The sequence below is a fragment of the Comamonas sp. 14P8.1.4 genome (assembly GCF_057799285.1).
This window is the reverse complement of record NZ_JBYOKN010000007.1, coordinates 1-55,248: the sequence shown is the minus strand read 5'-3', so window position 1 is coordinate 55,248 and position 55,248 is coordinate 1. Positions and strand designations below refer to the sequence as shown.

The window sequence follows — 55,248 nt, the reverse complement described above, 5'->3', positions numbered from 1 at the left end:
GCCTGATGGAGCCCATCATCATCGTGTTTCTGGGCACCCTCATTGGCGGCATTGTGGTCTCGATGTATCTGCCTATCTTCAAATTGGGACAAGTGGTTTGATCGAGCTATCTATGGGTGAAATGGCATTGGCAGGGCTGCTCGGACTGATGCTCGGCAGCTTTTTGAACGTCGTGGTGCACCGACTGCCGCAGCGCATGGAACAACAGTGGGATGCGGAGTGTGCAGAGCACCAAGCCACCAAAAGCGGCACCACTTACACACCGCTGCCACCCAGCATCACGCTGAGCCGTCCACGCTCTCGCTGCCCGCATTGCGGGCACACCCTGAGCTGGTATGAAAACATTCCGGTATTCAGCTGGCTTTTTTTGCGCGGCAAATGCCGCAGTTGCAGCCAACGCATCAGCTTGCGCTACCCCCTGGTGGAGATCATCACGGGCGCCCTGTTTGCATGGTGCATATACCGCTGGGGTTGGACTCCCACGGGCTGGGCATGGTGCGGCTTCAGCGCTGCACTGCTGGCCCTGGCACTGATCGACTGGGACACCACCTATCTGCCCGATGACATCACACTCCCCCTGCTTTGGGCTGGCTTGCTGGCAACCGCTTTGGGCTGGACGGGCATACCTATCGACCAGGCACTGTGGGGCGCTGCGGCGGGCTATATGTCACTGTGGAGCATCTATTGGTGCTTCAAACTACTCACCGGCAAAGAAGGTATGGGCTATGGCGATTTCAAGCTCTTTGCCGCATTGGGTGCCTGGTTTGGCTGGCAGGCGCTGGTGCCCATCATTCTGATGGCGTCGGTAATCGGCGCCATCGTGGGCATTGCAATGAAACTGCGCAGCTCGCTGCGTGAGGGCGGCTACATCCCCTTTGGCCCATTCCTGGCCGGTGCAGGGTTTACGGCCATGCTCTTTGGCTCCAACACCATCTTGTCCACCGTCTTGCGCCTCCTGGGGCTGTAAACATGCAGCGTGCTCCACGCATTGGCCTCACAGGCGGCATCGGCAGCGGCAAAAGCACGGTGGCCCAGCTTCTGGCGGAAAGCGGCGCTGCTGTCATTGATGCGGACGCCATCTCGCGCAGTCTGACGGCAGTGGGCGGTTTGGCCATCCCACAAATCGAAGTGGAATTTGGCCTTCAGGCCATTGACGACAGCGGTGCACTGGATCGCGGCTTCATGCGTGCGCTGGTCTTCCAGGACCCAACGGCACGCCAGCGCCTGGAAGCCATCGTCCACCCCTTAATTGGCAACCTGACGCAGCGCCAAGCCCTGCAAGCCGAAGCTTGTGGTGCGCCGCTGCTGGTGTTCGACGTACCTTTGCTGGTGGAGTCAGGGCGCTGGCGCCAGCAAGTCGATGCGGTACTCGTGGTCGACTGCGAGGAAGACACGCAGATTGCGCGCGTCATGGCGCGCAACGGGCTCGAGCGTTCAGCGGTCGAGCAAATCATGGCCGCCCAAGCCACGCGCGCGCAGCGCAGGGCCGCTGCAGACTGGGTTATCTACAACGACGGGCTAGATTTCGCAGCATTACGTCAAGAAGTGCTATCAATTTCGGCACAGTTACAGCTATGATGTAAACCGTGCGCCTGTAACACTTGGTCCGCCTTGTGCGCAGACGCTGCAAACACCCACCTTTCCGCCTGCGCCTATTGGGATACTGCCAGCGTGATTCTTTACGAGTACCCTTTCAACGAACGCTTACGCACCTATTTGCGACTGGAGCAATTGTTCCGGCGTTTGTCCGAACTCGTCACACGCGAATCCCCTGTGGACCACCATTTTGCGCTGGCCACCATCTTTGAAATCATGGATGTGGCAGCGCGGGCAGACCTCAAGTCCGACCTGCTGCGCGATCTGGAGCGCCACAAAAGCCTTTTCGAAGGCCTGCGCGACAACCCGGCCATTGCCCAGGACATGCTGGACAACATCATTGCCCAGCTGGACCAGTGCTACACCGCGCTGCATGCCCAGGCCGGCAAGACCGGGCAACCCCTCACCGACATCGACTGGCTGATGGCCATTCGCAGCCGCATCGGCATTCCCGGCGGCACCAGCAGCTTTGACCTGCCCGCCTACCACCGCTGGCAAAACCGCGTGGCACACGAGCGCCAGGGCGATTTGCAGCAATGGATCCAGTGCCTCAAACCCCTGTCTGATGCCTTGGGCCTGCTGCTGAGCCTGCTGCGCGAGACCGGATCACCGCAAAAAGTGGCCGCCAGCAACGGGCAATTCCAGCAATCGCTGCCAGCCGGCAAGGCCTACCAGCTGCTGCGCCTGCGCATTGACGCAGACAGCGGCTTAATTCCAGAAATCAGCGCCAACCGGCTGATGGTATCGGTACGCCTGGTGCGCCCCAATGAAAACGGCAGCCTGCAATCGACCACAGAAAACGCGGCTTTCGAGTTGACGCTGTGCGCCTGAGTCCGGCCTTGTGTCAGACTGCACAGCATGAGTGAGACCTCCCCCAACACCCCCACCACAGTGCAGTGCCCCACCTGCGGCGGCCCCAGCCTGTTTGCACCCAGCAATCCCTCGCGCCCGTTTTGCAGCCCACGTTGCAAAGCCATTGATCTGGGTGCCTGGGCGGCCGAAGAATTCCGCGTTCCCACCACGCCGCCTGCCGACAACCAGTACGGCGACCCACGCACCGAAAACGAATAAACCATAGCTTCCTGCGCGCATGAAACAAGGGTTTCAGGCATTTCTCACCCTGAAGCCCTTTGTATATATGCGCTAGCCGCTCTGGTTTTAGGGTGTTTCTGCCGCATACACCGCAGCATCAAAGGGCAGGCCACGCTCTGCACTCAGCCACTCCAGCACCGGCAAAGAACCCTCCAGCACCGGGCGCACCTGCAGTGGCAGCTGCTGCCAGGCCATTTGCTGACCTTCGCGCATTTCAAATTCACCGCTCCACTGCGTGACCTTGCACCAGTGCAAGCGCACCAGGGCGTGCGAATACGCGTGCTCCGTCACCTTCCAGGCCATGCAGTTGGTGATGGTGATGCCCAGCTCCTCCTGCAGCTCACGGCACAGGGCTTGTTCCACGATCTCGCCCGCTTCGAGCTTTCCACCAGGAAACTCCCACCAGCCCGCGCGCGGTTTGCCTTCGGGGCGCGAGGTGATGAGCAGCGCCCCATCGCTTTCACGGATCAGCACACCCACCGCCACTTCGGTGTGGGTGCGTACAGCAGCAGTTTCAGCAGTCACAGTCACCAACTCTTTTCTCTCGTTATCGGTCAAATTTCAGCGCCGTCGCTCAGGCCATCTACATCGGCAATGCGGGTGTGCACGCTGATCGGGCGCTCATTGCGCCCTGCATAGTCACGCGCAAACTGCTGGGCCACGCGGCCGCTGCGCGAGCCGCGCTCCAACGCCCAAATCAAGGCTTCTGGCTGCGCGGCAGCGATCGCTGCCTCATCCAGCCCCATGCTGCGCAGCCATTGCGCCACCACGCGCAGGTATTCATCCTGGCTGAAGGGGTAGAAGCTCACCCACAATCCAAAGCGCTCGGACAGGGAGATTTTCTCTTCCACCACTTCACCGGGGTGGATCTCACCGTCCTTGCCCTTGGAGGTTTGCAGGTTGTCCGTCATGTACTCGGGCAGCAGGTGGCGGCGGTTGCTGGTGGCATACACCAGCACATTGGGCGTGGCCGCACTGACCGAACCATCCAGAATCGACTTCATGGCCTTGTAGCCCGGCTCGCCTTCTTCAAAGCTCAGGTCATCGCAGTAGATGATGAACTTCTCGGCGCGTCCGGCCACCACGTCCACGATGTCGGGCAGATCGGTCAGATCGGCCTTATCCACCTCAATCAGGCGCAGGCCCTGCGGCGCATACGCGTGCAAGCAGGCGCGGATCAGCGACGACTTGCCTGTGCCGCGCGCACCCGTCAGCAGCACGTTGTTGGCACTGCGGCCTTGCACAAACTGTTCGGTATTGCGCGCGATCTTGTCTTTTTGACCATCGATGTTCTGCAGGTCAGACAGCTGCATGGCACCCACATGGCGCACCGGCTCCAGCACGCCACAGCCGTTGGCGCGCTTGCGGTAGCGCCAGGCGATGGCCGCACTCCAGTCTGCCGGTGCCTGCAGGGGCTGCGGCAGCACCGATTCAATGCGCTGCATGAGCTGCTCGGCACGCTCCACCAAACGCTCCAAAGGGTTCATCACATCTTGCATGCGGGGTCTCCAAGTTTTTATTTGGATAGCTTCTTGCGCTGATTTACAAGGCACTTCCATACAAATATGCAGTGAAACTCTTGTACAGACTGCGCAAGCTGCTCTGAAAAAAGAACGGAGCCCGAAGACTCCTTGATCCATCAGGGGGTGCAGGCCAACCAGTCCGCAGGGCGATCGAGACGAGGTGCAACACCGAAGACAGTAGCAACGCTAGGGCAAGGTGGTGCAACGACGTATCGCGGGTTGCGTGCACGCCCCATGCGCTTAAGAGCGGTAGTCGGCGTTGATGGTCACGTAATCGTGACTGAAGTCACAGGTCCACACGTTCTGCGTAGCCGTGCCGCGGCCCAGGTTCACGCGTACGGTGATTTCTTGCTGCTTCATCACGCGCTGGCCGTCTTCTTCCTTGTAGGAAGGATTGCGGCCACCATCGACTACCACGTGCACATCGTCCAGGAACAGGTCGATCTTGGTCTGGTCCAGATCGGCGATGCCAGCGTAACCCACAGCCGCCAGAATGCGGCCCAGGTTGGGGTCGGATGCAAAGAATGCGGTTTTGACCAGGGGCGAATGGGCAATGGCGTAAGCGGCCAGGCGGCATTCTTCTTCGGTCTTGCCGCCGTCGATCTGCACAGTAATGAACTTGGTGGCGCCTTCGCCATCGCGCACGATGGCTTGGGCCAGCAGGCGAGCCACTTCCAGCAGCGCGGCCTTCAGGGCCTGGGCATCGGCACCATCCCACGAGGTGATCTGCGCATTGCCCGCCTGGTGTGTTGCCACCAGCACGAACGAGTCATTGGTGGAGGTGTCGCCATCGATGGTCACGCGGTTGAACGAGCCGTCAGCCAATTCCTTGACCAGGTCTTGCAGCAGTGCAGGGGCAATGGCCGCGTCGGTGGCCAGATAGCCCAGCATGGTCGCCATATTGGGGCGAATCATGCCCGCGCCCTTGCTGATACCCGTGATATGCACCGTCTTGCCACCCACTTGCAGCTGGCGGCTATAGGCCTTGGGCTGGGTGTCCGTGGTCATGATGCCCGCGGCGGCTGTGGCCCAGTTATCGGCCTTGGCAGCAGCCAGCGCAGCAGGCAAGCCCGCCACGATGCGATCCACCGGCAGCTCTTCCATGATCACGCCTGTGGAGAAAGGCAGCACTTGCTCGGGCTTCAGGTTCAGCGCTTGGGCCAGTGCGGCGCAGGTGGCGCGCGCATTGGCCAGACCAGCAGCGCCGGTGCCTGCGTTGGCATTGCCGGTGTTGATCACCATGGCACGAATGCCTTGACCGGCCGCCAGGTGCTCGCGGCACACCTGAACAGGGGCTGCGCAAAAACGGTTTTGCGTGAACACGCCCGCCACGCTGGCGCCTTCATCGAGCAAAAACACGCTCAAGTCTTTACGGTTGGCTTTGCGCACACCGGCTTCGGTCACACCAATACGCACACCGGCAACGGGAAACAGCTCAGCGGCGACGGGAACGGGCAAATTCACAGGCATTGCAGGACTTCCTACAGAGAAACAATCAGACGTTCATTATGGAGAAAAACTGTGTCTCACAACGTAAAACACGGGCCGTAGCCCGTGTTCTTTGTGGATGGCGCTCTCTCGCAGCGACGATGCGTTTTAGTTCAGCTTGCCATGGCAGTTCTTGAACTTTTCGCCGCTACCGCAAGGGCAGGGGTCGTTGCGCCCCACGCGGACACCTTCAGGGATTTCAAAGCTGTCAGACTTGTCACCATCCGCGCTGGCGTACTGCATACCGCCTTGCACGCTTTCGGCACGCTCTTCAATGCTCTGGGCCACCTGATCCAGCTGCTCAGGCTGCTGGATGCGCACTGTCAGCAGCACACGGGTCACTTCGTTCTTGACCTGGTCAATCAGCTGACGGAACAGCTCAAACGCTTCGCGCTTGTATTCCTGCTTGGGCTGCTTTTGTGCGAAACCGCGCAGGTGAATGCCTTGGCGCAGATAGTCCAGCGCAGACAGGTGATCGCGCCAGTTGGTATCAAAGCTTTGCAGCAGCACGGCACGTTGGAAGTTCATGAACTGCTCATTGCCCACCAGATCCAGCTTGCCTTGATAGAGGTCGTTGGCGGCCTTCGCGCAGGCTTCCAGGATTTCTTCGTCGGTGATGCTGTCCGAGTTCTTGAGCATGGTCTGCAGATCGACCTGCACCTGCCAGTCGGCCAAGGCCTTCTCCAGGGCAGGCAGATCCCACTGCTCTTCCATAGACTCCGCAGGCACATACTGGCGCACGGTGTCGGCAATGCAATCTTCACGCATCACATTGATCATCTCGGACAGATCGCCCGTATCCAGAATCTCGTTGCGCTGCTGGTAGATCACCTTGCGCTGGTCGTTGGAGACATCGTCGTACTCCAGCAGCTGCTTGCGCATGTCGAAGTTACGCGCTTCCACCTTGCGCTGCGCCGACTCGATGGAACGGGTCACGATACCCGCCTCAATCGCTTCACCCTCAGGCATCTTCAGGCGGTCCATGATTGCGCGCACACGGTCACCCGCGAAGATACGCATCAACTGGTCGTCCAGGCTCAGGTAAAAACGCGACGATCCAGGGTCACCCTGGCGGCCCGAGCGGCCACGCAACTGGTTGTCAATACGGCGCGACTCATGGCGCTCGGTCGCAATGATGCGCAGACCGCCCAGCGCCTTGACTTCGTCGTGGTCTCGCTGCCACTGCGCACGCAGTGCCGCAATTTCAGACTGCTTGGCCGCCTCATCCAGCTCCGCATTGCCGTTGATCAACGCTTCCTGCTTGCTGATATTGCCGCCCAGCACGATGTCGGTACCGCGACCGGCCATGTTGGTGGCGATGGTGATCATGCCCTTGCGACCTGCCTGGGCGATGATGTCGGCTTCCTTGGCGTGCTGCTTAGCGTTCAGCACCTGGTGCGGCAGGCCCGCCTGGGTCAGCAGCTGGTCAATGATTTCCGAGTTTTCAATCGATGTAGTGCCCACCAGCACAGGCTGGCCGCGGCCGTGACATTCGCGGATATCTTCAATTGCAGCGTTGTACTTCTCATTGGTGGTCTTGTAGACACGATCCAGTTGATCGGCACGCTTGCTGGGCTTGTTGGGGGGAATCACCACGGTTTCCAGGCCATAGATGCTCTGGAACTCATAGGCTTCCGTATCGGCCGTACCGGTCATGCCGGACAGCTTGTTGTACAGACGGAAGTAATTCTGGAAGGTGATGGAAGCCATGGTCTGGTTCTCGGCCTGAATGGCCACACCTTCCTTGGCTTCGACGGCCTGGTGCAGGCCATCGCTCCAGCGGCGACCCGACATCAGACGGCCCGTGAACTCGTCCACAATCACCACCTCACCGTTTTGCACCACATAGTGCTGGTCACGGTGGTAGATGTGGTGCGCGCGCAGCGCGGCATACAAGTGATGCACCAGCGCGATGTTCGATGGGTCGTACAGCGAAGCACCCTCGGGCAGCAGGCCTGCCGCCGACAGAATGCCTTCGGCCTTCTCGTGACCATCTTCGGTCAGGAACACCTGGTGGCTTTTTTCGTCCACCGTGAAGTCGCCCGGCTTGGTCACGCCTTCGCCAGTGCGAGGATCGGCCTCACCTTCCTGGCGCACCAGCTGAGGAGCCAGCTGGTTGATGGTCTGGTACATGGCCGTGTTGTCATCGGCCTGCCCCGAAATAATCAGCGGCGTACGCGCTTCGTCGATCAGGATGGAGTCCACCTCGTCAACGATGGCGTAGTTCAAGGCACGCTGCACACGGTCTGCCTTGTCGTAGACCATGTTGTCACGCAGGTAGTCAAAACCGTATTCGTTGTTGGTGCCATAGGTGATGTCGGCCAGATAAGCCAGCTGCTTGTCTTCGCGAGGCGCCTGGGGCAGGTTCACACCAACCGACAAGCCCAGGAAGTTGTAGAGCGGACGCATGGTTTCCGCATCGCGGCTGGCCAGGTAGTCATTGACGGTCACCACGTGCACGCCGCTGCCGCTTAGGGCATTCAGATACACCGGCAAGGTCGATGTCAGCGTCTTGCCTTCACCGGTACGCATTTCCGCAATCTTGCCCTGGTGCAAGGCCATGCCACCCATCAGCTGCACATCGAAGTGCCGCATCTTCATGACGCGCTTGGAAGCCTCACGCACCACCGCAAATGCTTCTGGCAACAGGTCATCCAGCGATGTACCTTGGGTCAGACGGTCCTTGAACTCTTGGGTCTTGGCCCGCAAAGTCTGGTCATCGAGCTTCTCCAGTTCAGGCTCCATCGCATTGATGAGTGCCACCGTCTTGCGGTACTGCTTGAGAAGCCGGTCATTACGGCTGCCGAAAAGTTTGGTGAGAAAGTTGACCATGCGAACGGAAGCCGCTCACCAACGCCCGTGAGGCGCCAGAGGCAGCCAAATCCCTAATAGAGTTGCCATGCAGATGGGCTTGCTCAGCGCAAAAACAAGAGCCCTTGCGACTGAAAGCCAAAAATTGATTCTAACTGCCGCTTGCGCTTTGGCACCAACTGCAACCCCTTGCCAACACACAAGCAACATGGCCGACTGATAATGCACCCCATCACAGTCACCTATTGCCATGCATTCGCGCCGTCATTTCGCCATCACCCTTGAGCAAGCAGCTCAATCTTCGCCCGCCCTGTCCCAACTGGTCAGCCAGGCGAGAGCGGCCAATGCGCGCATGAAAGCCATCGAGCCATTGCTGCCACCGGGCTTGCGTGGCAGCGTGCAGGCAGGTCCCATGGAAGGCAAGGTGTGGTGCTTGATCATCAAGAACAACGCGGCAGCCACCAAGGTGCGCTACCTGCTGCCGAGCCTGGAGGCCCACTTGCGCACCAAGGGCTGGGAGGTCGAGCACATTCAGCTCAAGGTACTGAGCAACTCCCCCTGGCAAAGCCCCGCCTAAAGTACAGGCGAAAAAAAAGACCCGAATGGGTCTGCTGCAAAAAACATGGTGCCGGTTGTCGGATTCGAACTGACGACCTACCGCTTACAAGGCGGGTGCTCTACCAACTGAGCTAAACCGGCGATCCACACCACATGCCACAAGGCTGCCGATGGGAATAGATACTTCACAAAAAAAGCACCTGAATGGTGCCGGTTGTCGGATTCGAACTGACGACCTACCGCTTACAAGGCGGGTGCTCTACCAACTGAGCTAAACCGGCGAAGACCGCGATTCTAATACAAGTTTGCGGCCTTGAAAGAAATTCTGCTTATTTCACACGTTTGAGCGCAGGACGCCCTGCACCACCCGCTGGCGGGCGCGGGGCATCATCACCCGCATCCGCAGACTTACTGCTGGACGTGACCAGCTGCATCACTTGGGCGGGCGCCGCATCTTCGGGCATAGGTTCGACGGTTTGTGCATCCAGCGCTTCGTCCGCACTCAACGCGACAGCGTCGTCCGCCACCTCCGCGAGCAAATCCTCCTGCACAGGAAAAGACATCCCTTGGCCAGATTCCCACGCATAGATGGCTTGCACGCGCTCAATCGGCACCATGATTTCGCGAGGCTTGCCACCAAACCGGGCTTTGAACTCAATGTATTCATTGCCCAGCTGGAGGTTACCTGTCGCGTCATAGCTGACGTTGAGCACGATCTCCCCATCGTTCACAAATTCGCGAGGCACTTGCACCGAACGATCCACCTTGACCGCCAAATACGGCGTCAACCCGTTATCCGTGCACCACTCATGAAGGGCACGAATCAGATACGGCCGTGTTGATGTGGTGGTGGGCTCGTTCATGTACAAATTCCAGCAAACAGCAAAACTAGGGGTCGCAGGGCACGTGCAATTACTTGCGCATGACCTTTTCAGAAGGTGTCAGCGCTTCAATGTAGGCAGGGCGCGAGAAGATGCGCTCGGCATACTTCAGCAAAGGTGCAGCATTCTTGCTCAGCTCAATACCGTAGTAGTCCAGGCGCCACAGCAATGGGGCAATCGCCACGTCCAGCATGGAGAAGCCTTCGCCCAGCATGTACTTGTTCTTCAGGAACACGGGGGCCAGCTGTGTCAGGCGGTCACGGATGTGTTGGCGCGCCTTTTCCACTTCCTTTTCATTGCCCTTGACGTTGCGCTGCTCCAGCGTGTTCACATGCACGAACAATTCTTTTTCGAAGTTCAGCAAGAACAGGCGAACGCGTGCACGGTCCACAGGGTCACCGGGCATCAACTGGGGATGTGGGAAGCGCTCGTCGATGTACTCGTTGATGATGTTCGACTCGTACAAGATCAGGTCACGCTCTACCAAGATAGGAACCTGACCATAGGGGTTCATCGCCGCGATTTCTTCAGGCTTGTTGTACAAGTCGACATCACGGATTTCGAAGTCCATTCCCTTTTCGAACAGCACAAAGCGGCAGCGGTGGGAATATGGGCAAGTCGTTCCCGAATAAAGCACCATCATGGCGGAAGCTCCTAAAAATCAAAAAGAGTGGGACGCCCAAAAAGCGCCCACTCCGCTGTAACCGAAGCGTTTTGCACCGAAGTGCAAAGCGCAAGCAGTCTATCTATTTATTTGACGTCTTTCCAGAATGCAGCGTTCAATCTCCAGGCGATCAAGATAAAGATGCCCAAGAAAATCAAGACGCCCACACCGACGCGAATACGGGTATTTTGGGCTGGTTCACCCATCCATTGCAGGAAGTTGACCAAATCCCCAACAGCCTGATCGTACTCTTGTGCACCCATTGTGCCTTCAGAGAGCGTTTCCCAGCCCTTGAATACCTGGGTGTTTTGGCCGTGCACTTCCACATTTTCAATGATGGCACGGCGCTCTCCCTGCAACTGCCACAGCGCGTGCGGCATGCCCACCGATGGGAACACCAAGTTATTCCAGCCCATGGCCTTGGTTTCGTCGCGATAGAAGGTGCGCAAGAAGGTGTAGAGATAATCTGCACCGGATCCACCCATGCCTGCGCGCGAACGTGCAATCACGGTCAAGTCAGGAGGGTTTGCGCCAAACCAGTTCTTGGCCTGCTTGGGATCAATCGCAGACACCATGGTTTCGCCCACTTTGTCGGTGGTGAACAGCAGGTTGTCCTTGATCTCTTGCTCGCTCAGACCAATGTCTTTCAAGCGGTTAAAGCGCATGGACGCAGCAGAGTGGCAGCCCAGGCAGTAGTTCACAAACAGCTTGGCACCGTTTTGCAACGACGCCTGGTTGGTGGTATCCACGGGCGCCTTGTCGAGGTGCACCAGACCGCTACCAGCAGCATGCGCACCACCCACAATACCAAGCGCCGCAACCAGCGTGAGGATCAGTTTTTTCATTGTTCTTCGCTCCTAGCTCAGTGAGGCTTGAAAGTCACGCGATCAGGCACTGCCTTGGGCGTACCCAGCTGGCTCCACCAGGGCATCAACAGGAAGAAGCCAAAGTAGAACAAGGTTCCGACTTGCGACACGCGCTCACCGATGGGCGACGGAGGCTGCACCCCCAGGTAGCCCAGGATCAGGAAGTTCACCACAAACACCGCGTACATGTACTTGTGCCAGCTGGGGCGGTAGCGAATGGACTTCACAGGACTGCAATCCAGCCATGGCAGCGCGAACAAGATCACGACCGCACCACCCATGACCACCACACCCCAGAACTTGGCATCAATCGCCATCATCACGGCCACAGCCACGACAGCGGCGCCCGCGATCACCAGCTTGAACAAGCCGGCCAGTTTGGACTTCACCACGGCAAACACCGCCGCCAAGATCACGCAAGCCACCAGGGCGTACATCATCTCGGAAGTGATAGCACGCAGCATCGAGTAGAACGGCGTGAAGTACCACACAGGCGCAATATGCGATGGCGTCTTCAGCGGATCAGCCGGGATGAAGTTGTTGTACTCCAGGAAATAGCCACCGAACTCTGGCGCAAAGAACACCACCGCCGAGAACAAGAACAAGAACACAGCCACGCCAAAAATGTCGTGCACGGTGTAGTAAGGGTGGAAAGGCACGCCATCCAGCGGGTGTCCGTTCGCATCCTTTGGTGCACCCGGAGCCTTGATTTCCACGCCATCAGGGTTGTTCGAGCCCACATCGTGCAGCGCCAGCAAGTGCGCCACCACCAGACCCAGCAGCACCAGTGGCACAGCGATCACGTGGAAGCTGAAGAAGCGGTTCAGCGTGGCATCACCCACCACATAGTCACCGCGAATCAGCAGCGCCAGGTCAGGCCCCACAAAAGGCACAGCGGCAAACAGATTCACGATCACCTGCGCGCCCCAGTACGACATCTGTCCCCATGGCAACAGGTAACCCATGAAGGCTTCTGCCATCAGGGCCAGGAAAATCGCACAGCCAAAGATCCAGACCAGCTCCCGCGGCTTGCGGTAAGAACCGTACAGAAGGCCGCGGAACATGTGCAAATACACCACCACGAAGAAGGCCGAGGCGCCCGTGGAGTGCATATAGCGAATCAGCCAGCCCCAGGGCACATCACGCATGATGTATTCCACAGAGGCAAACGCTTTTTCTGCGTCAGGCTTGTAGTGCATGACCAGGAAAATGCCGGTCACGATCTGGATCACCAGCACCAGCAGCGCCAGCGAGCCGAAGATGTACCAGAAGTTGAAGTTCTTCGGAGCGTAGTACTCCGACATATGAACCTTGTAGGCAGAGAAGGCTGTCGGGAAGCGGTTCTCGAACCAGTTCGTTACCTTGGCGCCAGTGGGCGCATTCGGGTCGAGTTCTTTGAATTCGTGGGCCATGTCGTTTTAACTCCCTCAAGCCTTGTCTTCACCGATCAGGAGCTTGGTCTCCGACAGGTACATATGGGGCGGGACTTCCATGTTGTCCGGCGCGGGCTTGTTCTTGAACACGCGGCCAGCCATGTCAAACGTCGAGCCGTGGCAGGGACACAAAAAGCCACCTTTCCAGTCCGAAGGCAGGGAAGGTTGCGCGCCGGTTTGGAACTTATCGGTGGGCGAGCAACCCAAGTGTGTACAGATACCCACGCACACCAGCACTTCGGGCTTGATGGAACGCCATGTGTTGCGCGCATAAGCAGGCGTGAACTCTGCCGGGTTGCGCTCGGAATTGGGGTCTGCCAGCTGGCCATCCAGGCCCGCCAGATCATCGAGCTGTTCTTTGGTGCGCTTGATGATCCACACCGGTTTACCGCGCCATTCAACCGTTAACTTTTCGCCCGCTTGCAGGGCTGAGATATCAACTTCCACCGCAGCACCTGCGGCCTTGGCCTTTTCAGAAGGCTGGAAGGTGCTGACAAATGGAACAGCGGCTGCCACGCCGCCTACCGCGCCAGCGCACGCTGACGTGATGATCCACGTCCGTTTGCTGGAGTCGACAGGTGTTTCGCTCATGGGGATCCTCGATAAAACATCGCTAGGTATAAGGGCAATCGAGAAATTGTAGCTAAGCGAACCTGTTGCATCCAAGCACGCGTCTGACACTCTCCTTGCCCTAAATCAAGCAATATGTCGTATCTCAACCAATATGTGGAGCGGGTTTATGGGAATGATGCAGGAGTTTCGAGAATTTGCCGTCAAGGGCAACGTCATTGATTTGGCCGTCGGCGTGATCATTGGCGGTGCTTTCGGGAAAATTGTGGATTCCGTGGTGAAGGACTTGATCATGCCGGTGGTGGGCATGGTGTTTGGCAAGCTGGATTTCTCCAATTTGTTCGTCGTCCTCGGCACTATTCCCGACGGCACTCCGCGCACGCTGGCAGCCTTGCAAGAAGCGGGCGTTCCCGTGTTTGCTTATGGCAACTTCATCACCGTGGCGGTGAACTTCATCATTTTGGCCTTCATCATTTTCATGATGATCAAGCAAATCAACCGCTTGAAGCGCGAAGCGCCCCCGCCAGCACCAGAGCCCGAAATCACGCCCGAAGAGGTGCTGCTGCTGCGCGAAATTCGCGATCAACTGCGCAGCTGACCCGCTCTGTGCCGCCCAACGGCAGGCACAGCACCCACAAAAAAAGGCCGCATGCATTCCGCTGCGGCCTTTTTTTCTGTGTAAAAACACGGGCGCTTTCACACTGCTACGCCCCCGCTTAGGCCTGCGCCAACCCACCTTCTGAAGCGCCGGCCGTGCGTGACAGCTGCTGCGCCATACGCACGGCTTCGATAAGGCTGCTGGCATCCGCCACGCCCTGTCCGGCGATATCGAATGCGGTGCCGTGGTCCGGGCTGGTACGCACCAGCGGCAGCCCCAGGGTGACGTTCACCCCCTCTTCGACACCCAAATATTTGATGGGGATCAACCCTTGATCGTGGTACATCGCCAACACTGCATCAAATTCCCCTGCATGACCGTCAACATCCCTTGCGCGCATAAAGATGGTGTCCGGCGCAAACGGTCCCTGGGCATCCATGCCTTGGGCGCGTGCCACAGCCACTGCAGGGGCAATGATCTCGCGCTCCTCGCTGCCAAACAGCCCCCCCTCGCCCGCATGCGGATTCAGCCCCGCCACACCGATGCGCGGCGCACGGCCCAGCATGCGCTGCAGTGCGTCATGCGTGATGCGCAAGGTTTGCAGCAGGTTGTCGTGCGTGACCGCCTCGATGGCCTGACGCAGTGAGACATGGATGCTCACCAGCACAGTGCGCAGCTCTTTGTTGGCCAGCATCATGCGCACAGGCATTTGCGCCAGCGGCACACCGGCGTGCTGTGCCGCCTCCGCCTGTAGCAGCTCGGTGTGACCGGGAAAATCCACCCCTGCTGCGTGCAGCGCTTCTTTGTGCAGCGGCGCGGTCACCAGGGCGGCAATCTGGCCCTGCAAAGCAGCCCGTGCAGCCCATTGCACACTGAGCGCAGCGCCCCGCCCGGCCTCTGCGCTGACCTGCCCCCACGGCGGTGGTGCCGGCATATCCGGCAGTTGCAGCACAGGCATGCAGCGCAGCGGCACCTGCCAAGCCTCGTCCGGTGTGCTGATCACCGCCACCGGCAGGTGCGTGTCACCTGCTTTAAAAATGGCCTGCGCGCCACGGCGCAGGGTGGCCACATTACCGGCCACAAAGCAGCCATGCATCAGCGCGGGTGCATCCCGAAATGCCTTGGCAATGATCTCAGGGCCAATTCCAGCGGCATCCCCTTGGGTGATGGCAATGCTTTTCAAGTCCTGCATCAAATTAACCTCTAGCCCTTATCCAGTAATCGCTTAAAGCTATCAAAATCAAGCAGGGTTATCGATTTCAATAAAGCGGTGCGACAGCCCCAACTGCTGCGCCACATGGGCAGCCACCGCCGCAGCGCCATAGCGTTCGGTCGCATGGTGGCCGGCAGCGATGAAGGTGGTGCCGGTCTCCCGCGCCAAGTGCGCCTGAGGTTCCGAGATTTCGCCCGTAATGAAGGCATCGGCGCCCGCTGCCAGCGCGCTTTCATAAAAGCCCTGGGCACCGCCCGTGCACCAGGCCAGGCGGCGAATGGGTTGCGCAGCTGCGCCAGTCACACAGGTCACCGGGCGCCCCAGCACCTGCTGCACATGGGCAGCCAGTGCATCGGCATGGGCAAAGTTGGCATCACCCACCATGCCCAGCGCCTGCTCACCGAAAGTGGCATCCCACTGCACGCCCAGCTTGGCACCCAGTTGGGCGTTGTTGCCCAGTTCGGGGTGGGCATCCAGCGGCAGGTGATAGGCAAACAGGCTGATGTCATGTGCCAGCAGCAGGCGAATGCGCTCTTTCATCCAGCCGGTGATGCGTCCGTCCATGCCGCGCCAGAACAAACCGTGGTGCACAAAGATGGCGTCAGCCCCATCGGCAATGGCCGCCTCAATCAGCGCGCGGCTGGCCGTCACACCACTGACGATGTGGCGAATCTCGGCCTTGCCTTCGACCTGCAGACCGTTGGGGCCGTAGTCTTTGAAGCGGTCAGGCTGCAGCAGGCCGTCGAAATGGGTGAGGAGTGCGTGTCGCTGGATCATGGCACTGATTGTGCCAAGCCCGCCGCAGCCCTGCCGCTCACGGGCACAAAAAAGGGCAGCCGCAGCTGCCCTTGGAGGAATGGTTCACCCGTTGTGATCAGTGCTTTTGCACCTTGGGCTGCCAGCCCTTGGAGGCCATGGGCCAGAACAGGCCGATGACTGCACCCAGAACACCCATGGCTGCCACATAGTGGGCAGGCGCCATGATGTCCACCTGCTGCCACATGGACACGACCATGGGGGTCAGGCCACCAAACACCGCGTAGGCCATGTTGTAGGCAAAGGACAGACCGGTAAAGCGCACCGCCACAGGGAAGGCACGCACACCCACCACAGGCAACAGCGAAATGGAGCCCACAAAGAAGCCCACCAGCGCGTAGCGCAGCACCAGGGTCGATTCACCGGGGAGGCCCAGGTAGAAGATATAGGCCGATACGGTCATACCGCCCCAACCCAGGAACATCGTCCACTTGGTGCCAATCTTGTCGCTCAACCAGCCCCAGAACACGCAACCAATGGTCAGCGTGACGGTAGCCACCGCGTTGGCCGTCATGGCATCGGCGGGCGCGATCTTGAACGCTTTTTGCAGGTAGGCGGGCGCCATCAGCACCACCACCACAACCGCAGTGGAAAGCACCCAGGTCATCAAAGCCACCAACCAGCTGGCTTCCTTGTGGTCACGCAAGATGGTCTTGATCGGCAGCTCGGCATCGGCAGCCTTGCGCTTTTGCATGTCTTGGAACAGCGGGGTTTCTTGCAAGAAACGGCGCAGATACACCGACACCAGGCCAAACACGCCACCCAAAATGAACGGCAGACGCCAAGCCCAGTCGTGGATTTCTTCCGCGCTGTAAGTGCTGTTGAGCCACACGGCAAAGATGGAGCCCAGGAAAATACCGCCGGTGATACCGGAGGTCAGCGTACCAATGGCCAAGCCGTAGTTCTTGGCAGGCGAGTGCTCGGCCACGAACACCCAGGCACCGGGCATTTCACCGCCAATGGCAGCGCCTTGCAGCACACGCATCAGCAGCAGCAACAGGGGGGCGGCCAGACCAATGGTCTCGTAGGTGGGCAGCAGGCCAATCACCAGCGTAGGCACGGCCATCAGGAAGATGGACAGCGTGAACATCTTCTTGCGGCCAATCTTGTCGCCGTAGTGGGCGATGATGATGCCGCCCAGCGGACGTGCCAGATAACCCGCCGCAAAAATGCCCAGCGTTTGCAGCTGGCGCATCCAGTCCGGCATCGAGGCTGGGAAGAACAGCGCGCCAATCACGTTGGCAAAGAAAACGAAAACGACGAAGTCGTAGAACTCCAGCGTGCCGCCCAAAGCGGACAGGCTCAAAGTCTTGTAGTCATCCCGGTTCAAGGGACGATGGTGTGCGCCGCCCGCCACTTGGTGGGCTTGCGCATTGGGATGCTTACTCATTGGGTTGTCTTTCCAGGTACAAAAGGTCAGACAGCGCGAGAGCCGCGGCAACGGATAGATGCTTCAAGGCAAGACTGGACTGTTCTTGGGGACTTCACGGTGATGAAGCCCCGCATTTCTCGCCCCAGCGGGTGTGCCGGGGAAAGAGCGAACTCAGTGTGGCGCAGTCGAATCGACATTCTAGGGTTTGCACTAATCCCCCATTGGTGAATCATCGTGAACTGCGATGTGGTTTCGCAAAATAGATGCATCCCATCTCCGCACGCGATGGCATGCACCAAAAATGCCCAGGCATGGCCACGCACCTGCCGCGGCAGCGCATTTGCGCGTACGCTCTGGGCCATTCTTTGCCCTCTTCGATTGCTGTTTGTATGAAGCGTTACTGGCTTTTGTTTTCCCAGGCGGTCACCGTACTGCTGGCGGCTTATTTCATTGTGGCCACGTTGCAGCCCAGCTGGCTCAAGCGTGGCGCCACCTACAGCCGCGCCGGTATTTCCCTGCTGGAAGCCCCTTCCGAACCACGCACCGAATTGGCCGCAGGCAGCCTGGCAGGCGCCGCACAGAAAGCCATGCCTGCGGTGGTCAGCATCAACACCAGCACACAAGTGCGCAACCCACGCGCCAACGACCCCTGGTTCCAGTTCTTCTTTGGCGACCAGCTCGGCACCCAGCAGCAAGCCGGTCTGGGCAGCGGCGTGATCGTCAGCCCCGACGGCTACATCCTGACCAACAACCACGTGGTGGAAGGCGCTGACCAGATTGAGGTGACGCTGGCCGACAGCCGCGTGGCCGTGGCGCGCGTCATTGGCACCGACCCGGAAACCGATCTGGCCGTGCTCAAGATCGAGCTGGACAAGCTGCCCGTCATCGTGCTGGGCAACTCCGACCATGCCCTGGTGGGCGACACCGTGCTGGCCATTGGCAACCCCTTTGGCGTGGGCCAGACCGTCACCAGCGGCATCGTCAGCGCGTTGGGCCGCAGCGAGCTGGGTATCAACACCTTTGAGAACTTCATCCAGACCGACGCAGCCATCAACCCCGGCAACTCCGGCGGCGCACTGATCGATGTGGACGGCAATCTGCTGGGCATCAACACCGCCATCTACTCGCGCTCCGGCGGTAGCATGGGCATTGGCTTTGCCATTCCGGTGTCGACCGCCAAGATCGTCATGGACGGTCTGGTCAAGGACGGCAAGGTCACCCGGGGCTGGATCGGCGTGGAGCCCAACGAGCTGTCGCCCGAGCTGGCGGAAACCTTTGCCGTCAAGGCCAGCCAGGGCGTCATCATCACTGGCGTGCTGCAAGCTGGCCCCGCGGCCAAGGCCGGCATGCTGCCCGGTGACGTGATCGTACAGGTGGACGAGCATGCCGTGCGCAACGTGGCCGAGATGATGACCGCCGTTGCCGCACTGCCCCCCGGCACCAGCGCACCGTTCACCATCCAGCGCGGTGCCGACAGCCTGACGCTGGACATCACCCCCTCCCCACGCCCTTCTCCACAGCGTGTGCGCCAGCGACGCTAATTAAAAACAAGAGCGGCTAGCGCTTATTGCAACTGTGATTCAGCCATAAAACATGCTGAACCCCAGGAAATACCAGCGCTAGCCGCTCTTTTTTAAGCATTGCACAGTAGCCAAGCAACGAATCAAGCCGAGTCGCTTCGCCGCCCTGCCCAGACATCAAGCCCAACACCCCATAAAAAATCCCGCTGACCGTTACCAGTCAGCGGGATTTTTTGTTCTAACGCCAAATGCCTTATGGCTCTGGCTTTCAGGCTTGTTCAGACTCCTCGTCGGCACCTTCAGGCTTCTTGGACACCTTGGCAAACCAGCCGGCACCCAAAATACCCACCTCGTACAGCACACACATGGGAATGGCCAGCGCCAGCTGCGAGATCACATCGGGCGGCGTGACCACGGCGGCCACCACAAAAGCCAGCACCACGAAATAGCCGCGGAAGCTCTTGAGCTTGGCCACATCCACAATGCCAAAGCGCACCAGCAGCATCACCACAATCGGCACCTGGAATGCCAGACCGAACGCCAGATACAGCGAGAGGATGGCTTCGACGTACGAGGCAATATCAGGCGTGGCCGCCACGCTTTCCGGCGTGAAGCCCTGAATGAAGCCAAACATCTTGTCCAGCACGAAGAACTGCACAAAGGCAATACCCACGTAGGCCAAAAAGCTGCCGAAAATAATCAGCGGCAGGGCAAACTTCTTCTCGTGCACGTACAGGCCTGGGGCCACAAACGCCCACAGCTGGTACATGATCCACGGCAGCACCGCCAGGATGGCCACCATCATCAGCACCTTCAGCGGCACAAAAAACGGCGAGAACACGCCCACCGCAATCAGCTTGGCATCAGGCGGCATGTGCGCCTTGATGGGGTGTGCAATAAAGTCAATCAGGCCATTGGGGCCTGGCCACATCGCCAGCACAGCCACCGCCACAGCAATGCCGTAAATGCAATACAGCAGCCGGTCACGCAGCTCCATCAGGTGCTGCACAAAAGGCTGCTCAGAGCCGGCCAACTCGTCGTTTTGGGTGGATTTGTCGGACATGGTCGAAAAAAGAACCGGGCCTTGCGGCCCTGCGTATCAAGAGAAAAACACCTGCACAGCACTTGTCGGCAAGACGCTGCGCATACGGTGCAACAGCCCCGCGCTCAGCGCTTGGGGCGGAACCGTGCCACGCGCGCCGCACCCGATTGCACATGCGTGCGCACACCAGCGCGCGCTTTGTACCAACGAGGCACCGTTCCGCGCTTGAGGCGGAAGTTCTTGCCCGGGTTTTTATACGCCGGGGTGATTGTGCTGCTGCCAACGCGGTTGTAGTCGCTGACACCGCCGCTGTCGTAGTCGGAGTCGAAATCGGTGACTTCGCGCCAGTCTTTTTCGAAGTCGCTGGAGGCGGTCTGCACCGACTGCTCGACATCGCGCGCAGCGGTTTCCACCGACTCCTTCATCTTCTTGAGCTCATCGAGCTCCATGGAGCGGTTGACCTCGGCTTTGACATCGGACACATAGCGCTGCGCCTTGCCAATCAGCGTACCCACGGTACGCGCCACACGCGGCAGCTTTTCGGGGCCGATGACCACCAGGGCCACGGCACCGATGAGCGCCAACTTGGAGATACCGATGTCAATCATGCCAACGCCCCTTGCAGGTGCTTGCTGCCATGTTCAGCCATCAGCTCTTTTGCTTGGCGTCGACGTCAATCGTGGTGGTGTCGGCCTTGGATTGGTCGGCAACGGCAGCCTTCTCGGCCGCGGTGTCACCTGCAGTGCCATCCTTCATGCCATCTTTGAAGCCCTTGACGGCTCCACCCAGATCGCCGCCCAGGTTCTTGAGCTTTTTGGTGCCGAACACCAAAACCACGATCAGCAGCACGATCAACCAATGCCAAACAGAAAACGATCCCATGAGATTTCTCCTAACGAATACCAGCCATTTTAGACGTGACACCACAACATAGCGCCCGAGATGGCCTTATGCATCGGTGGCCGACCCGCAGTGTCAGCAAACTGTTAACCGTGCTTCCAGGGGCGTGGGCCGCCCAGCACATGCACATGCAGGTGGTGGACTTCCTGCCCACCCTCTGCCCCCGTGTTCACCACCATGCGAAAACCACCTTCGGGGTAAGGATTGCAGCCCTGCTCCAAAGCCAGCTTGGGTGCCAGCGCCATGATTTTCCCCAGCAATGCTTCGTGCTCCGGCCCCACCTGGGCCATGGAAGCGATGTGCTGCTTGGGCACGATCAGAAAGTGCACAGGGGCTGCCGGGTGAATGTCATGGAAGGCGAACAGCGCATCGTCTTCATAGACCTTGCGGCTGGGGATCTGGCCTGCAGTGATCTTGCAAAAAAGGCAGTGGGGGTCGTGCGCTGTAGGTGCGTGGTCGGTCATCAAAAAACTCAATCTAAATTTGTTGGCTGGTGTGCAAGCAGCGGCACGCTGTCATCAGGCATTGTCCACAATCTGCAAGGTCTCACGCACGCCCACATCCAGGCGGTGATCATGCACCCATTGCAGGCCTTGCTTGCGTCCCAGCTCAAACAATCGCAGCAAAAAAGCCATATCCACACGGGATTTGCTGGCCGCGCCAAAACGGCTGAGTGCCGCGCCGCCATCAATGCGGTGCATCAGCACGTGCTTGTACTTGCCAGCATCGAGGCGGCCTTCGGCCAGCAGGCGGCGCACGAAGTCAATCGCCCGCAACTCACTGAGCAGCCCCGCGTTGAACATGATCTCGTTCGTGCGGTCCATGATGTCGCTGGCGGTATCGGGCAGCTCTTCGTGCGCAATCGGGTTGATCTGCACCAGCAGCATGTCGCGGCAGTCGGTGCGGTAGATCAGCGGGTACAGCGCAGGGTTGCCGGAAAAACCGCCGTCCCAGTACCGCTCGCCCTCAATCTCCACGGCCTTGTACAGCTGCGGCAGGCAGGCGGAAGCCATCACCGCATCGGTGCTCAGCCGGGTGTCACTGAAGATTTCGCCCTTGCCGGTGCGCACATTGGTGGCACAGACAAACAACTTGGGCATGCCTGCCAGCGGCCAGGCGGCGTGCAACATCTCAAAGTCAACCACGCGCTCCAGCAGCTTGCGCAGGGGGTTGATGTCCAGCGGATTGGTCTGGTAGGGCGAGAGAAACTGGCTCATCATGCCCATGAGCGGGTTGCTGGCCACGGGCACGCCGAGCGTGAAGACGCCCATGGCACCCACGCCCTCCCAGAGTTTGCGCAGGGCAGCGCGCGCCAGTAGGCAGCCTTGGGCATGCCGTGCGGCGCTGTCGTCCGGGTGGTCCAGCGCGGCAGCGGCAAAGCCCTGGGCGACGGCCACCGCGTTCATGGCTCCGGCGCTGGTGCCGCTGATGCCGGGAAAGGTAAAGCCGCCGTCTTCAAGCAAGGCGTCCAAAACGCCCCATGTGAAAGCCCCATGTGAGCCTCCGCCTTGAAGTGCCAGATTCAGGCATTGGGGAGGCGACGCAGGGGGCTGGCTCATAGGCAGGCTTTCAAGGCTCGATCAGAGCGGGAGAGGGGCTTGCTTGTTCATCGCCACCATGCCGCTCACGATGCGATAGAGGAACCAGATGGAGATCACGCACCACGCGATCCAACCCGGCAGAAAGAGCAGCAGCCACAGGGGCGCCGTCACCACATACAAGATACCGGCCCAGATCACGCTGCGCAGGCGCCAGGAGAAATGCGATTCGTGCCAGGTACCCTTGGCGTCCGAGCGTTTGACCAGGTCAATGATCAAGGCCACCACCAGCACCAGCACGCTGACTTGCGCGCCCGGGATCACGGCCGTCACGGCCACGATCAAATGCAAGAAGTAGCTGATCCAGCCCCAGGCCTTGAGGCCATCGAGCGTGGCCTTGTCGACCGCGCGCACGTCCACAATGTCGTCGTTCACTCCGGTTTTCCTTCCTGCGCAGCCCGTTCCTTGGCCTTGCGCAAAGCTTTTTCTTCCAGACCACTGGTGCCTTCACGGCGTTCCAGCTCGGCCACCACGTCAGCGGGGGTCAGCCCATAGTGCGACAGCGCGATCATGGAATGGAACCACAAATCCGCAACTTCATAAAGGATTTTCCCTTTGTCGGCGCCGGCATCCACATCCTTGGCGGCCATCACCACCTCGGTGGCTTCCTCGCCGATTTTTTTCAGGAATGCATCTGGGCCCTTGTGCAGCAAGCGCGCCACATAGCTTTTTTCGGGGTCGCCGCCGTTGATAGTCTTGCGGCTTTCGATGACAGCGGCAAGACGGGCCAGTGCGCCTTCCACCGAGGCAGAGTTGTATTCAGACATGGTGTTTTATTTATAAATGGAAGCAGGATCTTTCAAGACCGGGTCAATGGCCACCCATTGCCCATCCTTGAGAACGCTGTAGAAACAAGAGTGGCGGCCGGTATGGCAGGCAATGCCGGGTACGTGCCCCTCTTGGGTGATTTTCAGCAGGATGACGTCGTTGTCGCAGTCAATGCGCATCTCGTGCACGATCTGCACATGGCCGGATTCTTCGCCCTTGGCCCACAGCTTGTTGCGTGAGCGGCTGAAGTACACCGCACGGCCCAGCTCTGCGGTTTGCGCCAAGGCTTCGCGATTCATCCACGCAAACATCACCACGTCGCCCGAGCTTTGTTCCTGCGCAATCACGGGCACCAGGCCCTGCGCATCCCATTTGACTTGATCCAACCAGCTCATAGGCATCCTGCTTTTTTGTGTAGCTGCCAGCGCAGGCTGAAAGCCAATTTCACTTACAAATCAATCAGAAAGCCGCCTGGAGCCTGCGCAAGCCGCTCTCAAAATTTTTACAGCCGCACCGGAATGCCACGCTCGCGCATGCGCTGCTTGGCTTGCTGCACCGTGTATTCACCGTAGTGGAAGATGCTGGCCGCCAGCACCGCATCGGCACCGCCTTGCTGCACACCGTCAGCCAGGTGGTCCAGATTGCCAACACCGCCCGAGGCGATGACGGGCACGCTGACCGCATCACTGACCGCACGCGTGAGCGCCAAATCAAAGCCGCTCTTGGTGCCATCCTTGTCCATGCTGGTGAGCAAAATCTCGCCCGCACCGCGCTGCGCCATTTCTTCGGCCCAGCGAATCACATCCAGCCCCACATTTTTGCGCCCGCCGTGGCTGTACACATCCCAGCCGGGGCCCATGGGTGTGCCGCCAGGGCCGATGCGCTGCTCATCCTCGGGCGTGCGGCGCTTGGCATCAATGGCCACGACGATGCACTGCGCGCCGTATTTGTCGCTGCAGGCATTGATGGTGGCCGGGTTGGCAATGGCGGCCGAGTTGAAGCTGGTCTTGTCGGCACCCGCATTGAGCAGGCGGCGCACATCTTCCACCGCACGCACACCGCCGCCCACGGTCAGGGGAATGAACACCTGCGAGGCTACGGCCTCAATGATGGGCAAGATCAAATCGCGGCCATCGCTGGTGGCGGTGATGTCCAGGAACGTCAGCTCGTCCGCCCCCTGCGCGTTGTAGCGCGCAGCGATCTCGACCGGGTCGCCCGCATCCCGCAGTTCCAGAAAATTAACGCCTTTGACCACGCGGCCCCCGGTGACGTCCAGGCAAGGAATGATGCGTTTGGCAAGCATGAAAAGACTTTTTCTATCGGTTGAACATCACGGCAAGGGCAGCAGGTTACGCCACCACCTGCAAAGTTTGGGCGGCCTGCCAATGCTGGCCAGGGCGCAGCGCAATCGGTTGGTTGATGGCCGCCGCTTCCACGCACAGCATGCGCATCCAGTCGGCGCCCTGCATATCGGTCAAAGTGGCACACAAGACGGGGCCGGGGTTCCAGACCACGGTCTCGGGCCAGGCGGCGTCTTGGCTGATGCGCAAGGTGCCCGCGGCATCACGCAGCTCCAGGGGCTGGGCCGCGCGGGCGAACACCCGGTCAACCTCTTCACCCAGCGCCACGGCACCGTTTTGAATGGTGGGTGCAAAGTTCTTTGCAGCGTCCCAGCATGCCGCGCCATCCAGGCCATGCAAAGCGGCCATGTCCGCGCCCTGCACTGCCAGATAGGTGTGCAGCGCGCCGGTAAATGCCAACGTGCTGGTGCCCGTATTGGTGGCAGACAGGGTGATCTGCACAGCATCTGGCGACAGGGCCACGGCCAGCTCGGTGCGCAGGGCATGCGCAAAATCGGCGTGCAGCGGAGCTGCGGCATCCCACAGCCAGCGTGCGGTGATGGCATCGCCCTGCACCTGGGCGCCGCTGTACTGCCAGGTGGTGCGCCGCGCCAAGCCATGCTTGGGCAGCGGCCCACGCTGGTTGAACTGCGGAAAGCACACCGGCACACCGCCGCGGATGGCGGCAGAGCCATCCAGCACAGCGCGTTCAGAGACAAACAAGCGCTCGTGCCCGCGCACTGTCCACGACAGCAGTTGGGCACCGAAATCTGACACCCGCACGCTGTCCCCGTTCGGCAGGGTGATCAGCGTGCAAGCAAGGCCGCGCCAGGTCACTCGCGCGGCGGTGGGCGCGGTCATGCGGCGTCTTCTTCGTCGCCCGACAGCTTGTCTGCCAGTTTCTGGCCTTCGGCAAAGTCCAGATCACCGGTGTAGATGGCTCTGCCGCAGATCACGCCTTCGACGCCTTCGTCCTGCACGGCACACAGCTGCTCAATATCTTTGATGCTGGCCAGGCCGCCCGAGGCGATGATGGGAATGCGCACCGATTGCGCCAGTTTCACCGTCGCGTCGATGTTGATGCCCGACAGCATGCCGTCACGGCCAATGTCGGTGTAAATGATGGAGTCCACGCCCCAGTCTTCAAAGCGCTTGGCGGTCGAGATGACATCCTGGCCCGTCAGCTTGCTCCAGCCGTCCACGGCCACCTTGCCGTCCTTGGCATCCAGGCCCACGATGATGTGGCCCGCAAAGGCGCTGCATGCGTCTTGCAGGAAGCCGGGGTTCTTCACCGCGGCGGTGCCGATGATGATGTATTCCATGCCCGCGTCGATGTAGCGCTCAATGGTGTCCAGATCGCGGATACCGCCGCCCAGCTGCACGGGAATCTGACCGTCCACTTCCTTGAGAATGGCCTTGATGACCGCCAGATTCTTGGGCTGGCCCGCAAACGCGCCATTCAGATCCACCAGGTGCAGACGGCGGGCGCCGGCATCAAGCCAGCGGCGCGCCATTTCGGCAGGATCACCAAATGTGGTGGATTGATCCATGTCACCTTGTTTGAGTCGGACGCATTGGCCGTCTTTGAGGTCGATGGCGGGAATCAGCAGCATGATGTGCGAGAGGCTTTGCCTAAGAGTTGGCCGAACGTGGTGGCCAGGGTTGAAGAAAAAGGGGTTTACGGATTCCAGTGGAGGAAGTTGCGGTACAGCGCCAGGCCGTGGTCTGCACTTTTCTCAGGGTGGAATTGCGTAGCAAAAATCTTATCGCGAGCCAGCGCAGATGCAAACTGCCCGCCGTAATCTGTCTCAGCCGCGCAATGCGCCGCGTCAGCCGGGGCCGCATAAAAACTGTGCACAAAGTAGAAATACGCCCCGTCGGGAATCCCTTCCCACATGGGGTGGCGCACGCCACTGGGGGCGGTGGGGAACACCTGGTTCCAGCCCATTTGCGGCACTTTGTAGCGACTGCCGTCCGGCTGGGTGCGGCCGGCCAGCGCAAAGCGTTTGACGCTACCGGGGATCAGGCCCAGCGAGGGCGTATCGCCCTCTTCGCTGTGGTCCAGCAGCATCTGCATGCCCACACACACGCCAAACAGCGGCTTGGTGGCGGCGGCTTCCAGCACGGCTTCTTGCAGGCCCGAGGCTTTGAGCGCGGCCATGCAATCGCGCATGGCGCCCTGGCCGGGCAGCACGATGCGGCTGGCGGCGCGCACTTCGGCCGGATCTTGTGTGACGATGACGCGCACATCCGTGCCCAGGGCAGCGGTTTTTACCGCCTGCGAGACAGAGCGCAGATTGCCCATCTCGTAATCGACCACAGCCACGGTGTTGTTCATAGAACTCATAGCAACTAGCGCTGGTTATTGCTGGTTTTCAATGCTCTGGCACATGCAAATCAATTAATTGCAAGCGCTAGATGCTCACTTTTTACAGGCTACCCTTGGTGGAAGGGATCACTCCGACCATGCGCTCATCGCGCTCCAACGCAAAGCGCAGGGCACGGGCGAAGGCCTTGAAAATGGTTTCGCACTGGTGGTGGGCGTTGAAGCCCTTCAGGTTGTCGATGTGCAGGGTGACGCCGGCGTGGTTCACAAAGCCCTGGAAGAACTCGAACACCAGCTGGGTATCCAGCTCGCCGATGCGGCCAGCGGTGAACTTGCAGTCCATGTGCAAACCGGGGCGGCCCGAGAAATCGATCACCACGCGGCTCAGTGCTTCATCGAGCGGAACATAGGCGTGGCCGTAGCGGCGGATGCCTTTTTTGTCACCCACGGCCTTGGCAAAGGCCTGGCCCAGGGTGATGCCGATGTCTTCCACCGTGTGGTGGCCATCGATGTGCAGATCGCCTTCGCAGTCGATGTGCAGGTCCACCAGTCCGTGGCGGGCGATCTGGTCGAGCATGTGATCCAGAAAACCAATGCCCGAAGCCAGGCGCGCCTTGCCCGTGCCGTCCAGGTCTACACGCACGAAAACCTTGGTTTCAGCCGTGTTGCGCTGCACTTCGGCCACACGGGCGGTGCATTCAGCGGCGGTAGCGGTGGAGGGGACGAGTGCGTTGCTCATAACGATTCCTTCAGGGCTGCCAGCATTTGGGCATTTTCTTCACGGGTGCCGACGGTCAAACGCAGGCAATTGGCCAGCAAGGGGTGCATGGCCGAGACATTTTTCACCAAAACACCGCGCTGCTTCATCGCCGCTTGGGCAGCACCGGCATCGCGCACACGCAGCAGCACCATATTGGCTTCGGAGGGCCAGACCTTCTCAACGCCGCTCAATGCGGTCAGCGCATCGATCAGCGGCTGGCGCTCTGCACGGATGGCCTTGGCCTGCTCGGCATACAGCGCCGCGTGTTCCAGCGCGAAGATGGCGGTTTCGCAGTTCAGCACGCTGATGTTGTAGGGGGGGCGCACCTTGTCCAGCTCGTTGACGATGGCTTCGGGGCCAATCAGGTAGCCCAGGCGCGCACCAGCCAAGCCGAACTTGCTCAAGGTGCGCATCAGCAGCACGTGGGCGTTGCGCTCGGGGTGCGCTTGCATCTGGGTGATCCAGCTGCGGCTTGCGAACGGCTGGTAGGCCTCATCCATCACCACCAGACCGCCAATCTGCGCCACGGCATCGATCACCGCCTGCACCTTGTCTTCGGCCCACAGCGTGGCTGTCGGGTTGTTGGGGTAGGCGATATAGGTGATGGCAGGCTTTTGCGCAGCGATGGCGGCCAGCATGGCGGGCACATCCAGGTCAAAGTCTGCGGTCAGCTGCACCGACACAAAATCCAACCCCTGCAGCTGTGCCGACAGCGGGTACATCACAAAGCCGGGCATGGGCGCGAGCATCTTGGCGCGGCCTTCGGCGCTGGGTTGGGCGGTGGCCAGAGCCAACATGGAGATCACTTCGTCCGAGCCATTGCCCAACAGCACGGCACTGCCTTCAGGCGCACCCGCGTAGTCCTTGAGCATTTGCTTGAGCACTTCCAGGCGCGCGCCGGGGTAGCGATTGATTTCCAGCGCGCCCAAGCGCTCGCCCAAGGCTTTTTGCAAGTCCAGCGGCAGGCGGAAGGGGTTCTCCATGGTGTCCATCTTCAGCAGGCCCACCGAAGGCTGCACGGGATAGGCATGCATGGCGCGCACATCGGCACGGATGCGTTGCAAGGCTGGGGTCGAAGCTGCTGACATGGGATTCACACTTTCCAATTTCTTCACACAATCCGGTGCGGGCCGCGTGGTGGGCTCAGGCACCTTCCAATTCGGTTTGCGGTGCTTGCTGCAGCGGGTGCACCATGGTGACGCCGCCATACTGCGCGCCGTGCGGCAGATGCAGTGTCAGCATCTGCGCACAACCGCTGTGCTGGGCACAGGCCACAGCCAGGCAGTCGGCAAACGGCAATTCGTGGCGCGCCTGCACGGCCCATGCGGTCTCCAGCGTGGCGGCATCGGTTTTCCACGGTGTCCAAGTCTGGTAGCGGCGAATGGCAGCGCGTGCATCGCCCTGCGGCAAGGGTGTGGCTGCGGTGGTGACCTGTTCGTAAAACTCCACCAACGCCTGGTTGCCGGTGCGGCCTGTGCGGCGGTGCCACAGCAAATCCAGCCAGTCCAGCACCGCGCGATGCAAGCTGGCCTGGCCAATGTCTTCCGCCGCGATCAGCACCGAGGTATCAACAAAGACGGGGCTCATGCCGCACCGCCTTCTTGGGTATCTTTTTGGCCTACAGCCCTTGCACCGCCTGCGCTGCGCGCTGCGGTTTTTAAGTCAGCCTCTTGGGCTGCCCAGGTGCGCTCATCGGTGCGCCAGGCGAGGTAAGCGCGCTCATAGGCGTCCTCGCGCTGCATCATTTCAGCCATGAAGTCACCCACCATGCGCGAGACACTGGAGCCACGGCGCGCAGCCTCCACCCGCGCCCATTCGAGCACGCTGTCTTCGACGGTGATGGTCACATTCTTCATGCCGCCATCGTACACGAAATTCGTGCTGCACGAAATTCGTGCAGATACTCAAGGCGTATCTGCAGTGCACAGCACCTACTGCTTCGGAGCACTTAATTAATCAAAAAATGAAATCACTTGATAAAAAATAATTGTTTGTTGAGATTAATCAAGCATGCTGCAATCGGCGCTCTCTGGAACAGGAATACCGAATGAACGCCAAGCCCAACCCGAACTACCTGCGCATTGCCACCGAGGAGGCATTTGCACCACCGGCCATGATCGACATCTACCAGCACATCCTCTCCAAAGCGGACGCAGATGAAGGTTTTCGCGGACTGATGGGCTTTTACATGAGCAGCAAGAGCGAGCGCGCCCAACACATCATGCGCTCGCTGACCGATATGGATGCCCTGCGCTTGCAACACATGGACGAGGCAGGTGTGGACCTGCAAGTGCTGGCACTGACCTCGCCCGGCGTACAGGTCATGGACGGCGCTGTGGCCGTTGAATTTGCACGCCAGTCCAATGACTTCCTGGCCAGCGCCATTCAGCGCCACCCCACCCGCCTGGCCGGCATGCTGGCCGTAGCCCCGCAAAACCCTGCAGAAGCCGCCAAGGAAATCCAGCGCGGGGTGACGACCCTGGGCATCAACGCCGTGGTGATCAACTCGCACACCAAGGGCGAATATCTGTCGGACACCAAGTTCTGGGACATTTTTGAAGCCGCCGAAGCCCACGGTGCCCCGGTCTACCTGCACCCCAACGCCCTGCCCCAGCAGATGTACCCGCTGTTCAAGGAGTGCGGCCTGGACGGTGCCATCTACGGTTTTGGCGTAGAAACAGGTTTTCACGCGCTGCGCCTGATCACCTCGGGCGTTTTCGATCGTTTCCCCAAGCTGCAGATCATCCTCGGCCACATGGGCGAAGCGCTGCCTTTCTGGGCCTATCGCCTCGACTACATGCATGCAGCCACCGTGCGCTCGCAGCGCTACGACAGCGTTAAACCGTTGAAGAAAAAACCCAGCGACTACCTGAAAGAAAACTTTCACATCACCAACAGCGGTGTGGCGTGGGAGCAGGCCATCAAGTTCACGCAGGAGTTCATGGGCGCAGACCGTGTGCTGTACGCCATGGACTACCCCTACCAGTACGCACCAGGTGAAGTCGATGCGCTGGACAACATGAACATCGCCATGGAAGACAAGAAGAAATTCTTTGAAACCAATGCGAAACAGCTGTTCAAGCTGAAGGTGTAAAGACTGGGGGGCGACGGGGGTCGCCCCATGGTTATCAAGGAGACAAAACAATGCAACGTCGCAACTTCCTCACCACCGCCGTGGCTGCTGCTGCAGCTTCGGCATTTCCGTCTGCTAGCTGGGCGCAGGCCAACACCGTCAAGATTGTCATCCCCTTCACGCCGGGCACCACACCGGACCTGATGGCCCGGGTGATGAGCCCAGTGCTGCAAGAGAAGCTGAAAAAAAACGTCATCGTAGAAAACAAGCCCGGAGCCTCCGGGATGATCGGCATCCGTCAGGTGTTCAACGCACCCGACGCACTGACCCTGCAGATCATCTCCTCAACCGCGCTGGCCATTCCGCTGTTCTACAAGAGCGCAGGCTTTGACGTGATCAATGACTTTGCGCCTATTACCCACCTGGCATCCAGTTCATTCGTGCTGGCGGTCAGCAACTCAGTCCCGGCCAACAACCTGCGTGAATTTGTAGCCTGGGCCAAAAGTGCGCTGGGTGCCTACTACGCATCGCCCGGCATTGGCACGCACCACCACCTCTTTATGGCCATGCTGCTGCAGCAACTGGGCCTGAAAATGGAACATGCCCCCTACAAGGGCTTTGCGCCGGCCCTGAACGACCTGATGGGCGATCAGGTCAGTGCCATGTTCATCCCCATCCAAGTGGCTGCAGCTCAGAAGGCCAAGGGACGAATCAAGATCATTGGTGGGTCACTGCGTGAGCGCCACCCGAACTTCCCAGATATCCCCAGCCTGCACGAGCAAGGTGCCACAGGCTTCCACGCAGACCCGTGGTATGCCATCTGGGGCTCCCCCAAGGTATCTAGCAAAGAGGCCGATGAATACCGGGAAGCCTGTCTGGCCGCCTTCGCCACCCCTAGCGTGATGCAAACGTTCAAGGAGCAAGGCCTGATCATCAAGCCCAGCACCCCCGCAGAGCTGCGTCAGCTGGCGCAACGCGAATACCAGATGTGGGGCGAAGTCATCAAAAAGGGCAATATCCGTCTGGATTGAGCCCGAGCGCAACACGCTGCTGCCTCAGCGAGTGGGAGCTTGCAGGTAGCTGCGGAAAAACTGCAAAAACTCGGTCGCAGCCAGCGCCAGGGTACGCCCTTTGCGCTGGTAGGCACACAGATAGCGGGTGACTACCGGCGCATCCAGCTGCACCCCTTGCAAACCAAATGACTCTGCCAGCGGCCGCACATATTCCGCAGCAAATGTCACCCCCAAACCGGCCTGGGCCATGCTCAGCGCCGCCATGATGCCGCCTACCGACTTGTGCTGCGCCAGATTCAGCGCAGCAATGTCCACTCCCTGCTGGCGCAAATGCTCCAGCACACCAGGAATGATCCGGGTGTTGAAATCCATGGCGGGCAAGATCAATTCACTGTCAATCACGGCCTGCCACGTGACATGGGCCTGCGCAGCCATTGGGTGGTCCTTGGCACACCACAGCAGCACCGGGCTTTCCAGCACCTGGACTCTATGCATGCTTTCATCCGTAGTGCGGTCTTCGGCAAAGTCCGGCGCCACGAACACATCCACCTCATTGCTGGCCAGCGCTACAGCGATATTCGATGGCATCTGCACCTGCAACCGCACATCAATGTGTGGGTACAGGCTCTTGAACTGCTTGATGGCAGGTACAACCAAAGAGCACGCCGCTGCTTCCGTGGCCCCGACACGCACCACCCCCTGCTTGAGGTTGGCAATGTCTGCAGCATGTAGCAACAAGGCATCAAACTCTTGCAACAGCTGGTGCGAGCGCTCATAAAAATGCACACCTGAATCGGTCAGGTGGACATTGCGTGTGTTGCGGTCAAAGAGCTTGAAGCCGACTTCGGCCTCCAACTCCTTGATCAAGGCGCTAACGGCCGACTGCGTGGTGTGCAGCAACTTGGCTGCCTGGGTGAAATTGGATTCCCGGGCTACCACCACAAAGCATTTGAGCTGCTTGATGGAAACGTTCACCGGGACACCCGCTGCATGATCGCCTGCCGCTTACTTCAAGCGCATCTCTGCAGCACGGGCATGCCCCTGCAGACCTTCGCCATAGGCCAGCTCAGCGGCAATCTTGCCCAGCACTTGGGCGCCCGCTTCGCTGACTTCAATGATGGAGCTGCGCTTTTGGAAGTCATAGACACCCAGTGGCGACGAGAAACGTGCGGTGCCGCTGGTGGGCAGCACGTGGTTGGGGCCTGCGCAGTAATCACCCAAGGATTCGCTGGTGTACGCCCCCAGGAAGATGGCACCGGCGTGCTTCAGGCTCGGCTCCCACTTGTGCGGGTCGTTGCTGGAGACCTCCAAGTGCTCGGGCGCAATGCGGTTGGAAATGGCGCACGCCTCTTCCATGCTCTTGGTCAGAATCAGCGCGCCACGGCCGTTCAGGCTCTTGGCGATGATCTCCTTGCGTGGCATTTCGGGCAGCAGGCGGTCAATCGACGCTTGCACTGCGTCAATGTAGGCCGCATCGGGGCACAGCAAGATGGACTGGGCCAGCTCGTCGTGCTCGGCCTGGCTGAACAGATCCATCGCCACCCAATCGGCAGGCGTGGTGCCGTCAGCCAGCACCAGGATCTCCGAAGGACCAGCGATCATGTCGATACCCACCATGCCAAACACACGCTTTTTGGCGCTGGCCACGTAGGCGTTGCCGGGGCCGGTGATCTTGTCCACCTTGGGCACCGTCGCCGTGCCATAGGCCAAAGCGGCCACCGCCTGCGCACCGCCCACGGTGAAAGCACGGTGCACGCCCGCCACATAGGCCGCAGCCAGCACCAGCGGGTTCTTCTCGCCCTTGGGGGTGGGCACCACCATGATGATCTCGGGCACACCCGCCACATGGGCCGGGATGGCATTCATCAGCACGCTGGACGGGTAAGCCGCCTTGCCACCGGGCACGTAGATGCCCACGCGGTCCAGCGGCGTGACTTTCTGGCCCAGCAAGGTGCCGTCTTCATCGCGGTAGCTCCAGCTTTCGCCGTTGGCCTTCTTTTGCGCTTCGTGGTAGCTGCGAACGCGCTTGGCGGCGGCTTCCAGCGCGTGCTTTTGGGCATCGCCCAGGCTGTCAAAGGCGGCCTTGAGTTCCGCCTGCGTCAGCTCCAACGCCTGCATGCTGTCTGCGCTCAAGCCGTCAAAGCGCGCGGTGTACTCCAGCACGGCAGCATCGCCGCGCTGCTGCACGTCGGCCAGGATGTCGGCCACGCGCTGCTCGATCGCTGCGTCCGTGTCGGCTGACCAATGCAGGCGCTGCGCAAAATCATGCTCGAAATTGGCATCTGCGGTGGACAGGCGTAGGGGTTGTGCTGCGATTTCCATAGTACTGACTGCTTCAACAGGGGGAGAGAAAACTTAGTTGTTCTTGGCTTGAACAGCCTGCGTAAACGCATCAATGATGTGGCGCAGCTGCTTTTGCTTGAGCTTGAGCGAGGCCTGGTTCACCACCAAACGCGAGCTGATGTCGGTGATCTGCTCAACCTCCACCAGATCGTTGGCCTTGAGCGTGTTGCCCGTGGATACCAAGTCGACGATGGCATCGGCCATGCCGGTCAGCGGCGCCAGCTCCATGGAGCCATAGAGCTTGATCATGTCCACGTGCACGCCCTTCTTGGCGAAGAACTCACGGGCAATCGTGGGGTACTTGGTGGCCACCTTCAGGCGCGCGCCCTGCTTGACCGCGTGCGCATAGTCAAATCCATTGCGCACAGCCACGCTCACGCGGCACTTGGCGATCTGCAGGTCCAGCGGCTGATACAAGCCCTGGCCACCGTGCTCGATCAGCGAGTCCGAGCCGGAAACACCCAGGTCCGCGCCACCGTACTGCACATACACAGGGACATCCGAAGCGCGCACCAACACGACGCGAACATCAGGGTGGGTGGTGTCAAAAATCAGCTTGCGCGACTTGTCCACATCTTCCGTCACCACAATGCCGGCAGCGGCCAGCAAAGGAACGGTTTCTTCAAAGATACGGCCCTTGGACAGGGCGATGGTGATGCTCATTGCGACACTCTTTCAATGTCTGCGCCCAGACCGCGCAGCTTGGCTTCCATGCGGTCGTAGCCACGATCAAGGTGATAGATGCGGTCCACCAAGGTTTCACCCTTGGCCACCAAGCCAGCAATCACCAAGCTGGCCGATGCGCGCAGGTCGGTCGCCATGACGGTGGCACCCGACAGGGGCACGCCGCCCACCACGGTAGCCAGACGGCCATCGGTGGTGATCTGGGCGCCCAGACGCATCATCTCGTTGACGTGCATGAAGCGGTTTTCAAAAATGGTTTCTGTCACCGTGCTGGTGCCCTCGGCCACCAAGTTCAGCGCCATGAATTGCGCCTGCATGTCGGTGGGAAAGCCCGGGTATTCGGTGGTGCGAAAGCTTTGCGCCTTCAGGCGGCCCTGGCTGCGCACCCGAATGCCATTCGCCTCGGACTCGATCTGCGCACCAGCTTCCACCAGTTTGTCGATGACTGCACCCAGGTGATCGGCACGGCCATGGCGCAAGAAAGCCTCACCGCCCGTGGCTGCCACAGCGCACAGGAAGGTACCCGCTTCAATGCGGTCTGCCACCACGGCATGCTCGCAACCGTGCAACTGGTCCACACCTTGAATCACGATGCGGCTGGTACCGTGACCGGTGATCTGGGCGCCCATCTTGATGAGCATCTCGGCCAGATCGGTAATCTCGGGCTCCATGGCGGCGTTTTCCAGCACGGTCTCACCGTCCGCCAGGGCCGCTGCCATCAGGAAATTTTCCGTGCCCGTCACCGTCACCATGTCGGTGGTGATGCGCGCGCCCTTGAGCTTGGTCCAGCCCTCAGGCAGGCTGGCGTTCATGTAACCGTTTTCCACGGTGATGACTGCACCCATGGCCTGCAGGCCCTTGATGTGCTGATCCACGGGGCGCGAGCCGATCGCGCAGCCGCCGGGCAGCGACACCTTGGCCTTGCCAAAGCGCGCCAGCAGCGGGCCCAAAGCCAGCACCGAGGCACGCATGGTCTTGACCAGCTCGTACGGGGCTTCGGGGTTGTTCAGCGCACCGGCATCCAGCACCACGGTGCCGTTGTCGTCACGCTCCGCCGTCACACCCATGTTGCGGATGAGCTTGAGCATGGTGGCCACATCTTGCAGACGGGGCACGTTGTGCAGCGTGACCGGCTGGGCCGACAGCAGGGCTGCGCACAGCTCGGGCAAGGCCGCGTTTTTGGCACCGGAGATCAGCACTTCGCCGTGCAAAGGGCGGCCGCCGCGAATGAGGAGTTTGTCCATGGCGTTGGAGCCTTGAATCTAAAAAATTAGTGAAATCTGCCTCTAGCCCTTATAAAACAAGCGCTAGCAGCTATGAATACAGAAGGCGGTTAATCCGCCTTGGCCGCCCATTCTGCCGGGGTATGGGTCTTCATGGACAGCGCATGCACTTCATCCGTCTTGATGCGTTCGCCCAAAGTGGCATACACCAGGCGCTGGCGGGCCAGCAGGCGCTTGCCTTCGAACTCGGACGAAACAATGGTGGCATACCAGTGGCGGCCATCCCCTTCCACGGCCAAATGCTCGCAATGCATGCCGGCGCGGATGATGGATTCGAGTTGATCAGCGGTCATAGTGTTCTCAATGCCACAGCGCGGGCGCTGCAGCTTGTTATAGCAGCGCACCCAAGGGCACGCAGGTTCAATGGCGGATTTTGTAGCCGATGCGCAGCAAATGAATGGCCAGGGCGCTTACCGCCAGCCATGCCACACCCACAATGCCCAAGCTCACCCACGGAGAGATGTCGCTTTGGCCAAAGAAGCCATAGCGGAAACCGTCAATCATGTAGAAAAACGGATTCAGATGGCTGATCTGCTGCCAAAAAGGCGGCAGCGACTGGATGGAATAGAACACGCCAGACAAAAACGTCATGGGCATGATCAGAAAGTTCTGAAAGGCGGCCATCTGGTCGAACTTGTCGGCCCACAGCCCGGCAATCAGGCCCAGCGTGCCCAGCAAGGCAGCGCCCAGCAGCGCAAACACAATGATCCACAGCGGCGCTGCGGCCACGGGCGGCGTAAAGAACAGGGTGACGATGTACACCCCCAGCCCCACGACCAGACCGCGCACGATGGACGAGCCCACATAGGCCGCAAACCAGGCCCAGTGCGACAGCGGTGTCAGCAAGATAAACACCACGCTGCCCATGATCTTGCTTTGCACCAGGCTTGAAGAGCTGTTGGCAAACGCGTTTTGCAGCACGCTCATCATCACCAGCCCGGGCACCAGAAAGGCCGTGTAGTTCACGCCCTCAAACACCTGCACATGGTCTTCCAGCACATGGCCAAAGATCAGCAGGTAGAGCACGGCAGTCATCACCGGTGCAGCCACGGTCTGAAAGCTCACCTTCCAGAAGCGCAGAATTTCCTTGTGGAACAACGACGTCCAGCCCTGCATCTGCGGGAACATCATGCGGCCCCCTTCATGACTTGCAGGAACACATCTTCCAGATCAGCACGGCGAATTTCCATGTCTTCCATCACCACCTGCGCTTGGCGCAGCGTGGCCAAGAAAAGCTCAATATCGTGCGGCCCTTGGGCCGGCAGCTGTACCACGCGCCCCGTCACACGTGCCAGCGGCGCCAGGCTGTCCGGCAGCGCGCTATCAGTTTTGAACTGCAGCACATTGGAAGACGCGGTTTTCAGCAGGTTGGACGTGTCATCCAGCGCCACCACATTGCCGTGCTTGAGCATGGCAATGCGGTTGCACAGTGCCTCTGCTTCTTCCAGGTAGTGCGTCGTCAGTAGCACGGTGTGGCCTTGCTTGTTGAGGTTGGCAATGAAGTGCCACAGCGTCTGACGCAGCTCCACATCCACGCCGGCCGTGGGTTCATCGAGCACAATGATCGGCGGCTTGTGGACCAAGGCTTGGGCCACCAGCACCCGGCGCTTCATGCCGCCCGAGAGCTGACGCATATTGGCGTTCGCCTTGTCGGCCAGGCCCAGGCTTTCCAGCAGCTCGTCAATCCAGGCATCGTTGTTCTTGACACCAAAGTAGCCGGACTGCAGGCGCAAGGTCTCGCGCACATTGAAAAACGGGTCAAACACCAACTCTTGCGGCACCACGCCCAGCTGTTTGCGGGCGGCGGCAAAGTCTGCCTGCACATCCTGGCCCATGACCGTGATGCGCCCGGCGCTAGGTTTAGTCAGCCCCGCCAAGATGCTGATGAGCGTGGTCTTGCCCGCGCCATTGGGGCCGAGCAGGCCAAAGAACTCGCCCTCGGCAATTTCCAGGCTCACCGCATTGAGCGCCTGAAAATCACCTTGAGAGGTTGCGTAGGTCTTGGAGACAGATTGGATAGAGACGGCTGGCATGAGAGCCTGACATTCTAAAGGCGCCGTGGCTGCGCCGGCCGTGCCACGGTCTTGCGCGATTTACGCAGGCTGGGCTGCCGAAGCGGGGTCCAGCAAAGGCATCACCCCGTACACCTGCGCCAGCGACTGCAGGCTGGACGTCCATCCCTGCACCTGCAGTGTTTGCTGCTGGTGCTGCGCCGCACGGCGGCAGGCCAGCAGCAGCGCCAGACCCGCCGAGTCAAATGACTGCACCGCAGATGCATCCAGCACCACCGCAGCCCCCTGGGGCAATGCCCGCATGCTTTGCAGCAGCTGTGCCTGGGCCACCACCACGGATTCGGCCGTCAACACAGCAGGCAGTGCAATCGTATGGCTCATGGCAAGGCTTTACTTGGAGGTCTTGGCATCGGCCGCCATGGTGCGGCTGGACAGGGCGCTGATCAGGCCGTCAATGCCGCCCTTGTTCAGCTCCTGGGCAAACTGGGTGCGATAGGTTTCCACCATCCACACACCCAGCACGTTCAGGTTGTAGATCTTCCAGCCCTTGCCATCGGCGTTTTCCAGGCGGAAGTCCAGCTGCACGGGCTCACCCTTGCCATGCACTTCGGTGCGCACCAGCACATCCTTGTCGTCTGCGGCGGCGCGCAGTGGCTTGACTTCCACACGCTGGTCGCTCACCTGCTTGAGGGCGCCCGCATAGGTGCGAATCAGCATCAGCTTGAACTCTTGCTGCAGGCGCTCGCGCTGCTCAGGCGAGGCCTGGCGCCACTGGGGTCCCACGGCAGCCGAGGTCATGCGGCGGAAATTAACGTGCGGCATGACGGTGGCATCCACCACCTGTGAAATGCGCGCGATATTGCCGCTGCGCAGCGCGGGGTCGGCCTTGATGGTTTCCAGCACATCGGCCGACAGGCGCTTGACCAGCGCATCTGGGGTTTCAGTGGCAGCTTGTGCCCAGGTAGGCGCCGCCAGCGAAAGAGCAGCAGTGGCGGCCAACAGGCCAGCCAGCGTACGGCGTTGCATCATTGTGATTCCTTTCTCGGCAGGGACTACGCCCTGCACATACACGCTCAGTCGTCGTAGCTTTCGACGCGACCTGCGTTGTCGTCATTGTGTGGCTGTCCGGCTGCATCGCGCTGTTTCAAATAGAAATCCCGCATCAGCGCATAGCGATCCAGTGCGGCAGCATCCAGCGTGTCCGAGGCATTGAGCAAGCTGGCACGTTTGCTCACAAGGCTCAAGCCCGCCAGGCTGTTGCGGTGCGAGACGGGACGCAAGTCCGCCAGCACATAGCCTTGCCAGTCCACCGGCAGAGCTACCGTATCACGCACCGTGGAAGGGCCCAGCAACGGCAGAACCAGGTATGGGCCGGGCTTCACGCCCCAACTCCCCAGGGTCAGGCCAAAATCTTGCTTGTTACGAGGCACTTGCATCTCGGTCGCAATATCCAGCAAGCCGCCCAGGCCCAAAACGGTATTCGTGGTGAAGCGCACCATGTGGTTGTAGGTCTGCTCGCCATTGCCTTGCAGCACATGGTTCACCATCGACCACAGATCACCCAGGTTGGTGAAGAAATTGCTCACCGCCGTGCGCACGGGCGAAGGCGTCACCGTCTGGTAGGCCGTGGCCACCGGCTTGAACACTGCCTCATCGACCGCGTCGTTGAACTTGGTCATGGAGCGGTTGTAGCCCTCGTAGGGGTCTTGCGGGTGGCTCGCCTGGGTGGACGCGCAACCCGCCAGCACCGCAGCCATGCCCAACACACCTGCCACACCGGCCTGGCGCATGCGCACCGACACGGTCCTTGAATTCTTGCTCATCGTGATGCCTTTCTTATTCGTTGTTATTTCGCTGCCCCGTCGGCGCCGCCTTCTTCCGCCTTGCTGTAGAGGAACTGCCCAATCAGATTTTCCAGCACCACGGCCGACTGTGTCGCCGTGATGCGATCGCCCTCCGCCAGGTTCGCGTCATCGGCACCAGCCTCAATGCCCACGTACTGGTCACCCAGCAAGCCACTGGTCAGAATTTTCAGCGAGCTGTCCTTGGGAAAGCCGTAGCGTTTTTCCATCGCCATGTGTACGGTGGCCTGAAACGTCTTGTCATCAAACGTGATGGCTTCGACGCGCCCCACCACCACCCCCGCGCTTTTCACCGCGGCTTTGGGCTTCAAGCCCCCGATATTGTCAAAACGTGCAGTGACCTTGTAGCTTTCCTGAAAGCTCAGGCTCAGCAAATTGGCCGACTGCAAGGCCAGAAACGCCAGCGCCAGCGCGCCAACCAACACAAAGAGGCCGACCCATACGTCGTTTTTAGATGCCTGCATAACTAATCCTTATCAATCTTTGCGCTTCAGATGCTGAACATCGAAGCGGTGAGCAAGAAGTCCAGCGCCAGCACCGCCAGCGAGGCCACCACCACGGTCCGTGTCGTGGCACGGGAGACACCCTCGGGTGTCGGCTTGGCCATATAGCCCTGGTACAGCGCCACAAAGGTGACTGCTACACCAAACACCACGCTCTTGATCACGCCATTGCCCAGGTCATACCACCAGTCCACACCGGATTGCATCTGGCCCCAGAAGGCCCCGCCATCCACCCCGATCATCACCACGCCCACCAGCCAGCCGCCGATGACGCCGACCGCCGAGAACACGGCCGCCAGCAGCGGCATGGTCACAATACCGGCCCAAAAACGGGGCGCCAGAATGCGTTTGACAGGGTCGACCGCCATCATCTCCATGGCCGACAGTTGCTCCCCCGCCTTCATCAGGCCAATTTCGGCGGTCAATGCCGTGCCTGCACGGCCGGCAAACAGCAAGGCGGTGACCACCGGCCCCAGCTCGCGCAGCAAAGACAGCGCGACCAGCAGCCCCAGCGCCTCGGCCGAGCCATAGCGCTGCAAGGTGTAATAGCCCTGCAGCCCCAGCACAAAGCCAACAAACAGGCCCGAGACCGCAATGATGGCCAGCGAGTAGTTGCCCAGAAAGTGAATCTGATCGCCCAGCAGGCGAAAGCGCCGCAGCGTCGCAGGCAGCATGCCCAGCAGACGGACAAACAACTGGGCCGACAAGCCCAGTGCCACCAGTTGCTGGCGCACACCCAGCCCCAATGTCGCCAGCGCCTTCATGCGCGACCTCCAAAGTCTTGTTCCAGGCTCGGTGCCGGGTAGTGGAAAGGCACGGGCCCATTGGGGCGCGCATGAATGAACTGCTGCACCAGCGGGTCAGGGTTGGCACGCACAGCATCGGGCGTGCCCTGGGCGGCAATCCCGCCTGCGCCCAAAATCACTACGTGGTCGGCCACATGGAAGGTTTCTTCCAGATCGTGGGAGACCAAAATACTGGTCAACCCGAGGGCATCGTTGAGTGTACGGATCAGCCGCGCTGCGGTGCCCAGGGAAATCGGGTCCAAGCCTGCAAACGGCTCGTCATACATGATGAGTTCGGGGTCCAGCGCAATGGCGCGGGCCAGCGCCACGCGCCGGGCCATACCGCCAGAGATTTCGCTGGGCATCAAATCCCGCGCCCCACGCAGGCCCACGGCATGCAGCTTCATGAGCACGATGTCGCGCACCATGTCTTCGGGCAGCTGGGTGTGCTCGCGCAGCGGGAAGGCCACGTTGTCCAGCACGCTCATGTCGGTGAACAAGGCGCCAAACTGAAACAGCATGCCCATGCGGCGGCGCATGGCGTACAGCTGCCGGGCATCGGCGGCGCCCACATCCTGCCCGTCCAGCAGCACCTGGCCTTGCTGGGCCTTGTTCTGCCCGCCGATCAGGCGCAGCACGGTGGTCTTGCCGCCACCGGAGGCACCCATCAGCGCTGTCACTTTGCCGCGCGGCACCTGCAGGGAGACATCGCGCAGGATGGTGCGATCACCATAGCCAAAGGTGACGTTGCGCAGCTCCACTAAAGGGGCAGGATTACTCATGCGATGCAAATTTCAAAAATAGGGAAAGCGATATTGTGCAGACAAGCCGTCCGTCACACGGAGTTTCCAACATGACACACATACATCAACGTATGTTTCCAAACGCAAGAAACACCCAGAAAAAAATATAAACCATAGCTAACAGCGCTTGCTGCTGCGTGGTTTAAAGCCAATTTCACATAAAAAAACTGCAGCCTCGGCTGCAGTTTTTTTACAACATATTCTGCAAGAAGGCTTTCGTCCGCTCGTGTTGCGGACTGGCAAAAAAGGCTTCGGCCCCATTCTGTTCAACGATGTAGCCCCCATCCATGAAGATCACACGGTTGGCGACTTCGCGGGCAAAACCCATCTCGTGGGTCACCACCAGCATGGTCATGCGGTCTTCGGCCAGCTCACGCATGGTGCGCAGCACTTCACCGGTCAGCTCAGGGTCCAGAGCAGAGGTGGGCTCATCGAAGAGCATGATGTCCGGGTCCATGGCCAGTGCACGGGCAATCGCCACGCGTTGCTTCTGGCCGCCCGACAGGCGGTTGGGATAAGCGTCACGCTTTTCCAGCAGACCGACTTTCTGGAGCAGCGCCTCCGCCTTGGGCACGATCTCATCGCGCTTCATCTTCTTGACCAGCATGGGCGCCTCAATGATGTTCTCCAGCACCGTCAGGTGCGGGAACAGGTTGAAGCTCTGGAACACCATGCCCATCTTGCGGCCGATGCGGCGAATTTCGGGCTCCGCCACGTAGTGCGCCTTGCCCTCACCTGCGGAGCGGGCCAAGGGCTCGCCTTCGATCAGGATGGTGCCGCGGTCAATGGTCTCCAGGTGGTTCAGGCAGCGCAAAAACGTGCTCTTGCCCGAGCCCGAGGGGCCAATCACGGCCACCACTTCGCCACGCTTCAGATCCAGCGAAACCCCGCGCAGCACTTCATTGCCGCCAAAGGCCTTGTGAATGGCCTGTGCGGAAATCATTACATCAGGCGTCGTACTTGGCATAACGCTTCTCCAGGTACTGGAAGCCCCAGGTCAACACCAAGGTCATCACGAGATAGAAAGCAGCGGCCACGATGAACGGCGTGGTCGTGAAGTCGCGCTGGACAATGCCGCGCGCGGCGCGCAGCAGGTCATTGAGGGCCAGCACATAAATCAGCGAGGTGTCCTTGACCAGGGTGATCGTCTCATTGGACAGCGGCGGCAAAATGCGCGGCCACACCTGGGGAATGACGATGCGGCGCATGGTCTGGCCATAGCTCAGGCCCAGCACCTTGGCACCTTCGTACTGGCCCCGGTCGATCGACTGGATGCCCGCACGGAAAATTTCGGCAAAGTACGCCGCGTAGTTCAGCGTGAACGCCACGATGGCGGCGGGGTAGTCGTCAAAACGAATACCGATCACGGGCACAAACGGCAGCGCAAAGTAGATGAACAGCATCTGCAGCATCAGCGGCGTGCCGCGCATCAGCCAGATGTAGCCGCCCACCAGCGCACGCAACCCGGCAAAGCGGGACAGGCGCACCAGCGCCAGCACCAGGCCCAGCGGAATGGACAGCACCAGCGTGATGGCGAACAGCTTGAGCGTCACCATCGCGCCTTGCGACAGTGGCCCCAATAGGGAAATAACGTAATCCATGGAAAAGCCTTCAGCGCGACCGCTTGGCGGGTGTCGCTGGCACAAAGAGGTGCCCCGCTGCACCCCGAAAAGGGGTGCCAACAAAAAACACCGGCGTGGCCAAGGCGGGCCACGCCGGTGTGTGGTCAAGCGCGAAGCTTACTTGACAATGTTTTCACCGAACCATTTCTTGGAAATTTCGGCAGCGGCGCCATCGGCCTTCATGTCCTTGAGGGCTTGGTTCACCTTGCCCAGCAGCTCGGTGTCGTCCTTGCGGAAGCCCACGCCGTAGTCTTCGGTGCCGAAGTTGTCTTCCAGCACGGTGTAAGTGTCAGCCTTCTTGGCCACGTGGAAGCGGCCAACGACCTCGTCTACCACCACAGCGTCCAGACGGCCTGTTTCCAGATCCATCAGGGCAGTGATGTTGTCACCAAACTGCTTGAATTCCTTGAAAGACTTGAAGACTTCTTCTTCCTTCTTCATCGCATCCACAGCGGAAGACGACTCTTGCACGCCCACCACCTTGCCAGCCAGACCCGCCTTGTCCTTGATGTCGGAGCCCGTCTTCACAATGATGATCTGGCGGTTGGCCATGTAGGGATCGGTGAAGGCAATGTGCTGCTTGCGCGATTCCAGGATGGTCAGGCCGTTCCACAGCACATCAATGCGCTTGCCGTTCAGCTCGGCTTCCTTGGCGCTCCAGTCGATGGGCTTGAATTCCACTTCCATGCCCAGGCGCTTGGTAGCTTCCTTGGCCATGTCGATGTCAAAGCCCACCAGCTCGTTCTTCTCGTCGCGGAAACCCATGGGAGGGAAGTTGTCATCCAGACCAACCACGATCTTGGTCACTGCCGCTGGAGCGGGGGCAGCAGGCGCTGCGGCAGGCGCAGCAGGTTCAGACTTGCCGCAAGCAGCGAGGATGGCAGTCAGGGCCAACGATGCAAGAAGGGTACGTTTTTTCATGGCTTCAAAGTTGAGGAGGAAAAACCGAATGGGCCAGCAAAACAGGGGCTCCGTGTAAACCCGAATCCCTGTATGCCGCGATGGCCGAATCCGTTATTGTCACCCAGACAAGCCTAGGTTGCTACCGGTCTGGGCCATAACCACGCATGCAAACCACATGCCTGCGCAATTTCGACACACTTGCCCATGGCTGCCACCGTTCTTCCCGCCCCGCTGCTGCAGGCCTACCATGCCACCCAGTACCGCCTTCACCACTGCGACTGGTATTTACAGCTGGACCAGCGCCAGCCCGTGCTGGCCAGCCACTACCAGCGCCACGCCGTGCAGTGCGCCAGCTACCTGACCGCCTGCAACCCCCTGGGAGAATTACTGCCCGATCACCTGAACGAACGCCGCATGGCCCAGCTGCGCGAGGCCCTGCAGCGTGCCGGCTGGGCCTGGCTAGACGGCCGTGGCCACGACACCAGCGGTGACTGGCCCGGCGAAGACAGCGTGCTGGTCTGGGGCATGAGCGAAGCCACCGCCCGCGCCTGGGGCCAGCAATGGAACCAGAACGCCGTGGTGCACTGCGGCCCAGACATGGTGCCGCGCTTGCTACTACTGCGCTAAAGCGGCGCCTCACCCGCTTTAGCACCTAAAAAGAGAGCTGCTTGCGCGCGTTTTTCTTGGATTTCACTGGATAAAGCATCCAAATTGCAGAAAACACGGGTGCTAGCCGCTCCTTTTTCTGATAACCACATCCACCCAGACATAAAAAAGGGCACCCTCAGGTGCCCTTGTCTGGTGCGCTCGGGGCCAACCCCGCCTGCGGCTTAACGGGGCAGCGTGGTCGCGCCCATCAGGAACTCGTCCACCGCACGTGCAGCCTGGCGGCCTTCGCGGATGGCCCAGACCACCAGCGACTGGCCACGGCGCACGTCACCGGCCGCAAACAACTTGGGCACGCTGGTGGCGTAGCCACCTTCGGCTTCGGTTGTTGCCTTGGCGTTGCCACGCTGGTCTTTGTCCACGCCAAAGGCGTCCAGCACGGTTTGCACGGGGGAGACAAAGCCCATGGCCAGGAACACCAAGTCGGCCTTGATGATCTGCTCAGAGCCTGGAACTTCGGTCATCTTGCCATCCTTCCACTCCAGACGCACGGTCTTCACCGCGGTCAGTTGGCCCTTTTCACCAATGAATTCCTTGGTGCCAATGGCGAACTCACGCTCGCAACCTTCGTTGTGGCTGGAGCTGGTACGCAGCTTCAGCGGCCAGTAAGGCCACACCAGCGGCTTGTTCTCTTGCTCGGGCGGCATGGGCATCAGCTCGAGCTGCGTCACGCTCACAGCGCCATGGCGGTTCGATGTACCCACGCAGTCAGAGCCGGTGTCGCCACCGCCAATCACCACCACGTGCTTGCCGTCGGCGCGAATCTGGCCCTTGAGCTTGCCATCGCGCGTCACCTTGTTTTGCTGGGGCAGGAACTCCATCGCAAAGTGCACGCCCTTCAAATCGCGGCCGGGCACAGGCAGGTCACGCGACTGCTCAGCACCGCCGGTCAGCAGCACGGCATCAAACTCGGCCATCAAGGTTTCAGGGGCAATGGTTTCGGTGGCCCAGTTGGTCACCTTGCTGTCTTTGCCCAAACCGTCTTTGCCCGCCACCAGCACGCCGGTGCGGATCTTCAGGCCTTCGGCCACCATCTGCTCGACACGGCGGTCGATGTTGGCCTTGTCCAGCTTGAAGTCGGGAATGCCGTAGCGCAGCAGGCCGCCGACTTGGTCGTTCTTTTCGAACAAGGTCACGTCGTGGCCCGCACGCACCAGCTGCTGGGCCGCGGCCAAACCTGCAGGGCCAGCGCCGACCACGGCCACCTTCTTGCCCGTCTGCGTCTTGGGCAGTTGCGGCTTGACCCAGCCTTCTTCCCAGGCGCGGTCGATGATGGCGTGCTCGATCGACTTGATGCCGATGGGGTCATTGTTGATGTTCACCACGCAGGCGGCCTCGCACGGTGCGGGGCAGATGCGGCCGGTGAACTCGGGGAAGTTGTTGGTGCTGTGCAGCACCTTGATGGCGTTGGCCCAGTCACCGCGGTACACCAGATCATTGAAGTCTGGGATCACGTTGTTGATGGGGCAACCGTTGTTGCAGAAAGGGGTGCCGCAGTCCATGCAGCGCGCACCTTGAATCTTGGCTTGCTCGGGGGTCAGGGCGATGACGAACTCTTTGTAGTTCTTCACGCGCTCGGCCACGGGCAGGTAGCCTTCTTCAATGCGTTCGTATTCCAGAAAACCGGTGGTCTTTCCCATGATGTCTATTCCTTCAATCTGTGTTCGCTTAAGAGCAGTGCGGTGGCGGGCTGGGCCTGCGCCACCGCTTCAGGCTGTGATTACTTCGCGGCTACTGCTTCTTTTTGAGGAGCTGCTGGCGCTTTCGCTGCTTGCGTTTCCTTTTGTTTGCGTTCATAGATCTCGCCGAGTGCACGCTGGTACTCGGTCGGGAACACCTTCACGAACTTGGCACGGGCTGCACCCCAGTTGTCCAGCAGATCGCGGGCACGCTGCGATCCGGTCCAACGGCTATGGGCTTCCACCAGTGCACGCAGCTGCTGGTCGTCGCTTTGGTCGTTGTGCCAGATGCCACGCGCCACGCTGGCGGTGAACTCTTCATGGGGCAGCACCTTGTCCAACTTCACGCTGGCGGTGTTGCAACGCTGGGCGAACTGGCCGTCTTCGTCGTACACATAGGCCACGCCGCCGCTCATACCGGCCGCGAAGTTGCGGCCTGTCTTGCCCAGCACCACCACGGTACCGCCGGTCATGTATTCGCAGCCGTGGTCACCCACGCCTTCCACCACTGCCGTGGCACCCGACAGGCGCACGGCAAAACGCTCGCCCGCCACGCCAGAGAAGAAGGCCTCGCCACGGGTCGCACCAAACATCACGGTGTTACCCACGATGGTGTTGGCCGTCGACACGCCACGGAACTCATGGCTGGGGCGCACGATCACGCGACCACCCGACAGGCCCTTGCCGGTGTAGTCATTGGCTTCACCGGTGATGTTCAGTGTGATGCCCTTGCACAGGAAGGCGCCGAAAGACTGGCCACCTGTACCTTCGAAGTGGATGCGAATGGAGTCATCCGGCAAACCTTCGGGGTGCACCTTGGTGACCGCGCCCGACAACATGGCACCGACGGAGCGGTTCACGTTCTTGGCCACTTCCATGATGCGCACCTTCTCGCCATTTTGGATGGCGGGTTGGCAGCGCTCAATCAGCTTCACATCCAGCGCCTTGTCCAGCAAGTGGTCTTGCGAGGCCACATGGAAGCGGGGCACATCGGCAGGCACGGCAGGGATGGCAAACAGACGGCTGAAGTCCAGACCCTGGGCCTTCCAGTGTTCCACGCCCTTGCGGGTGTCGAGCAGATCGGTACGGCCCACCAGCTCGTCAAACTTGCGGATACCCAGCTGGGCCATGATCTGGCGCACTTCTTCGGCGATGAAGAAGAAGTAGTTCACCACGTGTTCAGGCTTGCCGGTGAACTTGGCGCGCAAGACGGGGTCTTGCGTAGCCACGCCCACAGGGCAGGTGTTCAGGTGGCACTTGCGCATCATGATGCAGCCTTCGACCACCAGCGGTGCAGTGGCGAAGCCGAATTCATCGGCACCCAGCAGGGCACCGATGACCACGTCGCGGCCGGTCTTCATCTGGCCATCGGCCTGCACACGGATACGACCGCGCAGGCGGTTCAGCACCAGGGTTTGCTGGGTTTCAGCCAGGCCGATTTCCCATGGGCCACCGGCATGCTTGATGGACGACAGGGGCGATGCGCCCGTGCCGCCGTCGTGACCGGCGATCACCACGTGGTCGCTCTTGCACTTGGCTACACCTGCGGCAATCGTGCCCACGCCGACTTCAGACACCAGCTTCACAGAAATGTCAGCGTGCGGCGCCACGTTCTTCAGATCGTGAATCAGCTGGGCCAAGTCCTCGATCGAATAGATATCGTGGTGGGGAGGTGGCGAAATCAGGCCCACACCCGGCACCGAGTAACGCTGCATACCGATGTACTCGGACACCTTGCCGCCAGGCAGCTGACCGCCTTCACCGGGCTTGGCACCTTGGGCCATCTTGATCTGGATCTGATCGGACGACACCAGGTACTCGGCAGTCACACCGAAGCGCCCCGAAGCCACTTGCTTGATCTTGGAGCGCAGGCTGTCACCGTCACGCAGTTCGATATCGGATTCGACCTGCTCCTTGCCGATGATGGATGCCAGCGATTCGCCCTGCTTGATCGGGATGCCTTTCAATTCATTGCGGTAGCGCTTGGGATCTTCACCACCTTCGCCGGTGTTGCTCTTGCCGCCAATGCGGTTCATGGCCACGGCCAAGGTAGCGTGAGCTTCGGTGGAGATCGAGCCCAGCGACATCGCACCCGTGGCGAAACGCTTGACGATCTCGGCAGCCGATTCCACTTCGTCCACGGCAATCGCGGTTGAGGGGTCGCACTTGAACTCGAACAGGCCGCGCAGCGTCATGTGGCGCTTGGTCTGATCATTGATCAGCTGGGCATATTCCTTGTAGGTGCTGAAGTTGTTCGAACGGGTCGAGTGCTGCAGCTTGGCAATCGCATCGGGCGTCCACATGTGCTCTTCACCACGGGCGCGCCAGGCGTATTCACCGCCGGTTTCCAGCATGGTTTCCAGCAGCGGGTCGGCGCTGAAGGCGGCCACGTGGTTGCGGATGGTTTCTTCGGCGATCTCGAACACGCCGATACCTTCCACGCGGCTGGCGGTGCCGGTGAAGTACTTGTCCACGGTGGCGGTGTTCAGGCCCACGGCTTCAAACAGCTGCGCGCCGCAGTAGGACATGTAAGTCGACACGCCCATCTTGGACATGATCTTGGACAGGCCCTTACCAATCGCCTTGACGTAGTGGTAGATGGCCTTGTCTGCCGACAGATCGTCACCCAGCTCTTGGTGCATCTCGGCCAATGTTTCCATGGCCAAGTAGGGGTGCACGGCTTCTGCGCCGTAACCTGCCAGCACGGCAAAGTGGTGGATTTCACGGGCGGTGCCCGTCTCCACCACCAGACCGGTGGTGGTGCGCAGGCCTTCACGCACCAGGTGCTGGTGAATGGCCGACAGCGCCAACAGCGCAGGAATCGCAACCTGGGTGGCCGACACATTGCGGTCGCTGATGATCAGGATGTTGGCGCCGCCCTTGATCTCATCCACCGCATGGGCACACAGCGAAGCCAGCTTGGCTTCCACGCCCTCACGGCCCCAGCTCAGCGGGTAAGTGATGTCTATGGTCGCGCTCTTGAACTTGCCGTGCGTGTGCTTTTCGATCTCGCGCAGCTTGGCCATGCCCTCGAAGTCGAGGATAGGCTGGTGCAGTTCCAGGCGCATCGGTGGATTGACCTGGTTGATGTCCAGCAGGTTGGGCTTGGGGCCCACAAAGGACACCAGCGACATCACGATGGCTTCGCGGATGGGGTCGATCGGCGGGTTGGTCACCTGCGCGAACATCTGGCGGAAGTAGTTGTACAGCGGCTTGTTCTTGCTGGACAGTACAGCCAATGGGCTGTCGTTGCCCATGGAGCCCACGCCTTCTTCACCGTTCTTGGCCATGGGCGCCAGCAGGAACTTGATGTCTTCCTGGGTGAACCCAAAGGCTTGCTGACGCTGCAACAGGCTCAGCTCGGACTTGGCAGGCGCGACGAAGTCGGCGGGCACTTCCACCTGGTCAAGCTTGATGCGCAGGTTTTCAATCCACTGCTTGTAAGGCTTGGTATTGACGATGTTGGCCTTGAGCTCATCGTCTTCAATCATGCGACCTTGTTCCAGGTCGATCAGCAGCATCTTGCCGGGCTGCAGGCGCCACTTGCGCACGATCTTGCTGTCTGGCACGGGCAACACACCGGCTTCGGAAGCCAGGATCACCATGTCATCTTCGGTCACCACATAGCGCGAAGGGCGCAGGCCGTTGCGGTCCAGCGTGGCACCGATCTGGCGGCCATCGGTGAACACCAGCGAAGCTGGGCCGTCCCAGGGCTCCATCATGGCGGCGTGGTATTCATAGAAGGCGCGGCGGCGCTCGTCCATGGATTCGTGCTGCTCCCAGGGCTCTGGGATCATCATCATCACGGCCTGGCTGATAGGGTAGCCCGCCATGGTCAGCAGTTCCAGGCAGTTGTCGAAGGTGGCCGTGTCGGACTGGCCGGCAAAGCTGATGGGGTAGAGCTTTTGCAGATCTTCCGCCAGCACGGGCGATGCCATCACGCCTTCGCGCGCCACCATCCAGTTGTAGTTACCACGCACGGTGTTGATTTCACCGTTGTGGGCCACGTAGCGGTAGGGGTGGGCCAGTGGCCACTCAGGGAAGGTGTTGGTGGAGAAGCGCTGGTGCACCAGACCAATGGCCGATACGCAGCGCTGGTCTGCCAAATCCAGATAGTAAACACCCACTTGATCCGCCAGCAGCAAGCCCTTGTACACCACGGTACGGCTGCTCATGCTGGGGACGTAATACTCTTTGCTGTGCTTGAGGCCCAGATCCTGGATGGCCGCACTGGCCGTCTTGCGGATCACGTACAGCTTGCGCTCCAGCGCGTCCTGCACGATCACATCGTTGCCACGGCCGATGAACACCTGGCGCAGGATAGGTTCCTTTTCGCGCACGGTGGGCGACATGGGCATGTCGCGGTTCACCGGTACATCGCGCCAGCCCAGCAGCACCTGGCCTTCGGCCTTGATGGCGCGCTCCATCTCTTGCTCGCACGCCAGGCGCGACGCATGTTCCTTGGGCAGGAACACCATACCCACACCGTATTCGCCAGCAGGCGGCAGTTCCACGCCTTGCTTGGCCATCTCTTCGCGGTAGAGCTGGTCGGGAATCTGAATCAGGATACCTGCACCGTCACCCATCAGCGGGTCGGCACCCACCGCACCACGGTGGTCGATGTTTTCGAGGATCTTCAGTGCGCCCAGCACGATGTCATGGCGCTTCTCACCCTTGATGTGGGCGACAAAGCCCAAACCACAGGCATCGTGTTCATTGCTTTTGGCGTACAGGCCGGTTTCTTGGAGGTGTGCAATTTCTGCAGCCGTAGTCATGGCGCTCTTCCTCTTATATCAATCGCAGGGAGTGCGAGATTACGACCAGGCATCAAGCTATGCAAGAAAATTTAATTAGGGTCAGATACTAATTTAAATGCACCAAAACGAAACAAAAAATAAATTAGGGACATATTTAAAAAACCAACAAAAACAACACGCTTAAAAATCAAGATTCACAACAGGCACCAAATCGGTGCCAGAGACCACCCGTCTTATTCAGCTTTTTCACCAAGCTGGGACACGGGTCGCCCCGCTTTCTGGCGCGACAAACGCCGCTCGGTGCGCTGTTGCAGGCCCTGTACAAAGCTTTCACCGCCCAACACCCAGCCCTTGAGGGCCGCGCCCAGCACCACCTCCACCACCTCTTCGGTGGCACCACGGTCAAGCAACAAGGCATAGGCGGCTTCGCGGGAAAACGGCGTGTCGCCCAGCCGCCAATACGCTGGGTGCAGGCGCAGCATGCCGTCGATTTGTGCACCTGCGTTGTGGCGCGCACTGCTCCAGCCGTAATCCACGGCGCGCCCACTCATCCCTTCGGTCACGGCCTGGTTCTCCAGCACCACCATGGCGGGCAGCATCCAGGCCTGGGGCTCCAGCACCGTGGCGCGATAGCGCCCTTCCCACAGCGTGCCGCTGCGCCCGTGGCGGTTGTTGAAGGTACGCACATAGCTGCGCCCCACCGACTGCATGAACTGCGGCAGGCTGTCAGCGGTCTCCGGCGTCACCAGCAACTGCATCTGGTTGGGCAGCAAGATAAAGGCGTGAATGTCCACGCCAAAGCGCCGCCCCATCTCGCGCAGCAGGTCTTTCATGCTGGCGTAGTCCTGCGCATCCATAAAAATGGCTTGCAGGTTGTTGCCGCGCTGCACCACATAGTGCGGCATGCCGGGCAAAGTCAGACGGGGAAGTCGGGCCATGGGAATGTTCGATTGCTTGCGTGGCAGGCCCAGCGGCCTGCCCACCCATTATCGGCGCGCGGTGCGCAGCAGCTGTGACACCCCTTGCGCCGTGCGCAGCAGGTGCGGCAGGATGCGCGACTGCATCTCCTGCGCATTCGTGCGGTTGACCTGACCCGACACATTGATGGCCGCCACCACCTGTCCCCGGGCATTGAGCAACGGTGCCGCCATGGAGATCAGGCCCTCCTCCAGCTCCTGGTTGATCAGCGCCCAGCCCTGCTGGCGCACCTGTGCCAGTGCGGCCAGCAAGTCGGCATCTTCCACCAGCGTGTGGCGTGTATAGGCCTCACGGGGGCGAATGGCCATCAGCGCCTGGAGGCGCTCTTCGCTCAGGCCCGCCAACAGCACGCGCCCCATCGATGTCCAAAACGCTGGCAAACGGGATCCCACGCTCAGGTTGGTGCTCATGATTTTGTGGGTGTGCACACGTGCCACATACACAATCTCCAGCCCATCCAGCACCCCGGCCGAGCACGACTCCTGCACCGACTCGGCCAGCGTCTCCATCAGCGGCGTGGCCAGGTTCCACAGCGGCTGCGAACTCAGGTAGGCAAAGCCCAGATCCAGGATGCGCGGCGTCAGCGCAAAGTATTTGCCATCGCTCTCCACATAGCCCAGCGTCTGCAGCGTCAGCAGAATGCGGCGCGCCCCCGCGCGGGTCAGGCCTGTTTGGCTGGCCACTTCGCTGAGGGTCTGCGACGGCGCATCGCTGCTGAACGAGCGAATCACCTCCAGACCACGTGCAAACGACTGCACGTAGCTGTCGCCAGGCTTGTTGTCTGCCGATGGCAGCCCCTCTTTTTCACTGGCAGGGGTTTTCCCTAGTGTGGTTTTTACAGCCGCTTTTTTGTTTTTCTCGTTCATATAATTCTTTCAGCGAACAAATGTTCTTAAAGCGAACATTTTAACAGAGCGCTGTCCGCTCTGGCTGATCTGCTCGACAGGGAAACAACACATGATCAACAAGATTACCGACAGCATCGCGCAAGCGCTGTCAGGCATTCAAGATGGTGCCACCGTTCTTATCGGTGGCTTTGGCACGTCTGGCAACCCGATTGAACTGATCGACGGCCTGATCGCCCATGGCGCGCGTGACCTCACCGTGGTCAACAACAACGCGGGCAACGGCAACGCCGGTCTGGCCGCGCTGCTCAAAAGCGGCCAGGTGCGCAAGATCATCTGCAGCTTTCCCCGCCAGGTCGACAGCTGGGTGTTCGACGACCTGTACCGCAGCGGCAAGATCGAGCTGGAGCTGGTGCCCCAAGGCAATCTGGCCGAGCGCATGCGCGCTGCCGGCGCTGGCATTGGCGCATTCTTTTGCCCCACGGCCTACGGCACCGAGCTGGCCAACGGCAAGGAAACCCGCGAAATCAACGGCAAGCACTACGTGCTGGAGTACCCCATCTACGGCGACGTGGCCCTGATCAAGGCCGAGCAAGGCGACCGCTGGGGCAACCTGACCTACCGCATGTCGGCACGCAACTTTGGCCCCGTGATGGCCACCGCAGCCAAATTCACCGTGGCCACCGTGCACGAAATGGTGGAACTGGGCCAGCTGGGCCCCGAAGCCATCGTCACCCCCGGCATCTACGTGAGCAAGGTGGTGCCTATTGCACGTGTTGCCACGCAAGCTGGCGGCTTCAAGAAATCTGCCTAAAAACAGTTCAAGCGCAGGAGTAATAAGCGTGAGCAGCTATCAAAAGCGTACCAAAGACGAACTGGCACAACGCATTGCCCAAGACATTCCCGATGGTTCCTATGTGAACCTCGGCATTGGCATGCCCACCAAGGTGGCCAACCACATTCCCACCGACCGCGAGATCGTGCTGCAGTCGGAAAACGGCATCCTCGGCATGGGCCCTGCCCCCGCAGCGGGTCTGGAAGACTACGACCTGACCAACGCGGGCAAGCAGCCCGTCACCTTGTTGCCCGGCGGCAGCTACTTTCACCACGCCGACAGCTTCGCCATGATGCGCGGCGGCCATCTGGACATCTGCGTGCTGGGCGCCTTCCAGGTATCGGCCACGGGCGATCTGGCCAACTGGAGCACGGGCGAAGCCGGTGCCATCCCCGCCGTGGGCGGCGCGATGGACCTGGCCGTGGGCGCCAAGAGCACCTGGGTGATGATGGATTTGATGACCAAGACCGGTGAGTGCAAGGTCGTCCCAGCCTGCACCTACCCGCTGACGGGCCTGGCCTGCGTCAAGCGCATCTACACCGAGCTGTGCACGCTGGAATGCACGCCGAGCGGTCTGCGCCTGATCGACCTGGTCGACGGCTTGAGCCACGCCGAGCTGCAAGACATGGTCGGCCTGCCAATTGCCACGGCCTGATTGCTGCCGCCCAGAAATTTATACAAAAACAGCCTCTAGCGCTTATCTAGCAAGCGCTAGCAGCTCTTCTTTTTAAAACTTGGCACTCCCCGCCAAGCGTGACTCGGAGACACACACCATGAGCACCACCCCCGAAGCCTTCATCTGCGATGCCATCCGCACCCCCTTTGGTCGCTACGGCGGCGCACTGTCCAGCGTCCGCACGGACGACC

At 60.3% G+C, this 55,248-nt stretch carries 61 protein-coding genes and 2 tRNA genes (1 of these 63 only partly in view); 13 read left to right on the top strand and 50 right to left on the bottom strand.

Translation table 11 applies throughout. The features are described 5' to 3' along the window. The 5 genes from AC27VO_RS12005 to AC27VO_RS11985 form a co-directional block, all read left to right on the top strand. Positions 1-101, top strand: partial view of a type II secretion system F family protein gene (locus AC27VO_RS12005; RefSeq protein WP_488666950.1) — the 3' portion only. It extends 1,123 nt beyond the left edge of the window; the window shows 101 of its 1,224 coding nt (coding positions 1,124-1,224); the start codon falls outside the window, past its left edge; the stop codon is at positions 99-101. Continuing rightward, positions 98-967 (top strand): prepilin peptidase, encoded by an 870-nt coding sequence (locus tag AC27VO_RS12000; protein WP_488666949.1) that lies wholly within the window; start codon positions 98-100, stop codon positions 965-967. Before AC27VO_RS12005 ends, AC27VO_RS12000 begins: the two co-directional genes overlap by 4 nt. Positions 968-969: 2 nt before the next feature. Beyond that, positions 970-1,578, top strand: a complete 609-nt coding sequence (coaE, locus tag AC27VO_RS11995) for a dephospho-CoA kinase (RefSeq protein WP_488666948.1) — start codon at positions 970-972, stop codon at positions 1,576-1,578. A gap of 93 nt (positions 1,579-1,671) precedes the next feature. Continuing rightward, a complete protein-coding gene (gene zapD / locus AC27VO_RS11990; protein ID WP_488666947.1) occupies positions 1,672-2,427 on the top strand; it encodes a cell division protein ZapD in 756 nt (251 codons plus the stop codon). A 27-nt stretch (positions 2,428-2,454) separates the two neighbouring features. Then, positions 2,455-2,667 (top strand): DNA gyrase inhibitor YacG, encoded by a 213-nt coding sequence (locus tag AC27VO_RS11985; protein ID WP_488666946.1) that lies wholly within the window; start codon positions 2,455-2,457, stop codon positions 2,665-2,667. Between the two features lie 87 nt (positions 2,668-2,754). Here the strand turns inward: AC27VO_RS11985 and AC27VO_RS11980 are convergent, their stop codons facing one another. From AC27VO_RS11980 to secA, 4 genes are all read right to left on the bottom strand, one after another. After that, entirely contained in the window at positions 2,755-3,219 is a 465-nt protein-coding gene (locus AC27VO_RS11980; RefSeq protein ID WP_488666945.1) for an NUDIX domain-containing protein, read from the bottom strand. Positions 3,220-3,242: 23 nt separating this feature from the next. Next, positions 3,243-4,187 (bottom strand): ATP-binding protein, encoded by a 945-nt coding sequence (locus tag AC27VO_RS11975; protein ID WP_488666944.1) that lies wholly within the window; start codon positions 4,185-4,187, stop codon positions 3,243-3,245. A gap of 264 nt (positions 4,188-4,451) precedes the next feature. Further along, a complete protein-coding gene (gene argJ, locus AC27VO_RS11970; protein WP_488666943.1) occupies positions 4,452-5,681 on the bottom strand; it encodes a bifunctional glutamate N-acetyltransferase/amino-acid acetyltransferase ArgJ in 1,230 nt (409 codons plus the stop codon). A 126-nt stretch (positions 5,682-5,807) separates the two neighbouring features. Continuing rightward, positions 5,808-8,531, bottom strand: a complete 2,724-nt coding sequence (gene secA, locus AC27VO_RS11965) for a preprotein translocase subunit SecA (protein WP_488666942.1) — start codon at positions 8,529-8,531, stop codon at positions 5,808-5,810. 229 nt (positions 8,532-8,760) lie between these two features. Here secA and AC27VO_RS11960 point away from each other — a divergent pair, with 229 nt between their 5' ends. Beyond that, positions 8,761-9,087: a hypothetical protein gene (locus AC27VO_RS11960; RefSeq protein ID WP_488666941.1), complete on the top strand. Its 327-nt coding sequence runs from the start codon at positions 8,761-8,763 to the stop codon at positions 9,085-9,087. A gap of 46 nt (positions 9,088-9,133) precedes the next feature. Here AC27VO_RS11960 and AC27VO_RS11955 read toward each other — a convergent pair. The 7 genes from AC27VO_RS11955 to petA all read right to left on the bottom strand — a co-directional run bounded on the left by AC27VO_RS11955 (position 9,134) and on the right by petA (position 13,503). Further along, a tRNA-Thr gene (locus AC27VO_RS11955) sits at positions 9,134-9,209 on the bottom strand. A gap of 64 nt (positions 9,210-9,273) precedes the next feature. Then, positions 9,274-9,349: transfer RNA gene (locus tag AC27VO_RS11950), tRNA-Thr, on the bottom strand. Positions 9,350-9,397: 48 nt separating this feature from the next. Further along, positions 9,398-9,931: a ClpXP protease specificity-enhancing factor gene (locus tag AC27VO_RS11945; protein WP_488666940.1), complete on the bottom strand. Its 534-nt coding sequence runs from the start codon at positions 9,929-9,931 to the stop codon at positions 9,398-9,400. Positions 9,932-9,980: 49 nt separating this feature from the next. Beyond that, a complete protein-coding gene (locus AC27VO_RS11940) occupies positions 9,981-10,592 on the bottom strand; it encodes a glutathione S-transferase N-terminal domain-containing protein (RefSeq protein ID WP_054067369.1) in 612 nt (203 codons plus the stop codon). A gap of 107 nt (positions 10,593-10,699) precedes the next feature. Continuing rightward, positions 10,700-11,458 carry a cytochrome c1 gene (locus tag AC27VO_RS11935; RefSeq protein ID WP_488666939.1) on the bottom strand — a complete coding sequence of 253 codons (759 nt, stop codon included), beginning with the start codon at positions 11,456-11,458 and terminating at the stop codon, positions 10,700-10,702. A gap of 17 nt (positions 11,459-11,475) precedes the next feature. Beyond that, positions 11,476-12,891, bottom strand: a complete 1,416-nt coding sequence (locus AC27VO_RS11930; RefSeq protein WP_488666938.1) for a cytochrome b — start codon at positions 12,889-12,891, stop codon at positions 11,476-11,478. A 15-nt stretch (positions 12,892-12,906) separates the two neighbouring features. Beyond that, entirely contained in the window at positions 12,907-13,503 is a 597-nt protein-coding gene (petA, locus tag AC27VO_RS11925) for a ubiquinol-cytochrome c reductase iron-sulfur subunit (RefSeq protein ID WP_488666937.1), read from the bottom strand. Between the two features lie 148 nt (positions 13,504-13,651). Between petA and mscL the strand changes: the two genes are divergently transcribed. Continuing rightward, positions 13,652-14,080 (top strand): large conductance mechanosensitive channel protein MscL, encoded by a 429-nt coding sequence (mscL, locus tag AC27VO_RS11920; RefSeq protein ID WP_488666936.1) that lies wholly within the window; start codon positions 13,652-13,654, stop codon positions 14,078-14,080. Between the two features lie 118 nt (positions 14,081-14,198). Here mscL and pdxA read toward each other — a convergent pair whose 3' ends face one another. The 3 genes from pdxA to AC27VO_RS11905 all read right to left on the bottom strand — a co-directional run bounded on the left by pdxA (position 14,199) and on the right by AC27VO_RS11905 (position 17,499). Beyond that, positions 14,199-15,272 (bottom strand): 4-hydroxythreonine-4-phosphate dehydrogenase PdxA, encoded by a 1,074-nt coding sequence (pdxA, locus tag AC27VO_RS11915; RefSeq protein ID WP_488666935.1) that lies wholly within the window; start codon positions 15,270-15,272, stop codon positions 14,199-14,201. A 48-nt stretch (positions 15,273-15,320) separates the two neighbouring features. Further along, the gene (locus AC27VO_RS11910; RefSeq protein WP_488666934.1) at positions 15,321-16,070 is read right to left on the bottom strand and encodes a Nif3-like dinuclear metal center hexameric protein; all 750 of its coding nucleotides are present in this window, start codon (positions 16,068-16,070) and stop codon (positions 15,321-15,323) included. 97 nt (positions 16,071-16,167) lie between these two features. Continuing rightward, positions 16,168-17,499, bottom strand: a complete 1,332-nt coding sequence (locus AC27VO_RS11905) for an MFS transporter (RefSeq protein ID WP_488666933.1) — start codon at positions 17,497-17,499, stop codon at positions 16,168-16,170. A 371-nt stretch (positions 17,500-17,870) separates the two neighbouring features. On the opposite strand from AC27VO_RS11905, the gene AC27VO_RS11900 reads away from it, so the two are divergent. Beyond that, complete coding sequence (locus tag AC27VO_RS11900) at positions 17,871-19,022, top strand: trypsin-like peptidase domain-containing protein (RefSeq protein WP_488666932.1); 1,152 nt, start codon at positions 17,871-17,873, stop codon at positions 19,020-19,022. Between the two features lie 247 nt (positions 19,023-19,269). On the opposite strand, the gene tatC is transcribed toward AC27VO_RS11900, so the two are convergent. The 16 genes from tatC to AC27VO_RS11820 form a co-directional block, all read right to left on the bottom strand. Beyond that, positions 19,270-20,064, bottom strand: a complete 795-nt coding sequence (gene tatC / locus AC27VO_RS11895) for a twin-arginine translocase subunit TatC (protein WP_488666931.1) — start codon at positions 20,062-20,064, stop codon at positions 19,270-19,272. 104 nt (positions 20,065-20,168) lie between these two features. Further along, complete coding sequence (tatB, locus tag AC27VO_RS11890) at positions 20,169-20,651, bottom strand: Sec-independent protein translocase protein TatB (RefSeq protein WP_488666930.1); 483 nt, start codon at positions 20,649-20,651, stop codon at positions 20,169-20,171. A 40-nt stretch (positions 20,652-20,691) separates the two neighbouring features. Further along, the gene (gene tatA / locus AC27VO_RS11885; RefSeq protein WP_488666929.1) at positions 20,692-20,925 is read right to left on the bottom strand and encodes a Sec-independent protein translocase subunit TatA; all 234 of its coding nucleotides are present in this window, start codon (positions 20,923-20,925) and stop codon (positions 20,692-20,694) included. Positions 20,926-21,029: 104 nt separating this feature from the next. Then, positions 21,030-21,407 (bottom strand): histidine triad nucleotide-binding protein, encoded by a 378-nt coding sequence (locus tag AC27VO_RS11880; RefSeq protein ID WP_488666928.1) that lies wholly within the window; start codon positions 21,405-21,407, stop codon positions 21,030-21,032. A 54-nt stretch (positions 21,408-21,461) separates the two neighbouring features. Continuing rightward, positions 21,462-22,502 (bottom strand): patatin-like phospholipase family protein, encoded by a 1,041-nt coding sequence (locus tag AC27VO_RS11875; protein WP_488666927.1) that lies wholly within the window; start codon positions 22,500-22,502, stop codon positions 21,462-21,464. A gap of 21 nt (positions 22,503-22,523) precedes the next feature. Beyond that, positions 22,524-22,916, bottom strand: coding sequence for a DUF4870 family protein (locus tag AC27VO_RS11870; protein ID WP_488666926.1), 393 nt, complete (start codon positions 22,914-22,916; stop codon positions 22,524-22,526). Then, a complete protein-coding gene (locus AC27VO_RS11865; RefSeq protein WP_488666925.1) occupies positions 22,913-23,308 on the bottom strand; it encodes a phosphoribosyl-ATP diphosphatase in 396 nt (131 codons plus the stop codon). Before AC27VO_RS11865 ends, AC27VO_RS11870 begins: the two co-directional genes overlap by 4 nt. A 6-nt stretch (positions 23,309-23,314) precedes the next feature. Beyond that, positions 23,315-23,710 carry a phosphoribosyl-AMP cyclohydrolase gene (gene hisI, locus AC27VO_RS11860; RefSeq protein WP_488666924.1) on the bottom strand — a complete coding sequence of 132 codons (396 nt, stop codon included), beginning with the start codon at positions 23,708-23,710 and terminating at the stop codon, positions 23,315-23,317. Positions 23,711-23,811: 101 nt separating this feature from the next. Continuing rightward, positions 23,812-24,612 (bottom strand): imidazole glycerol phosphate synthase subunit HisF, encoded by an 801-nt coding sequence (gene hisF / locus AC27VO_RS11855; protein ID WP_488666923.1) that lies wholly within the window; start codon positions 24,610-24,612, stop codon positions 23,812-23,814. 46 nt (positions 24,613-24,658) lie between these two features. Then, entirely contained in the window at positions 24,659-25,510 is an 852-nt protein-coding gene (locus AC27VO_RS11850; RefSeq protein ID WP_488666922.1) for a D-hexose-6-phosphate mutarotase, read from the bottom strand. After that, positions 25,507-26,262 carry a 1-(5-phosphoribosyl)-5-[(5-phosphoribosylamino)methylideneamino]imidazole-4-carboxamide isomerase gene (gene hisA / locus AC27VO_RS11845; RefSeq protein WP_488666921.1) on the bottom strand — a complete coding sequence of 252 codons (756 nt, stop codon included), beginning with the start codon at positions 26,260-26,262 and terminating at the stop codon, positions 25,507-25,509. The genes AC27VO_RS11850 and hisA overlap by 4 nt, the downstream gene beginning before the upstream one ends. A 65-nt stretch (positions 26,263-26,327) precedes the next feature. Beyond that, positions 26,328-26,996 (bottom strand): imidazole glycerol phosphate synthase subunit HisH, encoded by a 669-nt coding sequence (gene hisH, locus AC27VO_RS11840; protein WP_488666920.1) that lies wholly within the window; start codon positions 26,994-26,996, stop codon positions 26,328-26,330. Between the two features lie 82 nt (positions 26,997-27,078). Then, a complete protein-coding gene (hisB, locus tag AC27VO_RS11835; RefSeq protein WP_488666919.1) occupies positions 27,079-27,714 on the bottom strand; it encodes an imidazoleglycerol-phosphate dehydratase HisB in 636 nt (211 codons plus the stop codon). Continuing rightward, positions 27,711-28,823, bottom strand: coding sequence for a histidinol-phosphate transaminase (hisC, locus tag AC27VO_RS11830; RefSeq protein WP_488666918.1), 1,113 nt, complete (start codon positions 28,821-28,823; stop codon positions 27,711-27,713). Before hisC ends, hisB begins: the two co-directional genes overlap by 4 nt. A gap of 55 nt (positions 28,824-28,878) precedes the next feature. Beyond that, positions 28,879-29,322, bottom strand: coding sequence for a PIN domain-containing protein (locus tag AC27VO_RS11825; protein ID WP_488666917.1), 444 nt, complete (start codon positions 29,320-29,322; stop codon positions 28,879-28,881). After that, a complete protein-coding gene (locus AC27VO_RS11820; protein ID WP_488666916.1) occupies positions 29,319-29,591 on the bottom strand; it encodes a hypothetical protein in 273 nt (90 codons plus the stop codon). Before AC27VO_RS11820 ends, AC27VO_RS11825 begins: the two co-directional genes overlap by 4 nt. Positions 29,592-29,782: 191 nt before the next feature. Between AC27VO_RS11820 and AC27VO_RS11815 the strand changes: the two genes are divergently transcribed. Both AC27VO_RS11815 and AC27VO_RS11810 read left to right on the top strand, forming a co-directional pair. Further along, a complete protein-coding gene (locus AC27VO_RS11815) occupies positions 29,783-30,829 on the top strand; it encodes an amidohydrolase family protein (RefSeq protein ID WP_488666915.1) in 1,047 nt (348 codons plus the stop codon). 50 nt (positions 30,830-30,879) lie between these two features. Then, positions 30,880-31,839, top strand: a complete 960-nt coding sequence (locus AC27VO_RS11810) for a Bug family tripartite tricarboxylate transporter substrate binding protein (RefSeq protein WP_488666914.1) — start codon at positions 30,880-30,882, stop codon at positions 31,837-31,839. Positions 31,840-31,863: 24 nt separating this feature from the next. On the opposite strand, the gene AC27VO_RS11805 is transcribed toward AC27VO_RS11810, so the two are convergent. The 16 genes from AC27VO_RS11805 to AC27VO_RS11730 all read right to left on the bottom strand — a co-directional run bounded on the left by AC27VO_RS11805 (position 31,864) and on the right by AC27VO_RS11730 (position 44,639). After that, positions 31,864-32,796, bottom strand: a complete 933-nt coding sequence (locus tag AC27VO_RS11805; protein ID WP_488666913.1) for a LysR family transcriptional regulator — start codon at positions 32,794-32,796, stop codon at positions 31,864-31,866. A gap of 30 nt (positions 32,797-32,826) precedes the next feature. Next, the gene (gene hisD / locus AC27VO_RS11800; RefSeq protein WP_488666912.1) at positions 32,827-34,143 is read right to left on the bottom strand and encodes a histidinol dehydrogenase; all 1,317 of its coding nucleotides are present in this window, start codon (positions 34,141-34,143) and stop codon (positions 32,827-32,829) included. 33 nt (positions 34,144-34,176) lie between these two features. Beyond that, positions 34,177-34,827, bottom strand: a complete 651-nt coding sequence (gene hisG / locus AC27VO_RS11795; protein WP_488666911.1) for an ATP phosphoribosyltransferase — start codon at positions 34,825-34,827, stop codon at positions 34,177-34,179. Beyond that, complete coding sequence (murA, locus tag AC27VO_RS11790; protein WP_488666910.1) at positions 34,824-36,092, bottom strand: UDP-N-acetylglucosamine 1-carboxyvinyltransferase; 1,269 nt, start codon at positions 36,090-36,092, stop codon at positions 34,824-34,826. The genes hisG and murA overlap by 4 nt, the downstream gene beginning before the upstream one ends. Before the next feature lie 89 nt (positions 36,093-36,181). Beyond that, positions 36,182-36,424 (bottom strand): BolA family protein, encoded by a 243-nt coding sequence (locus AC27VO_RS11785; protein ID WP_488666909.1) that lies wholly within the window; start codon positions 36,422-36,424, stop codon positions 36,182-36,184. A gap of 67 nt (positions 36,425-36,491) precedes the next feature. Further along, positions 36,492-37,247 (bottom strand): ABC transporter permease, encoded by a 756-nt coding sequence (locus AC27VO_RS11780; protein ID WP_488667010.1) that lies wholly within the window; start codon positions 37,245-37,247, stop codon positions 36,492-36,494. A gap of 11 nt (positions 37,248-37,258) precedes the next feature. Then, positions 37,259-38,164 (bottom strand): ABC transporter ATP-binding protein, encoded by a 906-nt coding sequence (locus AC27VO_RS11775; protein ID WP_488666908.1) that lies wholly within the window; start codon positions 38,162-38,164, stop codon positions 37,259-37,261. A 60-nt stretch (positions 38,165-38,224) separates the two neighbouring features. Beyond that, positions 38,225-38,524, bottom strand: a complete 300-nt coding sequence (locus AC27VO_RS11770; protein ID WP_488666907.1) for an STAS domain-containing protein — start codon at positions 38,522-38,524, stop codon at positions 38,225-38,227. Positions 38,525-38,533: 9 nt separating this feature from the next. Continuing rightward, positions 38,534-39,172: an MlaC/ttg2D family ABC transporter substrate-binding protein gene (locus tag AC27VO_RS11765; protein WP_488666906.1), complete on the bottom strand. Its 639-nt coding sequence runs from the start codon at positions 39,170-39,172 to the stop codon at positions 38,534-38,536. Positions 39,173-39,216: 44 nt separating this feature from the next. Further along, positions 39,217-39,966, bottom strand: a complete 750-nt coding sequence (locus tag AC27VO_RS11760) for an MlaA family lipoprotein (protein WP_488666905.1) — start codon at positions 39,964-39,966, stop codon at positions 39,217-39,219. A 23-nt stretch (positions 39,967-39,989) separates the two neighbouring features. Beyond that, positions 39,990-40,469 (bottom strand): outer membrane lipid asymmetry maintenance protein MlaD, encoded by a 480-nt coding sequence (gene mlaD, locus AC27VO_RS11755; RefSeq protein ID WP_488666904.1) that lies wholly within the window; start codon positions 40,467-40,469, stop codon positions 39,990-39,992. Positions 40,470-40,495: 26 nt separating this feature from the next. After that, positions 40,496-41,272: a lipid asymmetry maintenance ABC transporter permease subunit MlaE gene (mlaE, locus tag AC27VO_RS11750; RefSeq protein ID WP_488666903.1), complete on the bottom strand. Its 777-nt coding sequence runs from the start codon at positions 41,270-41,272 to the stop codon at positions 40,496-40,498. Continuing rightward, on the bottom strand, positions 41,269-42,075 hold the full coding sequence (locus AC27VO_RS11745) for an ABC transporter ATP-binding protein (protein ID WP_488666902.1): 807 nt from the start codon (positions 42,073-42,075) through the stop codon (positions 41,269-41,271). Before AC27VO_RS11745 ends, mlaE begins: the two co-directional genes overlap by 4 nt. Before the next feature lie 211 nt (positions 42,076-42,286). After that, complete coding sequence (locus AC27VO_RS11740) at positions 42,287-43,063, bottom strand: amino acid ABC transporter ATP-binding protein (RefSeq protein ID WP_488666901.1); 777 nt, start codon at positions 43,061-43,063, stop codon at positions 42,287-42,289. Next, the gene (locus AC27VO_RS11735) at positions 43,044-43,697 is read right to left on the bottom strand and encodes an amino acid ABC transporter permease (protein ID WP_488666900.1); all 654 of its coding nucleotides are present in this window, start codon (positions 43,695-43,697) and stop codon (positions 43,044-43,046) included. The genes AC27VO_RS11740 and AC27VO_RS11735 overlap by 20 nt, the downstream gene beginning before the upstream one ends. Before the next feature lie 138 nt (positions 43,698-43,835). Next, complete coding sequence (locus tag AC27VO_RS11730; RefSeq protein ID WP_488666899.1) at positions 43,836-44,639, bottom strand: amino acid ABC transporter substrate-binding protein; 804 nt, start codon at positions 44,637-44,639, stop codon at positions 43,836-43,838. 186 nt (positions 44,640-44,825) lie between these two features. On the opposite strand from AC27VO_RS11730, the gene AC27VO_RS11725 reads away from it, so the two are divergent. Further along, on the top strand, positions 44,826-45,248 hold the full coding sequence (locus AC27VO_RS11725) for a DUF3293 domain-containing protein (protein WP_488666898.1): 423 nt from the start codon (positions 44,826-44,828) through the stop codon (positions 45,246-45,248). 203 nt (positions 45,249-45,451) lie between these two features. On the opposite strand, the gene AC27VO_RS11720 is transcribed toward AC27VO_RS11725, so the two are convergent. The 4 genes from AC27VO_RS11720 to AC27VO_RS11705 form a co-directional block, all read right to left on the bottom strand. Further along, positions 45,452-46,927 carry a glutamate synthase subunit beta gene (locus AC27VO_RS11720; RefSeq protein WP_488666897.1) on the bottom strand — a complete coding sequence of 492 codons (1,476 nt, stop codon included), beginning with the start codon at positions 46,925-46,927 and terminating at the stop codon, positions 45,452-45,454. A gap of 80 nt (positions 46,928-47,007) precedes the next feature. Beyond that, a complete protein-coding gene (locus AC27VO_RS11715) occupies positions 47,008-51,741 on the bottom strand; it encodes a glutamate synthase-related protein (RefSeq protein ID WP_488666896.1) in 4,734 nt (1,577 codons plus the stop codon). Between the two features lie 215 nt (positions 51,742-51,956). Next, positions 51,957-52,661, bottom strand: coding sequence for a transposase (locus tag AC27VO_RS11710; RefSeq protein WP_488666895.1), 705 nt, complete (start codon positions 52,659-52,661; stop codon positions 51,957-51,959). A 48-nt stretch (positions 52,662-52,709) separates the two neighbouring features. Beyond that, positions 52,710-53,567: an IclR family transcriptional regulator gene (locus AC27VO_RS11705; protein WP_488666894.1), complete on the bottom strand. Its 858-nt coding sequence runs from the start codon at positions 53,565-53,567 to the stop codon at positions 52,710-52,712. A 91-nt stretch (positions 53,568-53,658) separates the two neighbouring features. Here AC27VO_RS11705 and AC27VO_RS11700 point away from each other — a divergent pair, with 91 nt between their 5' ends. Next, complete coding sequence (locus tag AC27VO_RS11700) at positions 53,659-54,360, top strand: 3-oxoacid CoA-transferase subunit A (protein WP_488666893.1); 702 nt, start codon at positions 53,659-53,661, stop codon at positions 54,358-54,360. A gap of 28 nt (positions 54,361-54,388) precedes the next feature. Beyond that, positions 54,389-55,036 carry a 3-oxoacid CoA-transferase subunit B gene (locus AC27VO_RS11695; RefSeq protein ID WP_488666892.1) on the top strand — a complete coding sequence of 216 codons (648 nt, stop codon included), beginning with the start codon at positions 54,389-54,391 and terminating at the stop codon, positions 55,034-55,036. Positions 55,037-55,248: the final 212 nt, after the last annotated feature.

Bases quoted from the DNA above. Each gene is read 5' to 3' on its own strand.
- pdxA (WP_488666935.1), bottom strand. From the start codon at position 15,272: ATGCAGGACTTGAAAAGCATTGCCATCACCCAAGGGGATGCCGCTGGA.
- hisA (WP_488666921.1), bottom strand. From the start codon at position 26,262: ATGCTGCTGATTCCCGCCATCGACCTCAAAGACGGCCAATGCGTCCGA.
- murA (WP_488666910.1), bottom strand. From the start codon at position 36,092: ATGGACAAACTCCTCATTCGCGGCGGCCGCCCTTTGCACGGCGAAGTG.
- AC27VO_RS11810 (WP_488666914.1), top strand. From the start codon at position 30,880: ATGCAACGTCGCAACTTCCTCACCACCGCCGTGGCTGCTGCTGCAGCT.
- AC27VO_RS11720 (WP_488666897.1), bottom strand. From the start codon at position 46,927: ATGGGAAAGACCACCGGTTTTCTGGAATACGAACGCATTGAAGAAGGC.
- hisB (WP_488666919.1), bottom strand. From the start codon at position 27,714: ATGAGCAACGCACTCGTCCCCTCCACCGCTACCGCCGCTGAATGCACC.
- AC27VO_RS11960 (WP_488666941.1), top strand. From the start codon at position 8,761: ATGCATTCGCGCCGTCATTTCGCCATCACCCTTGAGCAAGCAGCTCAA.
- AC27VO_RS11865 (WP_488666925.1), bottom strand. From the start codon at position 23,308: ATGTCTGAATACAACTCTGCCTCGGTGGAAGGCGCACTGGCCCGTCTT.
- AC27VO_RS11775 (WP_488666908.1), bottom strand. From the start codon at position 38,164: ATGCCAGCCGTCTCTATCCAATCTGTCTCCAAGACCTACGCAACCTCT.
- AC27VO_RS11730 (WP_488666899.1), bottom strand. From the start codon at position 44,639: ATGAAAAAACGTACCCTTCTTGCATCGTTGGCCCTGACTGCCATCCTC.
- AC27VO_RS11745 (WP_488666902.1), bottom strand. From the start codon at position 42,075: ATGAGTAATCCTGCCCCTTTAGTGGAGCTGCGCAACGTCACCTTTGGC.
- hisD (WP_488666912.1), bottom strand. From the start codon at position 34,143: ATGGAAATCGCAGCACAACCCCTACGCCTGTCCACCGCAGATGCCAAT.
- AC27VO_RS11780 (WP_488667010.1), bottom strand. From the start codon at position 37,247: ATGCAGGGCTGGACGTCGTTGTTCCACAAGGAAATTCTGCGCTTCTGG.
- AC27VO_RS11715 (WP_488666896.1), bottom strand. From the start codon at position 51,741: ATGACTACGGCTGCAGAAATTGCACACCTCCAAGAAACCGGCCTGTAC.
- AC27VO_RS11815 (WP_488666915.1), top strand. From the start codon at position 29,783: ATGAACGCCAAGCCCAACCCGAACTACCTGCGCATTGCCACCGAGGAG.
- AC27VO_RS11850 (WP_488666922.1), bottom strand. From the start codon at position 25,510: ATGACCGCGCCCACCGCCGCGCGAGTGACCTGGCGCGGCCTTGCTTGC.
- hisH (WP_488666920.1), bottom strand. From the start codon at position 26,996: ATGAGTTCTATGAACAACACCGTGGCTGTGGTCGATTACGAGATGGGC.
- tatA (WP_488666929.1), bottom strand. From the start codon at position 20,925: ATGGGATCGTTTTCTGTTTGGCATTGGTTGATCGTGCTGCTGATCGTG.
- AC27VO_RS11935 (WP_488666939.1), bottom strand. From the start codon at position 11,458: ATGAAAAAACTGATCCTCACGCTGGTTGCGGCGCTTGGTATTGTGGGT.
- AC27VO_RS11770 (WP_488666907.1), bottom strand. From the start codon at position 38,524: ATGAGCCATACGATTGCACTGCCTGCTGTGTTGACGGCCGAATCCGTG.
- AC27VO_RS11735 (WP_488666900.1), bottom strand. From the start codon at position 43,697: ATGGATTACGTTATTTCCCTATTGGGGCCACTGTCGCAAGGCGCGATG.
- AC27VO_RS11725 (WP_488666898.1), top strand. From the start codon at position 44,826: ATGGCTGCCACCGTTCTTCCCGCCCCGCTGCTGCAGGCCTACCATGCC.
- AC27VO_RS11975 (WP_488666944.1), bottom strand. From the start codon at position 4,187: ATGCAAGATGTGATGAACCCTTTGGAGCGTTTGGTGGAGCGTGCCGAG.
- AC27VO_RS11930 (WP_488666938.1), bottom strand. From the start codon at position 12,891: ATGGCCCACGAATTCAAAGAACTCGACCCGAATGCGCCCACTGGCGCC.
- secA (WP_488666942.1), bottom strand. From the start codon at position 8,531: ATGGTCAACTTTCTCACCAAACTTTTCGGCAGCCGTAATGACCGGCTT.
- coaE (WP_488666948.1), top strand. From the start codon at position 970: ATGCAGCGTGCTCCACGCATTGGCCTCACAGGCGGCATCGGCAGCGGC.
- hisI (WP_488666924.1), bottom strand. From the start codon at position 23,710: ATGCCTATGAGCTGGTTGGATCAAGTCAAATGGGATGCGCAGGGCCTG.
- hisC (WP_488666918.1), bottom strand. From the start codon at position 28,823: ATGTCAGCAGCTTCGACCCCAGCCTTGCAACGCATCCGTGCCGATGTG.
- hisF (WP_488666923.1), bottom strand. From the start codon at position 24,612: ATGCTTGCCAAACGCATCATTCCTTGCCTGGACGTCACCGGGGGCCGC.
- hisG (WP_488666911.1), bottom strand. From the start codon at position 34,827: ATGAGCATCACCATCGCCCTGTCCAAGGGCCGTATCTTTGAAGAAACC.
- AC27VO_RS11945 (WP_488666940.1), bottom strand. From the start codon at position 9,931: ATGAACGAGCCCACCACCACATCAACACGGCCGTATCTGATTCGTGCC.
- AC27VO_RS11875 (WP_488666927.1), bottom strand. From the start codon at position 22,502: ATGAGCCAGCCCCCTGCGTCGCCTCCCCAATGCCTGAATCTGGCACTT.
- AC27VO_RS11700 (WP_488666893.1), top strand. From the start codon at position 53,659: ATGATCAACAAGATTACCGACAGCATCGCGCAAGCGCTGTCAGGCATT.
- AC27VO_RS11820 (WP_488666916.1), bottom strand. From the start codon at position 29,591: ATGAAGAATGTGACCATCACCGTCGAAGACAGCGTGCTCGAATGGGCG.
- tatB (WP_488666930.1), bottom strand. From the start codon at position 20,651: ATGATTGACATCGGTATCTCCAAGTTGGCGCTCATCGGTGCCGTGGCC.
- AC27VO_RS11765 (WP_488666906.1), bottom strand. From the start codon at position 39,172: ATGATGCAACGCCGTACGCTGGCTGGCCTGTTGGCCGCCACTGCTGCT.
- AC27VO_RS11740 (WP_488666901.1), bottom strand. From the start codon at position 43,063: ATGCCAAGTACGACGCCTGATGTAATGATTTCCGCACAGGCCATTCAC.
- tatC (WP_488666931.1), bottom strand. From the start codon at position 20,064: ATGTCCGACAAATCCACCCAAAACGACGAGTTGGCCGGCTCTGAGCAG.
- AC27VO_RS11940 (WP_054067369.1), bottom strand. From the start codon at position 10,592: ATGATGGTGCTTTATTCGGGAACGACTTGCCCATATTCCCACCGCTGC.
- mlaD (WP_488666904.1), bottom strand. From the start codon at position 40,469: ATGCAGGCATCTAAAAACGACGTATGGGTCGGCCTCTTTGTGTTGGTT.
- AC27VO_RS11705 (WP_488666894.1), bottom strand. From the start codon at position 53,567: ATGAACGAGAAAAACAAAAAAGCGGCTGTAAAAACCACACTAGGGAAA.
- AC27VO_RS11785 (WP_488666909.1), bottom strand. From the start codon at position 36,424: ATGACCGCTGATCAACTCGAATCCATCATCCGCGCCGGCATGCATTGC.
- AC27VO_RS11825 (WP_488666917.1), bottom strand. From the start codon at position 29,322: ATGAGCCCCGTCTTTGTTGATACCTCGGTGCTGATCGCGGCGGAAGAC.
- AC27VO_RS11760 (WP_488666905.1), bottom strand. From the start codon at position 39,966: ATGAGCAAGAATTCAAGGACCGTGTCGGTGCGCATGCGCCAGGCCGGT.
- mscL (WP_488666936.1), top strand. From the start codon at position 13,652: ATGGGAATGATGCAGGAGTTTCGAGAATTTGCCGTCAAGGGCAACGTC.
- petA (WP_488666937.1), bottom strand. From the start codon at position 13,503: ATGAGCGAAACACCTGTCGACTCCAGCAAACGGACGTGGATCATCACG.
- AC27VO_RS11910 (WP_488666934.1), bottom strand. From the start codon at position 16,070: ATGATCCAGCGACACGCACTCCTCACCCATTTCGACGGCCTGCTGCAG.
- AC27VO_RS11900 (WP_488666932.1), top strand. From the start codon at position 17,871: ATGAAGCGTTACTGGCTTTTGTTTTCCCAGGCGGTCACCGTACTGCTG.
- AC27VO_RS11880 (WP_488666928.1), bottom strand. From the start codon at position 21,407: ATGACCGACCACGCACCTACAGCGCACGACCCCCACTGCCTTTTTTGC.
- AC27VO_RS11710 (WP_488666895.1), bottom strand. From the start codon at position 52,661: ATGGCCCGACTTCCCCGTCTGACTTTGCCCGGCATGCCGCACTATGTG.
- argJ (WP_488666943.1), bottom strand. From the start codon at position 5,681: ATGCCTGTGAATTTGCCCGTTCCCGTCGCCGCTGAGCTGTTTCCCGTT.
- AC27VO_RS11985 (WP_488666946.1), top strand. From the start codon at position 2,455: ATGAGTGAGACCTCCCCCAACACCCCCACCACAGTGCAGTGCCCCACC.
- AC27VO_RS11905 (WP_488666933.1), bottom strand. From the start codon at position 17,499: ATGAGTAAGCATCCCAATGCGCAAGCCCACCAAGTGGCGGGCGGCGCA.
- mlaE (WP_488666903.1), bottom strand. From the start codon at position 41,272: ATGAAGGCGCTGGCGACATTGGGGCTGGGTGTGCGCCAGCAACTGGTG.